Source organism: Marinobacter sp. (assembly GCF_048269445.1).
In the GTDB taxonomy this organism is placed as follows: domain Bacteria; phylum Pseudomonadota; class Gammaproteobacteria; order Pseudomonadales; family Oleiphilaceae; genus Marinobacter.
Genome location: NZ_JBLXIQ010000004.1, coordinates 228,550 through 286,220 on the forward strand (window position 1 = coordinate 228,550; position 57,671 = coordinate 286,220).

The 57,671-nt window shown below is 51.7% G+C and carries 46 protein-coding genes (2 of these 46 only partly in view); 13 read left to right on the forward strand and 33 right to left on the reverse strand.

All coding sequences use genetic code 11. The features are described from left to right. Both ACN0XM_RS10090 and xrtA read left to right on the forward strand, forming a co-directional pair. Nucleotides 1-2,385: the 3' portion of a tetratricopeptide repeat protein gene (locus ACN0XM_RS10090; protein ID WP_417566809.1), read on the forward strand. Its footprint begins 315 nt before the window's first position; 2,385 of the gene's 2,700 nt are visible here — the last part of the coding sequence; its start codon lies beyond the left edge, outside the window; it ends in the stop codon at nucleotides 2,383-2,385. After that, nucleotides 2,385-3,890, forward strand: a complete 1,506-nt coding sequence (gene xrtA / locus ACN0XM_RS10095) for an exosortase A (protein WP_417566810.1) — start codon at nucleotides 2,385-2,387, stop codon at nucleotides 3,888-3,890. Before ACN0XM_RS10090 ends, xrtA begins: the two co-directional genes overlap by 1 nt. A 66-nt stretch (nucleotides 3,891-3,956) precedes the next feature. Here the strand turns inward: xrtA and ACN0XM_RS10100 are convergent, their stop codons facing one another. Continuing rightward, a complete protein-coding gene (locus ACN0XM_RS10100) occupies nucleotides 3,957-4,622 on the reverse strand; it encodes a THxN family PEP-CTERM protein (RefSeq protein WP_417566811.1) in 666 nt (221 codons plus the stop codon). 385 nt (nucleotides 4,623-5,007) lie between these two features. On the opposite strand from ACN0XM_RS10100, the gene ACN0XM_RS10105 reads away from it, so the two are divergent. Next, the gene (locus ACN0XM_RS10105) at nucleotides 5,008-6,339 is read left to right on the forward strand and encodes a glycosyltransferase (RefSeq protein ID WP_417566812.1); all 1,332 of its coding nucleotides are present in this window, start codon (nucleotides 5,008-5,010) and stop codon (nucleotides 6,337-6,339) included. 3 nt (nucleotides 6,340-6,342) lie between these two features. On the opposite strand, the gene ACN0XM_RS10110 is transcribed toward ACN0XM_RS10105, so the two are convergent. The 6 genes from ACN0XM_RS10110 to ACN0XM_RS10135 form a co-directional block, all read right to left on the reverse strand. Beyond that, nucleotides 6,343-7,212 (reverse strand): polysaccharide pyruvyl transferase family protein, encoded by an 870-nt coding sequence (locus ACN0XM_RS10110; protein ID WP_417566813.1) that lies wholly within the window; start codon nucleotides 7,210-7,212, stop codon nucleotides 6,343-6,345. Nucleotides 7,213-7,278: 66 nt separating this feature from the next. Further along, entirely contained in the window at nucleotides 7,279-8,832 is a 1,554-nt protein-coding gene (locus ACN0XM_RS10115; protein WP_417566814.1) for a hypothetical protein, read from the reverse strand. A gap of 124 nt (nucleotides 8,833-8,956) precedes the next feature. Next, nucleotides 8,957-9,613 carry a PEP-CTERM sorting domain-containing protein gene (locus ACN0XM_RS10120; protein WP_417566815.1) on the reverse strand — a complete coding sequence of 219 codons (657 nt, stop codon included), beginning with the start codon at nucleotides 9,611-9,613 and terminating at the stop codon, nucleotides 8,957-8,959. A gap of 162 nt (nucleotides 9,614-9,775) precedes the next feature. Further along, a complete protein-coding gene (locus ACN0XM_RS10125) occupies nucleotides 9,776-10,933 on the reverse strand; it encodes a DegT/DnrJ/EryC1/StrS family aminotransferase (RefSeq protein WP_417566816.1) in 1,158 nt (385 codons plus the stop codon). Between the two features lie 5 nt (nucleotides 10,934-10,938). Further along, a complete protein-coding gene (locus tag ACN0XM_RS10130) occupies nucleotides 10,939-12,075 on the reverse strand; it encodes a glycosyltransferase family 2 protein (RefSeq protein ID WP_417566817.1) in 1,137 nt (378 codons plus the stop codon). A 43-nt stretch (nucleotides 12,076-12,118) separates the two neighbouring features. Beyond that, nucleotides 12,119-13,447, reverse strand: a complete 1,329-nt coding sequence (locus ACN0XM_RS10135; protein ID WP_417566818.1) for a phenylacetate--CoA ligase family protein — start codon at nucleotides 13,445-13,447, stop codon at nucleotides 12,119-12,121. A 130-nt stretch (nucleotides 13,448-13,577) separates the two neighbouring features. On the opposite strand from ACN0XM_RS10135, the gene ACN0XM_RS10140 reads away from it, so the two are divergent. The 3 genes from ACN0XM_RS10140 (at nucleotide 13,578) to ACN0XM_RS10150 (ending at nucleotide 16,675) form a co-directional block, all read left to right on the forward strand. Then, a complete protein-coding gene (locus tag ACN0XM_RS10140; protein ID WP_417566819.1) occupies nucleotides 13,578-14,606 on the forward strand; it encodes a polysaccharide deacetylase family protein in 1,029 nt (342 codons plus the stop codon). Continuing rightward, the gene (locus ACN0XM_RS10145; RefSeq protein ID WP_417566820.1) at nucleotides 14,603-15,778 is read left to right on the forward strand and encodes a glycosyltransferase; all 1,176 of its coding nucleotides are present in this window, start codon (nucleotides 14,603-14,605) and stop codon (nucleotides 15,776-15,778) included. Before ACN0XM_RS10140 ends, ACN0XM_RS10145 begins: the two co-directional genes overlap by 4 nt. Before the next feature lie 81 nt (nucleotides 15,779-15,859). Beyond that, nucleotides 15,860-16,675: a hypothetical protein gene (locus ACN0XM_RS10150; protein ID WP_417566821.1), complete on the forward strand. Its 816-nt coding sequence runs from the start codon at nucleotides 15,860-15,862 to the stop codon at nucleotides 16,673-16,675. A gap of 10 nt (nucleotides 16,676-16,685) precedes the next feature. Here ACN0XM_RS10150 and ACN0XM_RS10155 read toward each other — a convergent pair whose 3' ends face one another. From ACN0XM_RS10155 to ACN0XM_RS10170, 4 genes are read right to left on the reverse strand one after another with little or no spacing between them, the layout of a single operon-like run. Beyond that, nucleotides 16,686-18,134: a lipopolysaccharide biosynthesis protein gene (locus ACN0XM_RS10155; protein ID WP_417566822.1), complete on the reverse strand. Its 1,449-nt coding sequence runs from the start codon at nucleotides 18,132-18,134 to the stop codon at nucleotides 16,686-16,688. Then, nucleotides 18,127-19,401: a polysaccharide pyruvyl transferase family protein gene (locus tag ACN0XM_RS10160; RefSeq protein WP_417566823.1), complete on the reverse strand. Its 1,275-nt coding sequence runs from the start codon at nucleotides 19,399-19,401 to the stop codon at nucleotides 18,127-18,129. Before ACN0XM_RS10160 ends, ACN0XM_RS10155 begins: the two co-directional genes overlap by 8 nt. Next, a complete protein-coding gene (locus ACN0XM_RS10165) occupies nucleotides 19,394-20,182 on the reverse strand; it encodes a sulfotransferase family protein (RefSeq protein ID WP_417566824.1) in 789 nt (262 codons plus the stop codon). Before ACN0XM_RS10165 ends, ACN0XM_RS10160 begins: the two co-directional genes overlap by 8 nt. A gap of 8 nt (nucleotides 20,183-20,190) precedes the next feature. Then, nucleotides 20,191-21,348: a glycosyltransferase family 4 protein gene (locus tag ACN0XM_RS10170; RefSeq protein WP_417566825.1), complete on the reverse strand. Its 1,158-nt coding sequence runs from the start codon at nucleotides 21,346-21,348 to the stop codon at nucleotides 20,191-20,193. Between the two features lie 154 nt (nucleotides 21,349-21,502). Between ACN0XM_RS10170 and ACN0XM_RS10175 the strand changes: the two genes are divergently transcribed. Then, nucleotides 21,503-22,645 carry a glycosyltransferase family 4 protein gene (locus ACN0XM_RS10175; protein ID WP_417566826.1) on the forward strand — a complete coding sequence of 381 codons (1,143 nt, stop codon included), beginning with the start codon at nucleotides 21,503-21,505 and terminating at the stop codon, nucleotides 22,643-22,645. Here ACN0XM_RS10175 and ACN0XM_RS10180 read toward each other — a convergent pair. The 3 genes from ACN0XM_RS10180 to ACN0XM_RS10190 are packed head-to-tail and all read right to left on the reverse strand — an operon-like array spanning nucleotide 22,630 to nucleotide 25,860. Next, the gene (locus ACN0XM_RS10180) at nucleotides 22,630-23,772 is read right to left on the reverse strand and encodes a glycosyltransferase (protein ID WP_417566827.1); all 1,143 of its coding nucleotides are present in this window, start codon (nucleotides 23,770-23,772) and stop codon (nucleotides 22,630-22,632) included. The genes ACN0XM_RS10175 and ACN0XM_RS10180 overlap by 16 nt on opposite strands. 37 nt (nucleotides 23,773-23,809) lie before the next feature. Next, the gene (locus tag ACN0XM_RS10185) at nucleotides 23,810-24,994 is read right to left on the reverse strand and encodes a glycosyltransferase family 4 protein (RefSeq protein ID WP_417566828.1); all 1,185 of its coding nucleotides are present in this window, start codon (nucleotides 24,992-24,994) and stop codon (nucleotides 23,810-23,812) included. A 20-nt stretch (nucleotides 24,995-25,014) separates the two neighbouring features. Then, on the reverse strand, nucleotides 25,015-25,860 hold the full coding sequence (locus tag ACN0XM_RS10190) for a sulfotransferase family protein (protein WP_417566829.1): 846 nt from the start codon (nucleotides 25,858-25,860) through the stop codon (nucleotides 25,015-25,017). A gap of 233 nt (nucleotides 25,861-26,093) precedes the next feature. Between ACN0XM_RS10190 and ACN0XM_RS10195 the strand changes: the two genes are divergently transcribed. Then, the gene (locus ACN0XM_RS10195) at nucleotides 26,094-27,005 is read left to right on the forward strand and encodes a hypothetical protein (RefSeq protein WP_417566830.1); all 912 of its coding nucleotides are present in this window, start codon (nucleotides 26,094-26,096) and stop codon (nucleotides 27,003-27,005) included. 78 nt (nucleotides 27,006-27,083) lie between these two features. On the opposite strand, the gene ACN0XM_RS10200 is transcribed toward ACN0XM_RS10195, so the two are convergent. The 3 genes from ACN0XM_RS10200 to ACN0XM_RS10210 are packed head-to-tail and all read right to left on the reverse strand — an operon-like array spanning nucleotide 27,084 to nucleotide 30,128. Next, nucleotides 27,084-28,331 carry a glycosyltransferase family 4 protein gene (locus tag ACN0XM_RS10200; protein WP_417566831.1) on the reverse strand — a complete coding sequence of 416 codons (1,248 nt, stop codon included), beginning with the start codon at nucleotides 28,329-28,331 and terminating at the stop codon, nucleotides 27,084-27,086. Further along, nucleotides 28,328-29,608, reverse strand: a complete 1,281-nt coding sequence (locus ACN0XM_RS10205) for an O-antigen ligase family protein (RefSeq protein ID WP_417566832.1) — start codon at nucleotides 29,606-29,608, stop codon at nucleotides 28,328-28,330. The genes ACN0XM_RS10200 and ACN0XM_RS10205 overlap by 4 nt, the downstream gene beginning before the upstream one ends. Continuing rightward, nucleotides 29,601-30,128 carry a low molecular weight phosphatase family protein gene (locus ACN0XM_RS10210; RefSeq protein WP_417567082.1) on the reverse strand — a complete coding sequence of 176 codons (528 nt, stop codon included), beginning with the start codon at nucleotides 30,126-30,128 and terminating at the stop codon, nucleotides 29,601-29,603. Before ACN0XM_RS10210 ends, ACN0XM_RS10205 begins: the two co-directional genes overlap by 8 nt. Before the next feature lie 212 nt (nucleotides 30,129-30,340). Between ACN0XM_RS10210 and ACN0XM_RS10215 the strand changes: the two genes are divergently transcribed. Both ACN0XM_RS10215 and ACN0XM_RS10220 read left to right on the forward strand, forming a co-directional pair. Beyond that, nucleotides 30,341-31,516, forward strand: coding sequence for an ATP-grasp domain-containing protein (locus ACN0XM_RS10215; RefSeq protein ID WP_417566833.1), 1,176 nt, complete (start codon nucleotides 30,341-30,343; stop codon nucleotides 31,514-31,516). An 8-nt stretch (nucleotides 31,517-31,524) separates the two neighbouring features. Further along, nucleotides 31,525-32,694, forward strand: coding sequence for a hypothetical protein (locus ACN0XM_RS10220; protein ID WP_417566834.1), 1,170 nt, complete (start codon nucleotides 31,525-31,527; stop codon nucleotides 32,692-32,694). On the opposite strand, the gene ACN0XM_RS10225 is transcribed toward ACN0XM_RS10220, so the two are convergent. From ACN0XM_RS10225 to prpD, 12 genes are all read right to left on the reverse strand, one after another. Then, the gene (locus ACN0XM_RS10225; RefSeq protein ID WP_417566835.1) at nucleotides 32,691-33,695 is read right to left on the reverse strand and encodes a polysaccharide deacetylase family protein; all 1,005 of its coding nucleotides are present in this window, start codon (nucleotides 33,693-33,695) and stop codon (nucleotides 32,691-32,693) included. The two genes, ACN0XM_RS10220 and ACN0XM_RS10225, sit on opposite strands and share 4 nt — an antisense overlap. After that, the gene (locus ACN0XM_RS10230) at nucleotides 33,692-35,503 is read right to left on the reverse strand and encodes an asparagine synthase-related protein (protein ID WP_417566836.1); all 1,812 of its coding nucleotides are present in this window, start codon (nucleotides 35,501-35,503) and stop codon (nucleotides 33,692-33,694) included. Before ACN0XM_RS10230 ends, ACN0XM_RS10225 begins: the two co-directional genes overlap by 4 nt. An 18-nt stretch (nucleotides 35,504-35,521) precedes the next feature. Next, nucleotides 35,522-36,625: a glycosyltransferase family 4 protein gene (locus tag ACN0XM_RS10235; RefSeq protein ID WP_417566837.1), complete on the reverse strand. Its 1,104-nt coding sequence runs from the start codon at nucleotides 36,623-36,625 to the stop codon at nucleotides 35,522-35,524. Between the two features lie 21 nt (nucleotides 36,626-36,646). After that, nucleotides 36,647-37,369: a GNAT family N-acetyltransferase gene (locus ACN0XM_RS10240; protein ID WP_417567083.1), complete on the reverse strand. Its 723-nt coding sequence runs from the start codon at nucleotides 37,367-37,369 to the stop codon at nucleotides 36,647-36,649. A gap of 254 nt (nucleotides 37,370-37,623) precedes the next feature. Next, on the reverse strand, nucleotides 37,624-38,937 hold the full coding sequence (locus tag ACN0XM_RS10245) for a FemAB family XrtA/PEP-CTERM system-associated protein (RefSeq protein ID WP_417566838.1): 1,314 nt from the start codon (nucleotides 38,935-38,937) through the stop codon (nucleotides 37,624-37,626). Between the two features lie 21 nt (nucleotides 38,938-38,958). Further along, nucleotides 38,959-39,825 (reverse strand): XrtA system polysaccharide deacetylase, encoded by an 867-nt coding sequence (locus ACN0XM_RS10250; RefSeq protein ID WP_417566839.1) that lies wholly within the window; start codon nucleotides 39,823-39,825, stop codon nucleotides 38,959-38,961. A 38-nt stretch (nucleotides 39,826-39,863) separates the two neighbouring features. Continuing rightward, a complete protein-coding gene (locus tag ACN0XM_RS10255; RefSeq protein ID WP_417566840.1) occupies nucleotides 39,864-41,078 on the reverse strand; it encodes an outer membrane beta-barrel protein in 1,215 nt (404 codons plus the stop codon). Between the two features lie 67 nt (nucleotides 41,079-41,145). Next, nucleotides 41,146-42,051, reverse strand: a complete 906-nt coding sequence (locus ACN0XM_RS10260) for a polysaccharide biosynthesis protein (protein WP_417566841.1) — start codon at nucleotides 42,049-42,051, stop codon at nucleotides 41,146-41,148. After that, complete coding sequence (locus ACN0XM_RS10265; RefSeq protein ID WP_417566842.1) at nucleotides 42,051-43,577, reverse strand: XrtA system polysaccharide chain length determinant; 1,527 nt, start codon at nucleotides 43,575-43,577, stop codon at nucleotides 42,051-42,053. Before ACN0XM_RS10265 ends, ACN0XM_RS10260 begins: the two co-directional genes overlap by 1 nt. Nucleotides 43,578-43,629: 52 nt before the next feature. Beyond that, on the reverse strand, nucleotides 43,630-44,274 hold the full coding sequence (locus tag ACN0XM_RS10270) for an XrtA/PEP-CTERM system exopolysaccharide export protein (RefSeq protein WP_417566843.1): 645 nt from the start codon (nucleotides 44,272-44,274) through the stop codon (nucleotides 43,630-43,632). 59 nt (nucleotides 44,275-44,333) lie between these two features. After that, nucleotides 44,334-45,746, reverse strand: coding sequence for a TIGR03013 family XrtA/PEP-CTERM system glycosyltransferase (locus ACN0XM_RS10275; protein ID WP_417566844.1), 1,413 nt, complete (start codon nucleotides 45,744-45,746; stop codon nucleotides 44,334-44,336). Nucleotides 45,747-45,910: 164 nt separating this feature from the next. After that, nucleotides 45,911-47,395 carry a 2-methylcitrate dehydratase gene (gene prpD / locus ACN0XM_RS10280; protein ID WP_417566845.1) on the reverse strand — a complete coding sequence of 495 codons (1,485 nt, stop codon included), beginning with the start codon at nucleotides 47,393-47,395 and terminating at the stop codon, nucleotides 45,911-45,913. 583 nt (nucleotides 47,396-47,978) lie between these two features. Here prpD and ACN0XM_RS10285 point away from each other — a divergent pair. Then, on the forward strand, nucleotides 47,979-49,601 hold the full coding sequence (locus ACN0XM_RS10285) for an FAD-binding oxidoreductase (protein WP_417566846.1): 1,623 nt from the start codon (nucleotides 47,979-47,981) through the stop codon (nucleotides 49,599-49,601). A 119-nt stretch (nucleotides 49,602-49,720) separates the two neighbouring features. After that, complete coding sequence (locus ACN0XM_RS10290) at nucleotides 49,721-50,560, forward strand: PEP-CTERM/exosortase system-associated acyltransferase (protein ID WP_417566847.1); 840 nt, start codon at nucleotides 49,721-49,723, stop codon at nucleotides 50,558-50,560. Nucleotides 50,561-50,649: 89 nt separating this feature from the next. On the opposite strand, the gene ACN0XM_RS10295 is transcribed toward ACN0XM_RS10290, so the two are convergent. Next, on the reverse strand, nucleotides 50,650-51,465 hold the full coding sequence (locus ACN0XM_RS10295; protein WP_417566848.1) for a THxN family PEP-CTERM protein: 816 nt from the start codon (nucleotides 51,463-51,465) through the stop codon (nucleotides 50,650-50,652). 526 nt (nucleotides 51,466-51,991) lie between these two features. Here ACN0XM_RS10295 and ACN0XM_RS10300 point away from each other — a divergent pair. Beyond that, nucleotides 51,992-52,627, forward strand: coding sequence for a PEP-CTERM sorting domain-containing protein (locus tag ACN0XM_RS10300; RefSeq protein ID WP_417566849.1), 636 nt, complete (start codon nucleotides 51,992-51,994; stop codon nucleotides 52,625-52,627). An 82-nt stretch (nucleotides 52,628-52,709) separates the two neighbouring features. Here the strand turns inward: ACN0XM_RS10300 and prpF are convergent, their stop codons facing one another. The 3 genes from prpF to prpC all read right to left on the reverse strand — a co-directional run. Then, nucleotides 52,710-53,888 carry a 2-methylaconitate cis-trans isomerase PrpF gene (gene prpF / locus ACN0XM_RS10305; protein ID WP_417566850.1) on the reverse strand — a complete coding sequence of 393 codons (1,179 nt, stop codon included), beginning with the start codon at nucleotides 53,886-53,888 and terminating at the stop codon, nucleotides 52,710-52,712. A 65-nt stretch (nucleotides 53,889-53,953) separates the two neighbouring features. Beyond that, nucleotides 53,954-56,551 carry a Fe/S-dependent 2-methylisocitrate dehydratase AcnD gene (acnD, locus tag ACN0XM_RS10310; protein WP_417566851.1) on the reverse strand — a complete coding sequence of 866 codons (2,598 nt, stop codon included), beginning with the start codon at nucleotides 56,549-56,551 and terminating at the stop codon, nucleotides 53,954-53,956. Further along, nucleotides 56,548-57,671, reverse strand: partial view of a bifunctional 2-methylcitrate synthase/citrate synthase gene (gene prpC / locus ACN0XM_RS10315; protein ID WP_417566852.1) — the 3' portion only. 7 nt of this gene lie beyond the right edge of the window; 1,124 of the gene's 1,131 nt are visible here — the last part of the coding sequence; its start codon lies beyond the right edge, outside the window — the gene reads right to left on this strand; its stop codon occupies nucleotides 56,548-56,550. Before prpC ends, acnD begins: the two co-directional genes overlap by 4 nt.

Below are 57,671 nucleotides of genomic sequence, written 5' to 3' on the forward strand. Positions count from 1 at the left end.
ATCAGCACCGAGGTCAGAAACCGCGCCAGCCTCATTTCTGCCGAGGCAGACCTGATGCTAAACCAGCATGAGCAAGCTTTAACCGCACTCAATAGAATTGCCGCACCCGACCGGCCAGTTGAGACTGAGGCTGCCATTCTTGAAGGCAAGATCTATTTGGCAGCTGGTCGTCTCGAAGAAGCCAGTGCCGCCTTTGAGAAAGCCAGAGCAATTGACCCGGGAGCGGTTGAACCGGTAATCGGTCTTTCAAAAACCGCTTTCACTGGGGGTGACAAGGAAAAAGCTCAAGAACTCGTGGCTGAAGCAGAACAGATTGATAATGAGAATACCGAGCTCTGGCTTTGGAAAGCTCAGATGGCTCACGCGCAAGAACAATGGTCGAAAGCGGAAGACAGTTACATCAGAGCGCTCGAAGACATCGGCCAATACGATGTGATGACTCAGCGCAAATACGCCACGATCTCTGCCCTGATACGTGTTTTAAGAGCGCAGGGAAAGCAATCAGAGGCGTTTGTCTATGAAGAAATACTGGCCAAATCTGCACCGGGCACGATCAAGAGCAACCTGACAGCAGCTCAGGAAGCACTGGACCAGGGCGACCTCACCAACGCAGCGCGATACCTGGAGGAGGTCCGCGCCCAAGCTCCTAGTCATGAGCCATCCGCGCTGATGCTGGGCCTGGTGCGGTTTCGACAGGGTCGTGTTGAGGAGGCTGAAAAACTCCTGGCCCCCATTGCCGAAATGGGGGATTCGGAGGTGGCAAGCAAGCTATTAGCGGCCACCCGACTACAAATGCGCAATCCTCAAGGCGCCCAGGAAATACTCGATAAGGTCGAAGGCAAAGACTCGGATCCCGAAACGCTCGCCCTGGTAGCAATCGCATCGCTTGCAAGCGGCGATACTGAGACCGGCGAAGCGCTGATGGACAAAGCTCTGGAACTTAACCCTGACAACAATCAGTTGCGACTGCGATACGCCAACTATCTGATTCAGCGTGGAGATTATTCACGAGCGATAGACCAGATAACGAAGGTTCTTGATAAGGTGTCCGATCAGGAACAGGCCCGAAGCCTCCTGATTCATGCCCAGGCAAGCTCTGGCGACGTAGCTTCAGCGATTGAGACAGCATCAGAGTGGATCAAGGAGGATCCGGACAACATCAATGCGCTGATTATTCGGGGAAACCTGTCTGCAAGCCAAAACAAAATCGACGAAGCCCGCGGATATTTCACGCGAGCGCTCGAAATAGATGGTGATGCCCCGGCTCCGGCTATTGCGCTGGGTAGACTGGCGTTAAACCAAAAAAACCAGGCCGAGGCACAGAAGCAGTTCCGCAGAGCCGTCAAACTCGCGCCAGACAATCGGACAGCCCTTCAGGGACTGACTTCGGTTCTGGACCAGGACGAAACCGAACGTTTCATGCGAGAGGTTCTCGAAGAGAATCCCGACGCAACGGGCCCGCGGCTCATTCTTCTGGAACTGGCGCTACGCCAGGATAATCCTCAGGAAGCGGACGAACTTACGGCATCATTGCTTGAGCGAGAGGAGGAAAACACGCCTTCACGAGCAGCCCCTTTTGTCGCGAGCATCTACAACAATGCAGCGGCGAGGCTCAGACAAGCCGGAGAAGCTGATCGCGCTTCGGTTGTTCTTAACCGCGCCCGGGTTCTTTTCCCCGAAAATGAGGCGATTTCGCTTCAGGCGGCTCAACAGGCATTTGTCGCCGGGAAAAACGATGAAGCCCGCAGCATTCTCCAGGAAGCGAAGAAGCTTCACCCTGATTCTCCAAGACCGTATCTGATTGAGGCCCGTTATTTCGAAAACCAGGGAGAGCTTCAACAGGCGGCCGAGTTCTATCAGCTGGCAATGGACAAACAGCCCAACGCAGGCATCATGAATGCCTATGCCGAAGTCCTGCAGAGAGCCGGTAAAGAAGCTGAAGCTCTCTCTCTTCTTGAGGCCGGTATTGATACCTACCCGGATAACACGCAGCTGCGCCTGAGAATCGCCCTGCTTCAGCAGTCTGAGGGCGACAAAGAAAAAGCCAAAGCCAATTACGAAAAATTACTGGATTCAATGCCCGAGAATACCCTTGTCCTCAATAATCTGGCCTGGCTTTATCACGAAACAGGCGATGAGCGAGCTGTACCCATGGCCAGAAAAGCTTATGATCTTGCTCCTGAGAATGCTGCTATTGCGGACACTTATGGATGGATCATGCTAAAAGCTGGCAACCATGAAGATAGCTTGCCTATCCTTGAAAAGGCCCACAAGCTTCAACCCGAATCCGAAGAAATCGCATTGCATCTCGCAGAGGCATACCGAGCTCTTGGCAAGAACGCAGATGCCCAACGAATTTTGGAAAAATTTGGTGATCAGGGCTAATGGATCGAGCTGTAACAAGGCGGTACCTCTGGCTGGCCGCCATTCCGCTGCTGACGGTTGGGCTCTGGGCCGAATGGCGGTCCTTTTTTCACCTGTGGTACGACTCAATCGTCTACAACCACGGGTTTCTGGTCCTGGGGGGCGTCTTCTTTCTACTGTACCGAAGAAGACAATCCCTCAGGGCTCTGACAATAAACGGCTCACCTCTCGGGTTGTTTCTACTGACCGGCTCTATTGCGGTTCTCATCCTTTCTCAGGCCGCCGATATCCGGCTGTTCCGCCTCCTGCTTGTTCCTCTGATCATCCTGTTCTGGGGTTGGTCGATATGGGGAAAGGCATTTGTAAACACCGCCGGGGGGCCAACTCTACTGCTCGTTTTTGCGGTACCCCTGTGGGATGACTTCTCTCCCCTTCTTCAGCACATCACTGTTTTTTTTAACAACATACTGCTTCAAGCCGCTGACATTCCGGCGACCATCCATGAATTTTTCATTATTCTGGATGTTGGAACCTTCCTGGTAGAGGACGGGTGCAGTGGCGTACGGTATCTGATGGTCGCACTGTTTCTAGCGGCTTTTTACGGAATGCTTTACTACCGTTCAAACACCCGTATTGCCCTTTTGATTGTTATTGCCGGCTTACTATCCATGGTAGCGAACTGGATAAGGGTCTTCGGGATTATCGCGGCCGGGCATTACACCAATATGGAAACCTCACTGGTTGAGGACCATGAGTTGTTCGGGTGGGTTATTTTCGTCGTTATTACCTTGGTGCCGCTATTCTTTATCTCAGGCAAACTTGAGCAGCCCCTCTCGGATTCCGGGGAAAAACCCAGCCACCGCAAGCCTGAGGCGGGCATGGCACGGAAAAAATATAGCTCCATCAAATGGCCCGTAATGGTTTCCCTACTTCTGCTCTTACCACCGTTGGTTCCAGCAGCCCTGGATGCCAGAACAGAGAGCAGGGCCAGCTCCTGGGCGCCGAAACTGCCCATGCCTAACTCTGACTGGAGCGGTCCGCTGCGACACGCCAGCATATGGCAGCCGGATTACGTAAAACCAGATATAAACCTTGGCGGAGTGTACGTGTCCGATGACCTCGAACAGGTACAGTTACAAATCACGGGGTATCGGCGCCAGGCCCAGAACAGAGAACTGATCGCCTACGGAAACCAGCTCTTCGACCACAAGGAATGGAAGCTTGTGTCCAAGAACTCGCGGACGCTAAACAATAACCACAGCGCTGGCCTCGATACCGTTAATGAGACAGTCATCCAGAAAAACGAGGATGGCTCCTACATTATCTTATGGTCCTGGTATCAGGTAGGCGACCAGCTCACCAGGTCGCAACTAGAGGTAAAGATAAAAGGGGCTCTTAACAAGCTCCAGGGGGATGCCCGTGGCGCTTTGTGGGCGCTTGCAGGACGTTGTGAGGGCTCAAAGAATCCTGACTGCGCCGATCAGCGGGCCATCTTCGAGCGCTTTCTCCAAAATGTACAACTCTGAATTCTATTGCGGCTAAAAAAACCCGGCGTTCATTCGAACACCGGGTTTTCACTTATCCAAAGATCACTACTTGCGGCGACGCGAAAGTCCCAGGCCTACAAGTCCCAGCCCAAACAGTGCTAGTGTGCCGGGTTCAGGAACCTTGGTGAAAACACCTCTGAGCTGGGCGACATTGGCGGCTCCTTCAGTGGTAATCAACTCCTCCATGGTAGGACCCCCGTCTTGGCTGAAGCCCCTGAGATCAAGAGTGTACAGGGTTCCGTCGACTTCAAACGTATCCGACGAGACAAGGCTATCGAAGGACACAATGTCATCGCAGCAGCCACCACCAGAGTTCGGCGTTTCCTCATGCATGAACGTAAATGCCAGGGGCGTAGCGTAGGGGTTTCCATCAATGGAGATGGCCATTGAAATACTGAGCAATACGCTATCTACACCAGTGCCTCGATCGATCTGAAAGTTGAAGTGGGTGAAGTCGCCCAGATCAAACTCTTGATTAATATCCACATTAAACGCGGCAGGCGCTGCTCCAACAAACCGGTAACCGCTTTGATGAGGCTGACCACCACCCCATAAAACTGTATTACCGTTAGCAGAGTAATTAACGTTGGTACCGCCAATAGCGTCCGACCAAACGCCAGACACACTTTCGACGGAAATCACGGGCATTGCAAAGGCAGGCGCAACTAACGAAGCAGCGAACACTCCTCCCAACATCGACATCTTATTCATGGTAGTTCCCTGTTTATCTTGATTACTTCGGAAAGCGTTCTGAATAAGCGACAACTATGCCATGAAGCCTTAAACTATATATTTCAATATCTTAGATAAAAAATAAAACCATACCTTCTGCAATGTGTAAAGTTATCCGACTATGCCGTGTAAGCTTATTCGACGACAGAAGCGCCCTGCCGCCAAACTTCAGATACAGTGGGTGGCACCGAAAAGGGCCATCAGAATTCTGGAATTTTTCGGATCTTGTGGATTGATCTCTACCGGTGATATAAACAATTCTAGGATTTGTAATGTTGCTGCGGAATATAACTTCGAACAACTCAAAACTTCGGATAATCCGCTAAGAAACTGGACTATTGACTAAACGGAAGGTTATTGGGAAATGCGCATTACCTTTGTCTCAATGATACCTGACGCTGGGCATGTCATCCCCCTCCTACGCATTGCGTCGATACTGGCCGCTAAAAATATTGAATGCCGCTTCATTTTACCAGAAGAGGGTAAAAGCCTACCTGCAGCCCACGGATTTGAGTATGACTTGCTCCCTCCTATTTTGCCGGCCAACGCTGACTCCCTGCTCAGAAAGATTTCCCATACAAGTCCACTCTATAGAAAGCTATTTTTCAGTCGATATTTCGAGTCCCATTACTTCCAGCCCATTCAATATCAAGGATTATCCTGCCTTCCCTTACTCAAAGACAAGATTCAACAGCATAACCCCAACCTGATCATTGCCGACGAACACTTATTGGGTGTAGCCATACTCCATGCAGGGGAACAACTGGGCATTCCCGTTCTTTTGCATCGCGCATCAGGGTCAAATCAGCAGTGTCAGAATCCGCAGCCGTACGCTAAACAGTCGTCGGCTCTGGCCCGAAAAATAACCCCACTCTTTTCCAGGATCATTTGGAAAGCCTTCGACGTGATCAATTGCACTCTGAATAAGAAGGCTTCTGGTTCAATACGGGAAATGAGGAGCTACGTAGAGCACGAGTGGAATGCCATCATCACAGAAAGAAAGCTCTCAGCCAGACCCAAACCTGTGTTTACAACGGGCATGGCCACGATAGAAGGCCGTTATCTTCAAGAGCAAGTTAATTTGTGCAGGGATGTTCGGGCATTTGGTCCACTTCCACCGCTGATGGCGGGCAACATATCCAATGAAGACGAGGCCTGGCTTGAAATGCAGCCAAAAAAGCCGGTCATTCTGGTAAGCCTTGGGTCCATGGTAACCATAACCAAAAAGCTATCTGATTGCTTGATAGTGGGCGCAAAGGAAAATCATTGCAGAATTCTCTGGGTATCTCGAACTAATCCTATTCCAGACAGACTCAGGAATGATTCCGACATACGATGGCTATCCTGGGCACCCCAACCATCGTTACTGGCAGACAAACGCATACGTGGATTTGTTTCACATGCAGGATCTGGAGCAGTGCAGGAGGCATTCTGGTTCGCAAAACCACTGGTATGTATCCCTCAGATTTGGGACCAACCATACAACGCCTGGGTTGTCGAAGAGTTGGGCGCCGGAAGAGTTATCAATAAAAGCGACTTTTCTGCTAAGGAGGTATCTCAATGTCTGAGCGATATCCTGAATGACAGTACGATAAAGGAAACCTTGGATCGCTATTCAGAGGAAATAAGAGAGAATAATAGCGGTGATGCAGTCTCTGAGTATATTTTCTCTGCATACTCTTCGCCTACGCTATAAACTCTAGTATTTTCTATTGATGTCATTCACTACTTCCAGAAGTGCATGTTTCCTTGATTCAAGAATGTCTAGCTGACTAAGGAGCGGTTCCTGCGATGCAATCACCTTTCTAATTTTAAGTTTGAGGAAATGCTCCTTCCCACTTTTGTACCACACCTTCAAAGACGACATGGGCTGACTGCCGTCTCTATCCCAACACTTTGGGGATAAGGGATGTACAGCTCCTCCGTTTAATTGCACAGAATCCATCCAGTCCCGCCACTTAAACTCATGGTACTCATGGAAACTTACAGGAACCCAAGGAACCCGCATGGTGTCCGCGAGAATCGCACCATGCATTGCTTCCGTGACAATGAAGGGCGCGCTCGCCACGGTTTGGATAAACTCATCAGTATTGCAACTCGGGGACAAGTAATCCATATCAAGCTTCTCGGCAATTGTCGCCAGCAGCCGCCCCGTTGAAAGATGGGAACTGACATGGGGAATAAATAATGCTCGAGAACGCTGCTTCACGGGCTTCTTATAAACTTCTGACAACAAAATAGCGCCATCGGCTATCGCTTTCTCCGCCCCGATCCCCAGCGCCCTCGCCGACCCCGGGCCCCTGACACAAGCGATATCCCAAGTATTATCCAAATTTGTTTCCAGCTTTCCATACCCTACACCAGAACTAAAAATCACCTTTCTCGCATAGTGGTTATTATTTTTGATGTTTTTGTCATTCAGTATTGTCCCAATACCGAACAGGGCAACTTCATCGGATGACAAAATACTCTTGTTGAAAAACTTGATCATCAAGACAGGGTTTATGTCATCACCAAAATTTCGAACACCGGTTCTCTCCATGAATTTATCAAAGTAAACCAAGGCCACTTACGTCGCTCCTTAACGCTTTTCATCAAGAATCGCCGGCCTCTCGGAACTCGGGAAAGGCACGAACTATTCGATTATCCTAACTTGAGGTTCAGTATAATCACTCGCGATTCCCTTGGTGTCCACAGCCCGTATCTGAAATTGCCAAGTCCCGGATGGAAGATCACTAACGACGTAGGATCGATTTTTATCAGACTCTATTCTAATCGTCTTTGAAGCTCCCGCGACCGTGGCCGGCTCCAGTCTAATAGCATCTGCAATCACGTAGCCATCTGCCTCGTTCGACAATGAGACGGTTATCTGGCTGGAAGCAGGGATAAACGAGCCCAGATTCTGCCAGCGTCCGCCACCTGAGGTCTGATCTACAGTGAACTGCCGCTCATCGAGGGTGCCGTCCTGAGACTCATACTGGACCCGGTAGATCGCGTTTGTAGCCCGATTTCTGTAGGAAGTCCAGTTAGCGGATATGCGGTACTCAGTTCCAGGTGAAACGTTGTTAACCAACCAGCTCGCACTGTTATCACCAGACCCTGGAGGCATCGCTACATAATCCTCGCCCACATACCCGCTTGTTGCGGTAGAGGTGCTCGAATCAGGTCCATAAACCACGAAGCCGGATGAGCCGTTATCTGAAACGATTTCGGCAGTAACCTCACCCTCCGCTCGCGAATATTTCAATTCGTAATAATCAATTTCTTCAGGTGAGAGACTGCTTCCGTCAGTTCGCGATACTGGCGGCTCCCAAGTGAGCAATACTGTATTCGCAGCCAATACACTTGCCGCATCGGTCGGGTCCGTACCGGCCAGATACTCCTGGTAGTTTGTATAACCATCCCTGTCGACGTCCAGGTCGCTGTCTGCCACGGTCGGGTCCAGAGCTGAGGTGTTTTCGTACCCGTCCGGCAAGCCATCGCTGTCCGTGTCGGCATTAAGTGGGTCGGTCATGCCCAGGGATTCTTGCAGGTTGGTCAGGCCATCTCCGTCCGGGTCCTGATCAGCATCCAGTGCGTTGGTAGGATCAAGACCCTGCTCAAGCTCCCAGGCATCCGGCATACTGTCATTGTCTGCATCCGCAGAGGACGTTGAGGAGGTTGTGGAAGCTTCTCTGAAAAGCACTGCATCTGCGATCACATAACCGTCTGCGTTGTTCGAAACCTCGACACGGCTGGTAAGCGTGGACATCCGGAAGGTACCCAGCTTGAACCACTCCCCGCCAAGCTCTCTCTGGTCAACCGTAACCGTCGTTGTGGTCAGGTTATTCTGGTCATTGAGATGATGAACAATGTATTTCACATTAGAGCCACGGTTACTGTGGGCTGTCCATCGGGCGAATACATCCATCCGCTTCACGATATTCAGATTCCAGGTAGCGGTTTTCTCACCGCTGCCTGCCTCCGCAGCAAGGTAGTCTTCGCCAATATACCCGCTAGAAACCGAGGATTCCTTCCATTCTCCATCGGTATAGAAGCCAGTATTTGCGTTATCAATAACATATTCGGTTTCAATCCCGGCTGAAGGTGCCGGTAACTCACTCACATCCTTTTTTGGCTTAAGGCTGCTGCACCCGGTTACCAGACTGCCCGAGGCAACTGCCAATACCAGCATGTTTATCCGTTTCATCGTCGTCCCGCCCTTAATTGTGCACAACAACTAAGAGAAGGATGGCACAGATTCCGGCTGACACGGCTCTAGCGATAGTTCATTTTGCAATAATCCTGTGGCCTTTATCGCGAACCCTACTGACTCACCTCCTTCGACGCCTCAACAGGACCATTCCCGCCAAACCCAAACCAGAAAGCACCAGGGTTGATGGCTCTGGCACTCCCACCGCAAAGGAGAATCTTCCGAATTCCCCGGCGCTGGGATAATCCCCGCCCCCGAAAACGAGGGAGTGCATCTTCGGAACGGCAATATTCAGAGCGTAATACTGCCCAGGCTGACCGCCATATGGGTTAATAAAACCCGTGGTCAGCAAGTCACCCGACGCGTCAAAGGCAAACCAGCCGATAGAGCTGAGATCGTTGAGGACCAGGTTTGTGAACCTTATCGACAGGGAAACCCAATGGGGGGATTCCCGGAAAGCCATTCCAAAGCCCATCGCGCATTCATACCGATCAACGCATTCCGTCCACCCAAGCTCAAAGGTCCCAAACACCTGGCCACCACTGAAGGACGATGTCTGGACCGTCGCGGCTTCGTAGCCGTAGGAGCCAGCCAGAAAATTCAGGGCTACATACGGCGAAATCCTCGACAGATCATCGCCATCAGAATACTTGCCCGGGTCAATCGTTATTATTGATGCCCCCGCGACAGATGGAATCAAGATTGACGACAGGGCCAATAAGATACTTGCGGCAACCCCTACCAATGCCATTTTAAATTTTGTGCATGTAAAGCCCATCAATCCATCTCCCTGCTGTGATAATCCTTAACGGTGACATAACCTCAGGCTTGGTAAGGCAAGTTTTGCGCCACGCCCTGAAAATTAGGACGTTAGGGAGACATCCGTATTCAACCTGTAAGGAAACCTGACAATATCGGGCGCAGATGCCGTTACGAAGAATCAGTCCCGGGCTGTGGCGGCGGAAAGCATTGTCACGATTACAGACACATCCTGATCGGTAACATCCTCATGGCTTGGCAAGGTGATCAGCCGCTCCGCAAAGGACGCAGCATTGGGGAAATTACGAGCTGAGCCATGCAGAAGGCCAGACACACCCTCGATATCAGGCAACGCCTGCCCGTAGAATGCGTTCGCACCAATCCCATTGCGGTTCAGTGCTTTAATGGCCCTATCCCTCGTTTTACGGTTTGGCGCCAAAAACCCATACCGCAGGATGACTTGCCCTTCACCATTTGCGCCGGAAACCTTGCTGTCCATAAACAGGCTCCAGCCAAGCTGGCGAAGAAATTCAAGCTTCTGACCGTACTTGGATGCGATAGCGGGCCTGACCCTGGCTTCAAGAATACCTGCTTCTAGTAGCCCCGCCGGCAGCCGCACGCGGTATAGGCTGGTCAGGGGTTTGTATACCGTAGTCCCCAACCCGAGGAACGGAATCCGTCGCAACAGGCCATAGCCGAATCGCCCCAGGAGAAAATTGAAAAGGCGTCGTCTGACTTTCCATTTCCAATCAATCTTTAATTGCTCCTCAGGCAGGCCGCAGAGTACATTCGCCGCGGCTGGGTTATGGTCATCACGAACCAACAACGCCCCACCACCCATCAGATTAATCGGTTTGCCACGACCAAAACTAAGCACTGCACAATCCGCGATTGGTTCGCGGGCGCAATCCGGCGGAAAACACTGAGCGGAATCCTCAATAAGCCAGACACCACGCTCGCGGCACAAATCCGCAAGCATCGGCAGTTGCTCAGGCATGCCCAGAAAGCCGGCACCGATAACGGCAACCGTCGCATCAGAGAGGGCTTGGGAAAGTTTTTCAGTATCCATGAAAGGACAGTCTGGCAGTAAATCGACCAACACCGGCCTGGCGCCCTGGGCCACCACTGCAGCCACTAGGTCCGGGCATCCATAAGCGGGCAAGATAACCTCCGGCACAGCCCCCTCCAGGCTGGACCAACTGATCGCCAAGCGAACAGCAGCAGACAAAGCCTGGGTGCCGGAGCCCATATACCAGGTATGGTAATTTTCGGCCCACGGCAACCCCAGGTGAGTACCGGAATGCGGAACCGGAGCACGGCTTCCAACAGGCCTCAGCATACCCGTCATCGTTTAGAGGGAGTCCAGACAGTCATTCGCCGGCCCTTGAGAAAGTCGATGGTCGCTCGGGCAATAGCCAGGTTCACCTGAACGAAAAAATAGGGAATCTTGAAGACCGTACGATCGCGGAGCCCTGGCTTTAGATGCCCGGCCATCACGACACCATAGAACAGGATCTGAACCAGTAAGGCGAGGGTGTAGATAACACCGTGGCCCGCTAGCAATATCGAGGTGATAAACAGCAAAACCTGAAACCAGGGAACCGCCCAGCGCATCAGCTTGTGGCCAAACACCTGAAAGGAAAACCAGCCAAACCGGAACGGGTTGAGAACCTCCAGGTGGCGGCTAAGGGCTGTGAGCCCCCGGATAATGGTTCGGATCTTCCGTTGATACTCTTTGGAAGCATCTGCCACGTCCTGATAGTGGCCCAACACATCAGGTGCGGTTACGGCCACCAGGCGGTGGCGGGCACAATTTAGCGCAGTATTGAAATCACTAGGAGAATAGATATCCCATTCATCACATACTGAGCGCCTCGCGGCAAAAAACGAACCGCTGAGGCCAACCAGACCGGCCCTGTCAGATTCCAGCCCCCTGAGCCACATCTCATAACGGACATAAGCACCCTCACCCACTATGCTGCCATCTCGGCTAACGAACCGGTCCTCACTGGATACAGCCCCAACGGAGGGATCATCGAAATACCGCACCATTCTGCCCAATGCATCTTCGGGAATAAATGTAGCCACATCCGAAAATATCAGAATATCGCCAGTAGCCCGTTTGATGGCCTGCAACTGGGCGTGCTCCTTGCCTTTTCGTTCCTCTGCGCGGGCAAGCTTTACACCCCGCGCCCCGTACTCCAGTACGATACTATCCGTATCATCAGTAGAGGCATCAGAAGCGACAATGATCTCTAGCTCGGGATAATCCAGCGCCAGGCAGTTTTCAAGTTTCTCTCGAATGCGACCGGCCTCATTATGCGCCGTGACGATCAGAGAAACTTTCGGATCAGACTGGAGGCGACGATGTGGTCGCTTGGCGCCGTATCGATGCGGTAGAAACTGAAGCAACAGCGGGTATATAAAATAGCTGAAGAGGGTGCCAAACACGGCAATCCAGAAAATCGCCTTTAACATCATCCAACATCCTTATTCAATTGCGACCAAGTCATTTAAAAAAACTCTAGAGCTCAGATTTAACAAGCCGAAGCTTTCCAGATTTTTCTCTATGTATTTCATCCACAACATCAATGGAGAAATTAATGTCACTCGATATGTCTCTTTTCAAGTCTCTTATCAGCATGTCATATATATCGTTGGACCAGTTTTTATTAGGAATAATCCGAACCAAGATCTGGTCTTGAGTTTTTTGCACTACTTGGAACTGCTCAAAGGCATTGGTTCTTGACTGAATACCCTCGAATACATAAATAATTGCCTCAGGGTGTACGCGACCTCCTGAGGGCATCTGAAGGACATCATAAGCGCGCCCGTGAATAGATTCTAGGATTGGAAACCCTCTGCCACAATCGCATTGCTTACGAGAGAGTGTGGCATAGTCACCCAGCCGATATCGAATCATAGGTGTAGCGAGATTATAGAAGTCCGTAACAATAATCTCACCGCTTCCGGAGCCATCCTCTTCAACCTCAAGAAAGACATTATCGGACATCACATGCATTCCACCCAGATCACATTCGTGCGCAACGGAGCCAACTTCGCCACAGCCATATTCGTTGAAGACGGAAACTCCAAAAGCCTCTGAGATTACCTGCCTGGATTTATCCGTGAGAATTTCAGATGTTGTAATGACAGATTTAACTGACGGAATTTTCGACAGTTTGTTTTCTAGGATGTGGCGGGCAAAAATCTCAATAACACTAACATAGCCATAGATAAATCCGGGCTTAAATATCAGAGCTTCCTGATAGTAGCGATTTAATGAATCAGGCGTGAGATCAAAGGCGGAAACTCGCTTCCGGTTAGCAATCAGGTCGGTGATAAAAGCCTTTGCTTTACCGGCAGCAGAATGCGGCACACCCCAGAATCTCAGTTGGGGATCCCCTATTTTTAGCCCGGCCCATTCATACCCGCGGGCCGTAGCACACCTCTCGCGGGCAAGTGCCATAGGATTTTTATAGAGCTTAACAGGTTGTCCTGTGGACCCTCCGGTTGTTTTGGTTGACCAGGAAAAGCGACCATGGTCGACGGACATTTCGGCCAGGTTGTTTATCAGATCAGGCTTCGAGATGGTTGGAACATTCTTAAAATCGGCTAGGCTTTTTATAGCGTCCGGCTGAATGCCGGCGTTATCATAAAGCTTGCGATAAAAATTAGAGTTTTTATACGCGTACGTTAATATCGCTTTACATCGGGAAAACTGAAGTTCGGCCAACTCATCCCGCGGCATCCATTGATTACGCCGATAATCATTTAAAAGAAAAGCAATTGGCTCTCCTTTTAGCATCGTAGCGGGATAATAGAATAACAGCTTGGATAAATTCCTGTGCACGTACGTATCCTTCCTTGTGCTTCACTTCAGGATGACTTTTGGGGCAGTGAATGGCAAACTCTGGCTGCTCACAGACTATACATGGACGATTACGCCAAAACTACTGGCTAGGCCGACGGAGGCGACGGGCGTGGCAACCATCCGATCAATTATAAAATTCGGGGCACTCAGTGTTTTTGCTGTGTACGGGTGGCTGCGCCTCAAGCTTAATCGCACCCCTACCCTGATCATCCTTACCTATCATCGGGTGCTCCCGGAAAATGCCAGCGAACGGGAACGGGAACAGCCGGGTATGATCGTTTCACCCGGGAACCTGCAAAGGCACATAAAGCTAATTCGGTCACTGGGCGCAGTCCCTATCCACCTAGACGAATGGCTCCGGAAAAAAGAAGCAGGCGAGTCCCTGCCAGCGCTGTCCGTAGCCTTCACCTTTGATGACGGCTGGAGGGATAACTACCTGCATGGGTATCCGGTACTCCATCAGGAACAGGTACCTGCAACTATCTTCCTCGTAACCCGCATGGTAGATACAACTGACACCTTCTGGCCTGAGCAGATCATTGAACTGCTACGCACTCCGGGTATCAGTCTGAAGGACCCAACTCTCAAGTGGCTTCAGCCCTACCTGGGTGAATTCAGAAACAAGCCCACTCCGCTCACACTCCTGGAAGCCGATGAAGTCATCAATCGTCTCAAGGATCTGGATGATGCCACTATTATCCAACACCTGAACGAAGCCACTTCGTCGCTCAGAGGAACAACGGCCTCGACCGAGCACGCCCCTGCGATACTTCAGACAAGGGAACTGAGAGAAATGTCCGGGCACAACCTGATCAAATATGGCGCTCATACCAGGAACCATTTTCGACTTAATCGCCTTAACAGCAAGCAGGCGCTGGATGAGCAAATCACTGGTTGTCTTTCAGACCTTGAGGCATTGAAAATCAACAGCGTGCCGATCTTCTGTTACCCCAATGGAGACATTACCGACGGGGGTGAACAGCTCGTAGCAACCTACTATCAGGCGGCCTGCACAACCAAAACCGGCTGGAACAGAGCCAGCCAAAACGATTTCGACCTCCATCGGTTGACCCTCCATGACGGGAACAGTTCAACCCCGCGCGCCTTACTGGCAACCATTGGGCGCAGCCTGGCATGAGGGTAAAACCGATCAACGCCCCTATCACCGTAACGCACATCATTTCCGGAGACCTCTGGGCTGGTGCCGAAGCACAGGTATACAACCTGTGCCAGGCACTCATTGCCAGCAAGGAAGTTACCGTATCCGCCGTTATTTTTAATCCGGGCATTTTGCATGACAAACTGTTGGAGCTTGGGCTCCCAGTAACCCTTGCCAACGAGACAAACACCGGCGCGTTTGCCATCGCCAAAACCATCGCCGCTCACTGCAAAGCGCACGGCACCGATATCGTCCACACCCATGGATTCAAGGAAAACGTGCTCGGAATAATGGGAAAAGAGCTTGCCCGAGTGCGTTACTCAGTCAGAACGGTTCATGGCAACCCAGAGCAAGGATTCTCTTTCAGGAAACCACACAAATGGCTGACAAGCCGTGTGGATATATGGCTTGGCCGATTTCGGCAACAAATAATTATAGCGGTATCAACGCAACTCGAAGAGAGGTTAAAGACGCTCTTCCCCCAGAAAGTGCACAAGATCTTTAACTTTGTTGATGTTGAAGACATACGTATGCATTGGCCAGCGGTCCAACATGAAGCTGGCCTGGAACCAAAATTAGGTATTGTTGGCCGCTTGGTGCCCGTAAAACGGGTAGACCTTTTTATCCGAACAATTGCGTTATTAAATCAACAAGGGTTTTCCTGCATTGGTATCATCGTTGGATCTGGCCCGCTTGAAGCCGAACTGAAACAGCTAGTGGGAGACCTTAATATCAGCGACAGGATTGAATTCAAAGGATTTGTGGATCCAGCAATTGATGAATTACGAAAGCTCGACATGCTACTCATGACCTCGGATCATGAAGGGCTGCCAATGACCTTACTAGAAGCACTGGCGCTTGAGGTTCCTGTTGTTGCCCACAGCGCTGGCGGGATTCCAGAGGTACTGGAGGAAGGAAAGAGTGGCTGGCTTGTTAGTGAGCATTCAGAGCATGGCTACGCATCAGCTATCGCCGACGTATTTCAACTCAGCAGTGGCGCGAAGGAAAAAACGAAATATGGGCTATTACATGTAAATCGCACTTTCGGGTTGGCAAAAAATAGTGCCCAATATATCGACCTTTATAAACGATTAAAATCAATCGATATGCACAAACCAAGTAACAAAGACTCAGAAAATAATATTCATTAAAAATCAAGAACAAAATTTGAAACCTTAGCTTAGATACGACCCCCTATACCTCCCTGGATTTCGAAGCTAACAGAGGATGATATGTATAAGCTCCAATTGTTAATGCTGTATCTGGCCAAACTGTATGTAAATTTTTCACTGAGGAATTCGAGCGTTTATGTTGTGTGCGGTATCAGAAGGAGCGGAAACCACGCTCTAATTTCTTGGTTGATTGATGCATTAGAAAATAGAAATAATGTAAACATGAAACCAAAAAGAAACGCGTGGGTATCAGAGTCTGGTGAAACGGTTCACCTGAATGAAGTCAACTTCTTCTCAGTATTTCACTTCATCGATACCATTCGGGGAAGTAAAGACATAATAAAAAAATCAAAATACGTAATAATAACCTTGGAAGATTACATCCCAAAAAAGGTCGATCCACTCATACCTGAATATGCAACAAAGATTAAAGTGTCACGCAGTCTTCTGAATGTAATATCATCCCGCTTAAAAAGACTGAACGATCAAGCCAAAATTGGCCTAGACCGCGGAGATATGTCAATCGACACTAACTTACTATTATATTCTGAGTGGGCATACGAAGAACCAAAAGATGACTGGATAAAGTGGGTCTATGAGAGATGGCTTTCAGAACCTGAGTATAGAAAAGGTTTCTTAGAGGATTTGGCACTCTCCCATGATAGTAAAACGCTGCCGTCAACCAATTTTGGTGGTGGTTCTTCCTTTTCAAATATAGAGTTGGGAGTGCCACAAAATAACCCGCTCAGAAGATGGGAGCAGATCGAGATACCTGACAGAGTCATTTCACTGCTTCACAGTAAAGGCTTAAGCCTTCTGGATGCAGAAGAGCGAGAGTACATAATAGAGGAATACGAAAAGCGGGAACTAGGATAAAGCCGTGGCGTCATGGCTTTGAAAACTGATTGGCCAATATCCCAAGAATATCCGTCAACGCCTTGATTTTTAATGCGAACGCAAGAAAGCCATAAATAACCATACCGGCCAGTACCTGAACCAGAAAAGAGACCAAAGGTCCAGTACCATGCAGTAGTTGCTCAAGCAGGATGATCCCGCCAGCCATAAAAATTGCAGCCAGTGCAGTGCGGGAAAAAGAAGCCATCAGCTCAAACAGGCTTAAATCAATGAGCCGGCCCGCGATGGATAGCGTGATCATACTGTTGATCCAGGTTACTGTTGTCATGCCGATCACGATTCCCTCAACGCCCCAAGGGAGCCCACAAACAACACCGGCGAGAGCAATAGGCCTTGTCAGCAGGTTAACGTTGAACTGGAGCTTCGCACGCCCGAGCGCAAGGTATATCGAACCGGTAACAGTCACGATGGAACGTGCAACTCCAGCCAAACAGAGAATCTGCAAAAGGGGTATCATTTCGGACCACTGCTCTCCCAGAACCCCCAGGACAAAATTCTCCGCAACGGCGAAGATGCCAGCCATCATTGGAAAGGTGAGCAGAGCAATAGCCTGTGTGCTCCGCATATAAACTTTGCGGACTCTCTTTTTGTCAGACTGAATCAAACTCAGCGCCGGGAACATGACACTGCCGACCGTGTTGGAGACATTCTGAAGAGGGAAAAGCATCATGGACTGAGCCTTGTCCAGTAGCCCTGCCGCTTCACCGCCTATGTATTTACCGGCCAGCAGTTTGTCTGCTTTCATCGTGGCAAATCTAAGCAACCTTGTGGCAAACACATAAAAACTGAACCCAAACAGCTCTTTAAGTGCGGCGCTACTGAAAGATATGGCAGGCATCCAGCGGGCGACTCCCCAGATGTAACAAGTCGCCACAAATCGAAGTATTACCGGTTGCCAGGCAAGCCCCCAATAGCCATAGCCTTCCATGACCAAAAAGATCGCCGCCACACCGCCAACAACCATACCCAGCAGATCCGCTACAGCGGTAACCTGAAAGGACAAATCCTTCACCAGTCGCTGCCTAGGCACCAGCGCGAGGGCCCCTAGAACAAACTGGAAGGAAAGAACGTGCCCTACCTCAGTCAGTTCCGGCCTACCGTAAAATTGCGCTATTGAAGGGGAGAGAGTAAACACGAGCGCACATAAGCCCGCGCCAAGTCCAAGGTTTGTCCAGAAAACGGTATTATAATGTATCTCTTCTACATCCTTTTTCTGAACAAGAGCTGACCCAAGCCCTACGTCCATCAAAAGGCCGGCGAATCCAGTGAAAACCATCATCATGGCAATCAGGCCGAAGTCATCGGGGGTAAGCATTCGGGCAAGCGCAATCCCGAACCCCATTGAGATGACCTGACTAATTACCTTTCCACCGGCTGTCCAACTGAGGGCCTTAAGAACTCTACCCCTGAAATCAGACATCAGGCAGCTTATCCATTACCGATGCCGCTTGACGCCTGCAGTCGGCCTGTACCGCCTGCACTTTTTCGCGCCAGAGCTCAAGGTTGTCCAACATATAGCTGAGCGTCGCTTCAGAATTCCCGGTATTCATTTCTTTGGTGGATAGCCGTGCTTCATCCATTCCCAATTGGTGGAACAGTTCCTCCAGCTTGAATTCGTATGCGATCCCCAGTACCGGTGTTCCCGCCACCAGACTGAGAATGGCGGCATGCATCCGGGTGGCAATGACCAGATGAAAACTCTGGTAGGCACTCACAATCTCCGCCGGTTGCCGGAACCGGCGGTCGATGGTGACATTTTTTGCTACATCGCCTGGCAAAACAGAAGCAATCTCATCCGCCAGCTTGGTGTCGTCTGTCCAGTATTCTGGAATGCCCTGACAGGTTGAGAGAAACACTACTTCCGCTCCATAATCCCTTACCGCGCGATTAACCATCGCAGCCACAGACGCTTTATATTGCTCCGAAAGTGAACGATCACCGTCACTGAAGAAGTGCATAGTCCTTACGGATACCGCGATTCGCAATGTGCCTGCTGGAGGCCCCTGTGGTTCCGAACCAATTACAAACGCGGCGTCTTTTGCGAGGGCAATCTTCTGTGCCTGAATGCCAAGCTCCAGAAGATGCTGGCGCGATCGCTCATCACGCAGGCAGATTGCAGAGGCCTTCTCGAAGATGTCCGTGAATGCATCTCGGTATTTGGGCCGTGTAAAAGGACCCAGTGTCTGAGTAAAAAACACCAGCGGAGAGCCTGCTGCCAATGTCAGTTGGTAGTCTTTGATGTTCGTCCATAAACCATAATTTTCGGTCAGGTAGGTTCCGCCGGTACTTACCACAAGATCAGCGTTTACATATTCAGCGACCGATTGGCAATCTTCACGGCTGACAAACAACCGCCCCAAAAACCCCAGTTTCCGCCTGCATAACCACGCCACTGAAGACAATGCCATGAAACGAAATCGCTCATTCCAGTGGCCGTATCCTTCAGCTTGCAGTTTTCTGCCTAGTCTTGACCGAGGGCGATTACCAAACAACGACTGACGGAAATTTGCCCAGGGATAGTACTTCCCTGCAGCTTTCGCAGACTTATCAAAAACAATGAAGCGGGTGTCCGCACCGTATCTAGCACGCAAGATCTGAAACATGCCCCACAGAATTGCCGCATCACCGGTGTTAAGAGAAACAATGTTGGTAATAACAATCTGTTTTGGCCCGGAGGGCTTATTCATAACCAAATCTCTTCAACACTGGCAACACAATTTCGTCAATTCTCTTCAGATTTTCTTTACCGAAGAAACCCTCCAGGTTTGAAGGCATCTTCCCTTTGGGTTGGAACTGAACATCGACATAGGGAGAAATGTCTTTCAAGCAGTCAAATCCCAGTTTGCCAGCGAGCTTTTCTATCCGGCCCTGCTTATCCTTACGGAAATCCTCATATCGAATCAGGTGAACTCCTTCCTGATTCTCAAGGTAACGCTCGGCTGATATTCGCCAGCGCCAAGCCATCTTTTCAAGGTAATCACTACCGGGCATATCGGGCGCAGTTCCGTTGAGTACTCTGCTCCAAGTGCCCGTCACATTGCCTAAAAGCGGGTTACCATCCGCCGGATTGCCCGGAATATTCAGTCGGCTGAGAATGCTGCGTATATTATCCCTCGGCTCCCGTACGATAAAAACAAATTGAGCCTCGGGCAAAAGCTGTTTGAGCTCCCCCAGAAAAAGCGGAAAGTTGGGGTCCTTTAGAACCGTTCCACCAAATACACTCCGGTGCTGACGCCACAGGCTTTCCAACGGCAGCGCACCTGAAAACAGAGCCTCCCTGAAACTGACACCTTTCGAGTCCAACTGATGAAAAGGGTCGCTACAGACTTCCACATTGGCGGCTTTGGCCAGCAGGCTGGCGATTGCCGTAGTGCCGGACTTGGGCATTCCGGCGACGATCACTTTTCCTTTTCCGCTGGGCATTGGCATAACGCCCACCAGGCGGCTTCTCAGGTTGGCCAGTACCATCGGCTCTATCACTCCTTCGCTTCAAGCTGACGTGTAAAAACATCAAGAGTAGTATTAACGTTATCTGACCAGCTTCGGCCTTTCTGGATCATCTGCCACCCTGCGAACCCAAGCCTCCGCCGGAGTTCCGGGTCGTCCCGCAGAGTCATCAACTGAGCCAGTATATCGTCGGGCGAATCGCTGCAAAGCAGACCGTTACTGCCATGCTCAATCAATTCGGCCATTTGCCCTCGGTCAGATGTCACCACGGCTGTCCCACAGGCCATGTACTCAAACAGCTTCATGGGAGATCCGTGAAAACGATAAGGAGACCAGAAGTATTCCGGGTGAAGGGCCACACAAGCGTCAGCGGAACAGATGGCATCCAGAATCTGCTCTCTGTTTAATCCCTGAACGACTTCTACGTTTTTTCCACTTGGAAGGGAGTCGGAGTACTGATTGACCGCCAACAAAAACCTGATGTCGGGAGCCCGGTCTTCGGCCAGGCGTATTGCGGCAGAAAGGAAATCCAGTCCTTGCCAGGGGTAAATCGCGCTACCGCTATAGAAGACGGTGAAGTGATCGGAAACGCGCTTCTGCCTGCGCTCAGCTATCTCCTCTTCGGAAATAAGCGGGCCGCCATTCGGCAGAACAGTCGTGTCGGCAATTCCGAGTGTTTCGACAGCATAACCTTTCAGAGCGGTAGAGACACAGATGGCGGAATCAACCCTTTTGGCAAGATTCCGTCTTAACGATTCTTCCTTCTTTATCCCTGGCATCTTCCGCGATGCATGAAACCAGCGTTTCAAACCCTTGAGCCACGATTCGGGTACGTTAAGCTGGCGGCCACCCAGCCACGAGAATGCCAGGGTTTCGTTGGCAGGAGAGTTGATCTCCCATACAACCGGCCGACTACCGGCCATTTCCATGCAGCGACCAACTTCTGGCCACTGCCCAAGATAACGGGCATCAATTCTTATATAAAGGACGTCAATGTCGTCGACAAACGCTTGAAGATCACCGGTCGAACTACCTGAAAAGCTGGTCACACCAGGCATGGTGGGATCATCAAGAACACGAACCTGATGGCCCGCTTTCAGAAACCCCTGCACCAGTTCCATCGCATGAACATGGTTGCCACCTTTCGGGGGGTAGGCATGCATCTTGTACATATAACCAATCTTCACCCGGCAATCTCCTTATCACTGGTACAAGCGCAACGGTCTGGTCGGGTACTGCGCTTTCTGGCATGATTACAGCGCCAATAGACGTAGCGATGCTATCACCGAACGGTACTATTGTCTGCAACCCCGGATGCATGAAACCTGAATGGAAGCCTCAATGAAGCAGGACAATAACGGAAATATACTGCTGGTCTCCAATTATCCATCAGATGTGGGTTATGCATGGTGGTTGATGGAGCATTTCTGGGTTCTTCTCGCCGACCATTTCAGAGCACGAGGAGGAAAAGCATTCCTTGCCTACCCAAGCATTACAGCATTACCCGATACCATCAAAGACAGCTGCATCACACCAGTGGAGCTTGAGGTTCCCAACTCCGGGGCTTTACCCTCAGGGGTCACGGCATTCATTAAGACTAACAATATCCAGCACATCTACCTGACGGATCGCCCCTGGTTTGACCCAAGATATGCGGCATTACGACAGGCAGGTTTGAAAAATATCGTCGTACATGACCATACGCCAGGTGACCGCCCCCCAGTTGGCGGGATAAAAGGCCTCGTAAAAGCCATACGCCACAGGCTTCCGCTTATTTGCGCAGATAGCCAACTCTGCGTCTCGCCGCTGATGCGACAACGAAGTATTTCAAATGGCCGGATACCCAGAAAACGCTGCCACGTGGTGCAGAATGGTATACCACCGGTTCAACCCGCTATGACTTCACGAGAGTTCCTGCTGAAGAGCCTCGATATTCCCAGCAACCGGCGAGTTTGCATAACGACCGGTCGGGCGCATCCCTACAAACGCTTTGATTTCATAATCAACACCGCCGCGGAGCTTCAAAAGACCGACCCTGATAATAATCTTGTTTTCGTGCTCATTGGCGATGGCCCTGACTTGAGCCGGTTACAGCGACAGGTCGAGGAACTGAATCTTCAGGAGCAGGTGCGCCTTCCGGGATTCCGGGCCGATGCCAAGGATTTTTTGAGTGCCGCTGATATGGCAATGCATGCTGCTTTGGGTGAAGGATTTTCACTATCTATTGTCGAGTATATGAGCGCGGGGCTGCCAGTACTGGTGCCAGATATCCCTTCCGTAAAGCAGGCGATAGATCATGGAGACAATGGCTTTGTATATGAGCAGAATAACGTTGCGAACGCTGCTTCATACATTACCGCCCTACTCAACGATGAGAGTCGTAGGGAAAAAATGGGCCAATCTGCCAAAAAGAAAGCCAACTCACATTACAGTCTGGACAACTGCACCCGAGAATTTCGCAGAGTTTGTCAGACACTTTTCTGAATTATGTCCCAGAGTCGCCCTACACTTTTCTCAGAAGTCCAGTTTTGCAACACTCTAGCGCGCGCCTTCTCTCCCATCTGTAGGGCGAAATCCGGCTTTGTTGCCACTTGAACCAGAGCAGCCACCATGGCGCTTGCGTCATATTCATCAACGAGCAACCCGGTCTCACCCTCATCGATAATATCGCAGATGCCGCCATGGCGGGTGGCGACAACCGGCAACCCCATACCCATGGCCTCCAGAACACCGACGGGAGTTCCTTCCATGTCGCCATCCGGCGCCCGCACTGAATGCTGAACAAACCCACTTACCCGTGCCATGGCTTTCAGCACGTAGTCGTGGGGCTTGGCGCCAGAAAACGTGATGCGGTTATCGACGGACAACGCTTTCGCCAGCTGAACGCAAGGTGATTTCAAAGGTCCATCGCCGATCACCTCAAGCCGTGCATCGGGAACCGTTTTCACGAGTTCCGCAAAAGCGAGGATTGACACAAAGGGCGCCTTCTTCTCAACCAGGCGCCCCACCATCAGGAAAGTCGGTACTTGCTCCTTCGCCGATGTTTCGGGCGCTTCCAAAGGCACCTCAGCCCCACAGGCGTTATGGAACAACTTGTCGGCGGGAGCGCCGAGATTTGCCAACTGCTCACACATGTGGATGGATACGCCTACAACGGCAGCGGCACTCCTAAAAAGCTGCCGATACTCACTATCAAACTCTGCCAGGAGCGACTCACGATAGGCGTCATAGCCGTGGAATTGAGCAATGAGGGGTACTCCAGCCTCTTTGCATGCCTCCATTACCGATACAGCTGTCGGCCCGTATTCCGCCAGAACAGCGTCTATTTCATTGCTTACCAGGAAGCGTTTCAGTGCGCGGCTATCCTGAGCGGCTACCGTGCGCCCCGTGATTTTGCGTTGCAGCCATCTTAAACCAAGGGGAACAAGCGAACGGGAGGCCAGGTAGGAACTGGAGCCAGAACTCGCGGAGCGCAGCATCCGGTATCCAGGATTGCCGACCAGAGACATAACGGAACAAGGCATGCCATTAATGTGAGCATGAAGAAACGTTTCTGATGGCCCTAACTCGCTTCCATCCTTATTGACTACAACAGCCAGTTTAAACGACATAGTGCACTTCCAATGGCACGGAATTCATGAGAGAGATTCAAACCCTACGATACAAAGCCTCTAATGACTGACCAAATTGCTCAGGGCCATGGTCTGACAGGATGTGATCCAGGGCGCGCGCGCCTTTTCTCCGGATCTGATCCGGGTTTGCCAGAATGTCCTCAAAGACATTGAGCAATCCCTTCTTGATGGCGACGGAAAGCGCTTCCCTGTCCTGGTCGCTCCGGAAATAGGCTTCCCCACCAATTTCCCGTTTATTCACGGGAATGAGCCAGCCATGTTCATTGCTGTTTATTTCCGGAAACGCCCGGATATCCGTCGTAATCACCGGCCTTCCGCACGCCTGGAATTCCAGCACCGAGTAACCATAGGTTTCAGCGTACGACGGTAACAAGCCAACATCACAGTTGCGCATTTTTTCCAGGACATCGGCATGGGGAAGCACCTCGTGGTACTCGATCCAGCCCTTGTTTTCCTCTATCAGTGCTTTCCATCGCACCACATCTTCATCACTTGTTGCGGACGCGTAGGAGTCCGGCTTAAGCCGGCTGACGATGAACAAACGAACCTCAACTTCGCTCTTCCGCCTGATCTCGGCAAGTGCATCAAAAACCTCTCTACCGCCTTTGCTGAAGAACTGGTGCCCCACCAACATGAAGGTCACTTTCCCATTACTCTCATGTGGAAAGGCCAACTCTGCTAATCTATCCACCAATGGTTTCTGGGGAGGATGCAGCACCACTGTCTTGGCTTCGATGGTCTCCTTGAATTCCGGAAAATGCTCCAGAAACCGGCCCTGGATCTGCCTTGCACTATCCGAAAGCGCTATTAACGCCTTGCATGGCTCAGAGGCAAGCAAGGACAGCGCCCTTAGGGTTTTGGGGCAGGAACGAACCTCTTCACTATCAGAAGTATGACTCTTTAGCACATGCCGGAAGCGAGGTATTAAGGTCTCGTAAGTTGTCACCCAAGGTGTTCGGGAGTAGTTGATACCATTGAACAGGTGCAGGCAGTCCACTCGGTTAAGGCCAAAATCCCGGAACTGGAACTGCTGGTCAAAAAAGCGATCAGACGAAGGGGTTTCGCCCAGCAATGGCTCAAACCTTCGTAACAGGGAGTAGTAATCACGGCAAAGGTGATAACTGGCACCTTCGACACAACCGATGATATTACGCACTTCCGGATACTGCCTGCCGGCGTGCCCGATCGTTAGCGGTGACATGATTTCGACCTTAAAAACGCTTAGAAAGTTGGGCTGTCCAAAACATTCTCGACCTTTTTTCCGGATAACCACTGCCAAACCTCAAGACATCGCTTCTCGATGGCTGGTGACAGATCCGGCGTACGGTTTTTACCAACGGAACCCCCGTAAACTTCTTCGGTCATGGACGGGGACCACTTCATACCTAGGAAATTGCAGACGTCTCGCATTGTCTCCTCCGGCTTCTGAACCAGGTTCTCGTACCGGATCATAGTGACCCGGGAATCTGATTGCAGATCAAGGAAGGAATAAGCGCTATTGTAAAGAAGCCAATACAGCCCGGAAGCGTCCTCGATGGAAAGGTCGGCATGACAATGACTTGCGATAAACTCTCTAAGTTCGATGGGGGCTTGCGGTTGCCGAGAAAAGTCTGTTTCGACCCAGCTCTTTACAGCACGAACCTGAGACTCACCAAAGAACCGGGCCATTGAGTTAATCGCATCGTGGGGATTGCGCACAACAAAGACTACAGCTGCAGACTGGAACTTTGCCAAAAACTCATTCGCCCGGAGGGTTTCGACTATGGGCTTGAATAGCACCAAGCGCGCTTTGCTTGAGTCGACGGCATCCTCTACAGCCTCAAGGCTTTTCAGCCGCCAGTTATCAAACGCCTTTGGGTTGTCTTCGTTTATCAGTTCCACGTCCCAGCCCTTGTTAAGGCAATGCGACACGATATCCGTTCCAGACCGCCCACTGCCCAATATGAACACTGGCCGTGCTTCACTGGAAGGCGTAAGAAAGTGATAAAGCAGCTTTGCGTAACGACGGCCTCGTCGCTTCGTTCTGTAAAGGAAAACATTGTCTTTGTTTTCAACATTCAATGTCATCAGAAATCCTTTTCGTTTCGCCGCAATAGGAAATAGTACCCCAAAAGTCTCACCATTCAACCAAAACGAGCCCTTATCAGCACGAGAAATCGAGCTAGTCAGTCATTAGGACCTAGCGTGAACTATGTCTCAGCCGCTCACAAGCAGTAACCAAATAGCAACCTTGCAAAAACGCAAAATTGTGTCAAATCCGCTATACTCTGAAGCCTGAATCAGTTCGGAGCATGAACCATATGGCACACCTCAAGCATCTCACCGCTTTGGCCTTAACCTCGCTCTTGGCAAGTATGGCCAATGGCGCACCGCTGATCGTCGACTCCTTCGAATCGGGAGACATGTCAGCCACGAACGGAGACGGTTTTGACTGGCATCCAAATAACCGAACATCTGTCGTCACCGCTGAACGCGTAGTTTATAACAATGGTGAAAAAGACGTCGCCATCCCGAGTGGCCGAGATTGGGACCCCAAGCATGGAGAACATAGCTTAAGGTTTCGATATGGCGCGGGAGACCACATGGCAGAGCAGCGTTTTAATCTCGGAGGAGATTATGAGGATATATGGTTTCAATATTGGGTCAAGGTACCAATCAATTATAGCCATGGCCAAAGCTCGCCTAACAACCACAAGTTTTTTGCACTCTGGATGGACGGGTATTCCTATAAGGGAGAAGGTCCCACCGTGGCCTGGGAATTCTGGGGCGCAAGTGACGGATCCAGTCGTTTAGCATTCCACTACAGTGAAGGCTCTTCAACGATAATGGGAGGACATCAAGGTCGTGCTGACTTCATATCCGTCCCTGATGACCGTGGCCGCTGGATGGAAATCACAATCCATGCAAAAGCTTCATCAAACGGTCAATCGAATGACGGCGTCATTGAGTTGTGGCGTAGGTGGGAGAATGAATCACCTAGTCAGCGAATGCTTATGCATCAGAAAACTGATGCCGTTCTTCCGATACCTACTCAAGGGCCCCAGGGCTGGCACGCTGGATACTTCATGGGATGGGCAAACGCAGCTTATGCCAAGGACACCGAATGGTTGGTCGACTATATTACAATATCTACTGAACCATTACTCGATTCCGGAAACATTGCGATCTCGAATGTCGCACCCAACCCGCCTACCTTATCAATTGATAACTAGATTGTAATAAAATGACGAGTCTGGCTTTTGATTTAAACATCAAAAGCCAGACATTTTACCGCAGCCAATTTTATCATCCTAAACGTTCTTAAATTTAACTAAGTTCACTAATGACTCGGAGTAGAGCTTTCCAATCTGGTCATAACTATACCGCTCTCTGATCAAGCGGGGCCCCGATCTTCTTAATTTCTCTTGCTGTTCCGGATTATTCATCAACCATTTTATGTTATTTACGTATTCTTCTGGAGATTCGGAAAAAACGACATCACGCCTGTTGCTCACATTTATTCCGACGCAGGAAAATGGGTCAGCAATAATGCAACACCCCGACGCTAACGCATCAAGTATTTTCAACTTAGTACCACCACCTATTCTTATTGGGCACAGGTAAAACTGCGCTTGCCAAAGAAACGGCCGAACATCGTCTACAAACCCATGAATAAAAACACGTTCTTCCCTTTCCGCAAGTTTAACAATCTCGGTACTGGGATTTCTTCCGATAATATCGACCCTCATTTCAGGCGTCTGCTTCTTGATTAATGGCCATATTTCTCTAAGGAAATATTCCACAGCCTCCCGATTAGGATACCAAGACAACCCGCCGACTATGACTATACTCTTATCATTAATGGCTACAGATCTGTCAGGATAAAAATATTCTATGTCGACGCCATTAGGGACTGTGAGATAATTACAATCACCTAATTTCATATTCATTTTCTGTGCATCTTCGTCTGAGCAAGTAAGATTAAGGTTAGACTCTTTACAGTACTTAATTTCACTAATCATTAGTCTGGATGCTTCAAGCTTATAGTAATACGATTTCAACCAATTTTTTTCACCTTCAGCCCTAGCCAATAACATGTGCGATTCGAAATTATGGTGATTCAAAACTACGGGAATATTTTCAAACAAATCAAAATAAACGCATAAACTAATAGTATCCAGATGAATCGCGTCAAATTTTTCCTTGGAAAGAACCTGCTCAATAACCTTAAAAGCTTCCGAAGATTTAAGCCAAAGCATGTTGTAAGAACTTCCGCTCAACAACGCTTTCAAAGCCACAAAATAGCGACCCATCGGGATATTATTTTCAGGAATATCTAAAATATGCAACGCTCTTACGGACTTCATAAGTTCGTGCTTAGCAATACTTAAGGGATTGTCAACCTCGGGCATGCTGTTATTTAAAAAATCGGATTGATTAAAGGCAATCAGCGTTATTTCATGATACTTCCCCATCTCCTTAACCATATTATAAGAGCGCTGAAGAACCCCTCCTTTCGGTGGATAAGGGACAAGATGGGATAGCCAAAGAATCTTCATGGTTTTCCTTTTTTCTGTTCAAACCTTTCCATGAAACTATTTTGCATTGAAACCAATAGAGCTAAATGAATCCACAAAAACGGGTAATAAGTAACCGTAACAAATTGACCAGCCACTATAAAACCAATTAAAGAAAGGTTTGCACAGCTACCCATCTGTTTTTCGCTAATCTCACACCCTTTTGCCCGGAACCTCTGGGCTTTTCTCAAGGCAACTATGATCAGCCCAATGAAAATGGCCAACCCAATAACACCCGTATCTGTACCCACTTGAATAATGATATTGTGGGGAAGCTCCACCCGATTGACGAGAATATCACCAGGGTAATATCTCTGAAAGTAGGGTACAAAATTGAAATAGCCTACTCCGAGAACAGGATGGTCCTGTATCATTTCGAGGCCGTTTTCCCAATACAAAATACGCTGCCGGGATGTCTTGTCCTCCCCCATTGTCTGGAATCGTTCCTTCTGCTGTTCCGGCAAAAACGTCCATATTAGAACCAAGGCTACAGCACATGATATAAGCACTTTGGGTTTGAAAACGGTTTTGTAGTTCATCACAACGAGTTGAACGACTAATGCAAGCTGTCCCCCACGGGAACTGGCACCGAGAATCACCATAATAGCGGTAATGGGCATCAGCATAAGAAGCCAGTACCATCTTTTGCTTATATAGGGCTTCAGAGAATGGGCAAAGGCCCATGCTATGGGCCAGAACACAAGCATCTGAATTGCCAGTTCACCCGAGTTCTGGAAGAAACCGGGAGGCCCGGAAAGTCCCCAGTCGGTAAAGGAAAATCCCCGCTTTGCCCAAGTGATAGCAAGGGATAGCGACAGCTTGAAGGAAGCGAGCAAAAATACACACAAGAATATAAAGAATCGTTTCCTGGTATTTACGATGTTAATGATAAGAAAGTAGATGATTACCCACAGGTAGTAGTTTTCCAATTTTGCGTAAGATATCGAAGGGAAGTAGGCAAATACACTGGATAACAGAATGACGGCCAGAAACAAAATCAGCAATATATTTATGGATGAGGACACCCATCTTACTGTTCTGTCTGCAAAACACCCCAGAAAGGCTCCAATGATCGTCAACTGCGTCCAGGGAAGAAAATCTATGGCCGGGATGATCGATTGAGGACGCACATACTCAAAGAACAGGTAAGCGCAGATCATCCAGAAGGCAAAGCTCTCGCCTTTGAAATATCGCCACGCCATACCGATGTTGAGGGAGTAGAGATCCTCGTCAGCAATTTCCCTGAGCTTTTTACGCATTAAGCCCCCGCACACATTCCATTACTTTGGATTCGCACCGTGTAAAGAATGCGGGACAACAATTGAATGGATCATGGATGTACGGTATGGGGGTTTGGCAGAAGCTGCCAGCAAGAACCAGTGAGTAGCTCTTCCCCACTTTGCTCTCGAACTGGTCTATGTGGGACGGTTCCATGACAACGATAAGGTCCGAATCCTTAAAATCAAAATTCCTGACATTGATCGTTTTATGGTGATCGAGACTTAAACCTTGTTCCCTGGCAAACTCCTGCGCCCGGGGGTCTGCAGGATAGTCGTCACCACAATTGAGGCCACAGGAGGCCGCTTCCATCCCGAGGCTGCGGGCATATACCGCCGCCAGCGGACTGCGGCATATGTTTCCACTACAGATGAAAACGAGACGCCGAGAGGCAACGGAGTCAACGCCGCGGGAATACTTCCGATAGGCGCCCGCAAACGCCAGAGCCCGGTGATAGAAAAACCGGACAAATCCCTGTTTCGAGCCAAACTGCTCGTACACCCACTGGCCCAACGCACAATCTCCCTATAGTTCGAACAGAACGCTCACTGACTTCCCTTTGGACTTCCATCATGCCACAAGTGGAGTTGTCACTTGGACTCACCTGCGGCTTTTCCTGCTCTTCGCTATGGCTGCGATAGAATTCACGCTCATTATGCAGGATAATCGGCCAACAGTTGAACACTTGGTAAAAACACAGGACGTTGCGACCCATGGAACCCAGAATTCTGGTGCTGGACGGAAATCAGAGGGCGGCACTCGCAGCGGTGCGATCCTTGGGTTCAAAAGGATTATGGGTCGCTGTCGGTGAAGATTCATCGCCCTCCATGGCAGGCCTCTCCCGTTATTGTAGTCAAGGCATTACCTATGCCAACCCATTTACCTCGCCCAGACAGTTTTTTGAAAATCTTCTAAAGCAGATTGAAGAACTGAACATTTCATTTCTGCTCCCCATCACGGAAGCCACCACTTACGTCATTCTGGCCTACCGTAACGAGCTGCCTGAGCACGTTTCGCTCCCCTTCCCGGAAACGGAGTCCGTGGAGCAACTTGCCAACAAAAATAATTTGTTCCTGCTCGCACGGCAGCAAGGCGTGCCGGTGCCGGAGACAGTTTTCTGCACAAATGTTGAAGAAGGCTTTAAGGCACTGGAAACCATCAATCACTTCCCAGTGGTGCTAAAGCCCTTCAAGTCGAAGATTCTACAGCCAGATTCCATTCTTTCGACACAAGTTGTCATTGCGCAGTCGGTTCAGGAAGCCTCAGATGCCCTAAGGAATCACTTTTTCTTTCAGTTTCCGTTCACTATACAGTCGTTTGTTGAAGGCTCCGGCAAGGGCATTTTTGCGCTTTTTGACCATGGCGAGCCTGTATGCTTTTTCGCCCATCGCAGGCTTCGGGAGAAACCACCAGGCGGAGGTGTGAGCGTTCTTTGCGAATCAGCACCAGTGGATGATCAGCTCCGAATCCACGCAGAAAAACTGCTTCGTTCGGTAGCCTGGCATGGAGTCGCCATGGTGGAATTCCGGGTCTCTGCTGATGGCACAGCTTACCTGATGGAAGTTAACCCCAGGTTCTGGGGCTCATTGCAGTTAGCCATTGATTCCGGGGTCGACTTTCCCTGGTGGTTGTATCTGGTCAGCACAGGGCAAACTGTACCTCAGATGCTATGGCAACACCGACGGGTGCGATGGCTGCTTGGCGATCTGGACCGGCTTTACCTGGTGTTGAAATCCTCGTCGGACACTTACAGTATCGGCAGGAAGCTGGTTGAGATCTTGCGGTTTTTCAAACCAGGCTGGCGAACCCGTCACGAGGTTAACCGCTGGCAAGACCTCCGCCCTTTCTGGTTTGAGCTAAAACAGTACTTACGCGCACTCAAAAGCTGACGCATTCTATGAATCAACCGTATGTCATCATTCTTGCCAACGGCCTTAACGGGCTTGGTGCCGTGCGCTCCGCCGCGCACGCAGGCCTTCGAACCTACACGCTTCTGACCAGCCAGACCGATCTAAGCGCCTATAGCAGATACAGTCAGTACCGATTTCTGTTACCCGCAACCCCCGGGGTGGAAGACATACGCCCTATCCTGGACCAGCTGTACCGTAATGAGGACGGGCCGGGAGTCCTGCTGGCCTGTTCAGATCTGGCGGCGGAACTGCTCGGCAAGCTCAAGACCGAGGGCTACACCCATCACCACCTGATTGTGCCTTCGTCGGAAACCACTGAAATCCTCAACGACAAGAAACTGGAATGCCAGTCCATGGAGGAAGGTGGTATTACCCTCCCCAAGACCTACTACCAACTGGCCACCGATGTTCCCGAGTCTTTCCCGATTATTATCAAGCCCCGAACCTTCCGGGAGTATGCGGTACTAGGCGCAAAAAATGTCATTATTAACACTGAGGCCGAACTTGAGGAGTTTCGGAAGCGGTTCCATGGCAAGCTTGAGCGTTTTATAGCCCAGGAAGTCATAGCGGGTGATGACGATAATTTGTGGGTATGCAACGTCACCTTTGGCCTGAACAAAGAGCTGAGCGCGTGCTTCGTGTTCAACCGCCTGGGAACCATGCCCTCCCACTATGGGGTAACGTCCCTGGCAATCAGCCGGGAAAACCAGGTACTGCGGGATGAATGCGCAAAGATTGGTAAGGCCCTCAATTACTCCGGGCCGGCGATGATCGAATTCAAGAAAGACCAGAACTCCGGGCATTATTACTATATTGAGACCAATCCGCGGCTGGGAATGTGCAACTGGTTTGATACCCGTTGCGGAATCAACAACATACTGGCCTGCACACAGGTGGCCTACGGCAATCCGGTGGCATTTGCCCCCCAGAAGAACAACCGTGTGTACTGGAACTTCTTCGGAGATCTGGTCGCCCGCCTGGAAGACCGGGAGAACATTTTTGCCGTGCTGTTTCGCTATATCGGATTGCTTCGCTATCGCCGGGTCGCAGCGCTGTTTTACTGGAAAGACCCACACCCCGCATTCAGGTACTCCTGCATGTCCATCCGGGATATTCTTTCCCGGGTTGGGCGGAAATTGCGTGGCGACACCAATTAGCCTCGTAGCTTCTCCTTTAGGGCCTCGAAGCGGTTCACAATCTGCAGGAAATCCGCGGTGTTCTCCGGCAGGGAGAATCGGGGGAGCTGATAGTGATCCTGCCCCTGCCTTACGTACGCTGGAACGGTATTGAACGCCATGTTGAACCCAGCTTGCCTGAGCTCTTCCACATCCTGGTCGTCGTAATCTGAAGGGCGCCCGGTAGGGTATGCAAATACTTGTGGCGAATAACCGAGTTCCTTCCCTACCCGCTCCAGAGAACCAAAAATTTCCTTCCGTTTTTCTGCCGGAGCAAGGGTCGAAAGAATTCTGTGGGAGCAAGTGTGCGGATAGACACCGTGCCCCCTTTCACGCAGGGATCTTGCATCGCTCCAGGACATTGGCCGATATTCGGCAGGGGCGGAAGACGGATAATCAACCCCCAGCTTGCGGAAGAGTTCCTCGCGCAGCCACTGGTAGACCTCTGCCTGAGGCCCCGTTTTCAGGGCATCTCGAACCTCCCGAATGACCGTTTCGGCCAGTGCTTCCTCCAGGTTTACCGAGAAGACGGCGCCCGATGGCAGCTCAAGATCCGAACGCAGCACACGGGCGTGCCTGAATGCATAGGTAACCTGGTCATCCCATGGCCAGAGTTGCTGATCCAGCAAACCGGTGATCACGAAAAAGTTCAACGGAAATCCAAATTCATCAAACACCTTTGCCGCCACGTCATGATGGTCATAAAAACCGTCATCGATGGTGAACAGAACCGACCTGGATGGTATTTCCCGCCCTTCATCAAGAGACTGCCAAAGCTCATCCATCGAAAGAACCTGGTAGCCTTTATTTGAGAGGTATTGAAGATAACTACGCAGTTGGGTAGCCGTCATCCTTCCCGGAACGCCATCATTGCCGTCCGTCACTCGGTGAAGCATGAATACCGGCAAGGTACCAGGGCAAAGCAGCCGGAACAGACCCGTTTCACCCAGGATGTTTGCCCATTTCAGCAGCGACTCCTTCAATGGTTTACTCCCAATACTGTTGGCCTGAGGCACTTTGCTTGCATCTTCAACAAACTTGCATCCAGCGTCATCAACCACCATGGCAACCTTGTTGACGACTGAACTGCCGCTATATCGTTATTTTCCAGTTCGAAACCCAGAACCTGACTGACGCCACCTTCTTTGGAAAAGGCCTTTTCGAGATAAGGGCTGAGCTCATTGGTGAGCCAGGCTTTTTCCGGCGTTTCAAAACCGATCTTTGGCCACTCAATAACCGAAGCATCGATCAGCCGCCTGCAAATTTCCCTTAACGTTGGCTTGGCATTGCCAGCTTCATCAAAGCGCAACCGATAGGGGAGCCGTCTTGATATTTTCAGCATTCCCTCCGAAAGGAAAGGATAGTAAACAGGGATGCCTGAGTCGTTTGATAGCCTGGTATTGCGTTCCAGCATACACCTCAGAAACAGGGAAAGATTTGCTTCAAGGCTCTTGCCCACAATATCGGAGGACTTATACGCACCGAAGGGAATATCAACAAAGGGTGCCACTCCCAATCGGCTGGCGACGGACACTTCCTGCTCTCCGTAGTCTATCGTGAAAAGGCTGCATAACAGCGATTCCAAATCGTTGGCCAGGATTCTGTTCAGGGAGTCACGCTTTCGGGGACGAAGCCTGCCAACAAGCATACTGATAACAGGTTTTAATGAGTCGGGGATCCGCGCCGCCAAAGCTATCTTTTTCTGAATGTTAACAATGGTCCGGTTGGTTTTGGTTCCGAACAGGGCGTCTGCCCCATCCCCGCCGATGATGGCATCGTAGCCTCTGATTTGTTGGAAGATCCGGCGGACCACAATATTGTTGATATGCCTGGAGGGCCCTTCCAGCATCGAGACGACTTCGTCAAAAACCTGACCCAGATCACTCGAATTCAGGCGAACAATTTCATGTCTCAGGCCGAGCTTCTCCGCAACGTAGACGGCCCGTTTCAGCTCGGGGTTAGCAAAGCCCTCTATCTCACAGGAAAATGCCACACAATCCGAAAAGTGCCTTTTAGCGTAGGCGGCCATTATCGAGGAATCAACGCCACCGCTCAGCAAAACTGCCACCCTGTCTGCCCTTCTGGCAAGACTGGTGAACTCCTGTTCGAGCGCTTCCTCAATGCGGCAGACCACGGCCTCAAACTCAAGAGTGTCATCGGGCTCCACGACCAGAGGACACGGCTTTGCAAATGTTTCGATATTTCCACTGGCCCCGAGTTTAACTGCACCGTTATCGGGCACTTTTAAGATGCCGGAAACCATACTCTCAGGCGCACGGCAAAAGCCCAGCCAGAAACTGCTCGATAATGCAGCGGATGAGATTCGGAGCTTTTCCTGCCAGGGCAACAGGCAGAAAGCTTCCGAGGAGACGGTCAAATGTCGCTCGCTGGAGCTGTAGTACACAGGTCTTGTTCCAAACCTGTCCGCCATTAACAGGACTTCCGGTGAGTTCAGATAACAGACGATCAGTGAAAAACTGCCCTCAAATTCATCGTTCAACGGGTCTCGGCTCCTATCCCACAGGGACACGAGGTCGTTTGCGTTATCGGAATAATCTGACGAAGTGCCCGGGCGGCGGAAGTAGCCCGACAGGATAAATAATCTGCCGAGGGGCTCATCCAGATAGATGCTCACCTTGCCTGAGTAGGCAACCTTTATGTCACCATAAGAAAAGGTCTCCGTGCCTGCCTCAGTGTGCGTCACCTCCTGCAGTATTGCTTTCACTGAGTCCAACGAGACCTCAGTGACTGCATCCTTGCCTTTATTGATAGATATCAGGAACCTGGACATCCTTTATCCAACCCTTCGCTAATTGACCAACTGGCTATAAACGTCTTTATACCTCGTTAACATGGATTGCAAAGAAAAGCGTTCTTTCGCAGTTCGCCTCGCTTCATCGGTAAGGTCTTTTCGTGTCGGCTGATCCATCAGCTTCTGGATGGCTTCCACGATGGCCCCGGCGTCTTTTACGGGCACCAACATACCGGACACCCCATCATCAATAATCTCTTCCGGCCCGCCACTGCGGGTCGCAATAACCGGCACCCCGGCCATCATGGCCTCGACGGTGGAAATGGAAAATCCTTCAGACACTGAGGGTAGCAGGAAGATATCCGCCTGCCGGAGAATATCGGCAACGTCCTGCCGAAACCCCAGCCAATGAATATTGGGTTGTGTGGGCGCCTGAGCAATCTGATCCTTCAGTTTCTGGAACAGCTTTTCCTTTTGATGCCCCACGACCACAAAATGCACCTTTGGGTCAGCTACCGCCATGGTGATGGCGGCTTCCACAAGGTACTCATAACCTTTCGCCGGGCGAATGTTGCCCAAGGAGACAACAAGAGTTACCTCCTGTGGCAGCCCCAGTTCCTCTTTGAGCCCGTTCGCAGGCCCACCAATGAACGCCTCGGGATCGACACCATTGTAGATGAGCTTCAGTTTACGGGAGGGCAAGGGGCTGCGTTCGGCCAGCTCTTGTTGAAGGCGTTCTGATACACACACGATTGCAGAAGCGCCACGCCCGATGAGGAAGAATTTTGTTTTAAGAAACCGTTCTCCTGCGGCAACATCCACAGCGCCGTGAAAAGTCGCAATCATGGGCTTTCTGCAGATCAGCGCCAGAAGCGCGCCATAAACGTTTGAACCAAGAAGGTGAGCATGGATAAGATCAACCTTCTCACTGCTAATAAGTTCCCGCAACGCTCTCACGTAGCCGAGATTGAAGCTTCCCTTGGAATCAATAATCTGAGGTGTGATGCCAAGGCTGCGAACCCTGTCGGCCACCCATCCCTCACCACGCAATACCACAATGTTGCGGAACTCCGTGTGTTCCAGCTCTTTCAGCAGATTGGTAAAGACGGTCTCCGCTCCGCCGGGGCCCGTCGTATCTATAAGGTGCAGAATGGTTGTCATCGTTCTCCCTGCCACAACAATTTATCCTCTCATCCAGTAGAGGGCACGGAACAGAACGCTTTTTACCAGCATGATCGATATGAACTGGTATTGGTCAGTCGCAAAGCGGGACTTATAGTCTTCGTTCTTGCCCTGGCCGGCAAGCAGGTCCAGCCTGTGGGTGTCCTGTGCTTCAAATGCGTCTTCGACGGCGTACCCCAGATGAAGAGAGCCAAGGGATAACTTCTTGTGGAATTTTTCATCAAATCCCGCCTGAATGTTGTATATAACGCCGCGGTACCAGACGTTATAAAGCACTGAAACCACATTGCCATCACAATGCAGGACCGATAACAGTGGCCTGCCACCCTCCGCCTCAACCCGTGACAGAAACTTCTTGTGGAATTCCAGGCTGGTTGGCGTTACACAGTTTTTTTTCCACCTTGCCAGATGAAACCTGTTCAGGTGCTGAAAAAAAGCATCGACATCAGATGGCCAGAGATTTTCCTCGCGGACGCTTCCAAGCGACTCCAGTATTTTCCTACGATTGACCAGGCGCAAGCGGCTGTTGGCACCAAGAGATGCAAGATAGTTATCGAAGCTGCCCGATGTTGAAACCGCATAACCGTTGTCAGAAGCGGTAATTCTGAAGGCCCAGTTATGGGTGGCGGCAATGGTAACCAGTGCAGACAGCTCTTCAGACCCGGTCCGCAAATCATTAAAAACGGCTTCTGTCCAGGGTTGCTCCTGGAGCATCTGTTCCATCTCTAACAATAATGGCTGTCCACTCAGGTTATCGGGGCAAAACTGGTTATATTCAGTTCTGGGTGTTCTCAGCTCTCGATAACTGGTGCCAACGAACTGAAGGGAGCGAACTGGTAATATTCCCTTCAGCCGATATCTGGACTCGTACAGGCCCGAGACCTGGCCATCCCACTCTCTGACCAGCCTGAAACCTTTTTGGTTGCCCCAGGTTTCCCACCACGCACTTTGCCAGGCTTTCGTCTGGAACAGACTCATCATGGCAGTCCCTTGACGATATGCGGTCCCAGCAGGTTCGTAAGCCTCACTGGCAGGCGCTGCCAAATGGCTATCATTAGCCTGAATTTTGGGTTGTCTGGATTGAGTGCAGGTAGTTTGTCACCCTCCGGAAGCACATAGTCCCAGTAAAGCTTCAGTGATTGGGCACCCCACTGCTGTTTGAAATGATAGGTTCCGGCATCGTGGCTGCAGCGGCCAAAATCGAACACGTCAAAACCCTGCTGGACGGCAAACTCAAGGATCGCCCAGTACATACTCATGTTGATACTGGTGTGGTTGTACAGCCGCAAGGTGGATGCCCAGGGAATCTCCATTCTGCCTTGGTAGCCGGTGAGAAAAGCACAACCAACGGCCCGCCCGCCTATCCGTGCGACTACCAGCCAGGCCTGCCCTTTGAGAGCCTGTAACAGGTTGGAGAAAAAGTCCTTGCCGTAAACCGGGGTACCAAGATCACGCATGTTCACCGAGAAAACCCGGTAAAATTCGTCGAGCAGTTCCGGCCCACCAATGCAGAGCTCGGTCATTTCCCGCTGGCCACGGCGTATCTGGGCGCGGACTTTGGGCTGGAAACTTTCCCAAAGATCATTGCTATTGTCTGGCAAAGGCAACCAGAAGCCCACTTTGTCTGTTTTTTGGGGCAGACCCAGTTCGTTATCCTGGCAAAAGCGGAGCTCCAGGTGTCTTGCACTGACCTCCTGACGCCATTGATCCGCATGTGCAATCAGCTTCAGTGCAACTTCCCGATTGTCTGCCAGTACACCGCCATAGTTGAAATAGGGCATGGCCACAAGAAAGTTCCCGAACAGGCGGGTGTTGAGCTGAACCAGGGGCAGAACCCCAACCATGGCATCTTTATCATCCAGTGCAATGAGATATCTAGCCCTGTGCCCGTAGGTATTGTCGATAAACGTCGAAACTGCGGGGCGATGCCATATTGATGCTGCCGGGTGGCCGGCCAGGTAGGCCTCGACTGCGGAATCGTTGCCATTGGTGCATCGCTCAACCCTTATTGCACCGCGGGAAGGTTTTTGGGCGATCGCAGGGGGAATCTCGATACTACCCGGAGACCATTTTCTTGCGACCGAGGTGTCATTAAGCTGTTTTTTGAACCGTTTTTGAAGCTGCTTTATCTCATCAGAGACCTGTTTCAACTCACCGATCAGATCGTCTGCAATAAGCCCCGATTGCCGTGCCTCGCCTACCAGGCGGCTCAGGCGGCCTTTGGTTTTTTTAAGCGCGTCGATTCGCTCTTTGGGTGTATCCAACCGGGGCTCAGGCATCTCCATTCCCATTGCGCTATCCTTAAAAGTCTCTTAGACGACAACAGCACCAGCGGGTATCTTTGTCTCCGATAGTACATCTGAAACCGAGCTGAAACGAAAGTCTCCGAGCAATCGCTCCAGCCTGCCCATGCATTTGTTCAGGTTGTTATAGTGTCGGAAACGGGAAAGTGCTTTGACTTCTAATCGGGGCTGCCCGGTATCAATTTCCCACGGATGAAGGTAGAAAATGAAAGGCTGCCCTGCCCTGTTTATTTTCCCCAATCCCCATCGGCTCAGCCAATACGGATACAGGCGAAAATACCCACCTCCGGCTATCGGTAACCGGTAGTTCCCCAACGGGCATGTGGAAAGTGGAAATTCAATCAGCGTGCCACCACCGGGGGCTTCTAATCGATAGGGCTCATGGGGCGTTCCCGGCATTCCGTAGCGGTCATGGTGCACGGGGAAAATGGAGGAGTCCCAGGTAAACCCTTCTTCACACAGAATATCCAGTGCCCAGCGCGACTGTGCCGTAATTGAGTAACTGGCTGCCCTGTAGCCTGTAATTGACTTACCGGTTATATCTTCCAGCAGCTGCTTTGATTTTCGGGTTTCGTCCCTGAACACCTCGGGAGTCTGATTGTAAACCAGTTGATGGCTGTAACCGTGGCTCGCGATTTCGTGCCCGGCATTCTGGATACGCCTGATCAGTTCTGGGGACCGTTCAGCAACCCAACCAAGGGTGAAGAACGTTGCCTTCACATCCCTTTCCGAGAACAGTTCCAGCAACCGATCGGTGTTGGCCTCGACGCGATATTCCATCGACGACCAGTCTTTGCGATCGACCGCTTCAGCCAGTGCTGCCACCTGAAAGTAGTCTTCAACATCAATGGTCAGCGCGTTCTTTGTCACTTCCATGTTACTCCAGATAATGAACTTGCTACCGCAACTGAAAATCAGAAAAACTGATAAGCAAGGCCCAGTGATATCCAGTTCTCCTGGTATTCGCTGGAACTCAAATCACTGGTTCTGGTGGTATGACCAATCCGGCCGTTGAGACCGAGATCCCGGGTAAGTTCGTATCTCAGGCCGATATCCGCGCGGTAGGTATTATCATTTACACCGTCGGCATCGAATGTCCGATACTGATAGCTTGCCCCTGTCTGTAGGGACAGCAACGCTGAAATGGTTCGGTTGTAGCTAACCCTGAGACCGACACTGTCCTCAACTTCGTCGGTACTGATGTAATCGGCACGGTTAGCGAACACGCCAACATTGACCCGTGATGCATCGCTAAACTGTCTGACGAACCCCGCGTCAAGGGCCGTTACCTCTACCGCTGTGGTTTCACGAAGGTTGAAAACCACGTCGCCAAAACGGATGTCGAAGTCAGACGTCTGATCAGTCAGCTCCCGGCTGCCTCTGAGATAAGCGTGACTGACAGGATTAATGTCCCGCTCGAGGGAGAAATTTCCCACAACACCCTCGCTCGACTGAGTATTACCTCCGAACCGACTCTCTAGCTGGCTGACACCAATACTTCCCGACAATCTGGTCGCCTGCCATGACTTGGAAAACAGTAGGCTGGCTACATCTGTATCGATCTCAACACCGGTATCGAGTTCCGCCCGATTGGTACTGAACTGAACGCCACCCGAGAAGGTCTGGCTGAATATGTGGTTCCAGCTGGCTGTGCCAATGTAACGCTCGCTATCCGTATCTTCCGGCTCACTGTACTCGGTATTGCCATATTTTGCGGAAAACGTTAATTGGTCCAGCTCGCCGAGCATCAGAGAGTAAACCGGCCCTGTGCGAAAGACATTCTTGCGGGTGCGGTTGTTCGGCGTGTCGCTAGCTCTGGAATTTTGCGTGACATCTCGCAAATTGTCTGAAACCTCCCAGGAGAGGCTCCGGGCCAACTGACAATCCCCGGCAAAATCCAGAGACGCGTAATTCCTTGGATCAAACGTATCGTCGTACCAGACACCGTACCCAACATTTGCGGCGGTCCGCGCCTCACATTTACCCGGGTCCGTCTGGTGCGCCAGTGTCAGGTTCACTCTTGTTTCAACATCACTGGTTTCGTCAGAGGGCGTCAGTGCTACGTTATCGCTGAACCGACTGTTCAGCCCCCCCGATAGGGTCAGTGGCTCCGCTTCCGCGACAGTCATCGTTGCACTGACAGCACAGAAAAAAGAAAACCTGAACAATGCTGGACACTTCCGTGGCCCGGTCAGTCTAGCCATTTATGACAGCTCCAAGAAATTTTTCCGAGTTGAACGCTAAAGCCGCTTGTTCAACCCCACTGACGGTCATGCCTCCGTGAGGAACAACGAGCATTGCATAGTCACACAATTCCGTGAGGATCCGGGCATCAGGTGACTCGTTAATGGGCGCGGTGTCGAGCACGATAAACCTGTCGGGATAACGCCGCCGTATCGCCTGCAGGAACTGTTTCATGCGGAATGAGGTAAAGAACTCACTCGGCGTTTCACGCCTGCTTCCCGCCGGAATCAGACGCAACCTCGGGATGCCAGTGGGATAAAGAATCCGGGAAATGTCAAAATCAGGGTCGTCCAGAAAATCAGTCAACCCGTACTCTGGAACAATATCGAGAGTCGAATGCAGCGCGGGCTCTCGCAAATTGCAGTCTATTATCAGAGCTGTTTTTGCCTGATCGAATGCAAAAGCAGCTGCCAGATTCAGCGCAACAAACGACGCCCCCGCGCCCGAGCGTGCTCCACTTACCACGAGGGTAAAATTGTTCCCGCCGGATTGTTCCAAGAGTTTAGTGCGGAGGTTCCTGAAATGATTAACCAGTTTTCTGTTACTGGATTCCGGATAAATGATTCGCCTTTCATCCAGATCATCTGGTGTAAGCCTGCGAGGCTCTTGCATCCGAACAATCTGTTTACTGATGACATATCGATCTACGGCTCCCGGACCGAGTTCCAGAGAACTGGGCACGAGCATCCGAGAATCATCAGAATCGGAGTATGGTATGTTTCTGCTGACGTTGCTGCCCTTGCCATGGCCTCCAGAACCGGACTGATAATCGCCACCCCCGGTATTGGCGGAGTTTTTATTCCCGGTGTCTGTGCCCTGCTTTTCAGAAACGTCGCGGTCCGTCCTGGAATCATTCATTAAAACACTCCAAACAACGCAGCCAAAGCGACTGAGATATAGGCCCCGATGACAACAAACGCCATCAACACAACGCCTACGGTAATCCTGCGATCCCGTCGTTTTTCAAAGGGCGTGCGCACTTCGGGAAGTTGTTCAAGTATTGGCAATTCGAGTGCGTCCTCTATTTGCTCACGGGTACGCACTCTGGGATCCACCTGCAGCAAAGCCGCCACAGCACCAAATGGCGCGACAAGTCCGACAAATAATCCGGCCAGAGCAAACATTGAGAACTTTGGCCCGCTGGGACTATTGGGATATTGTGCAGTTTCATTAATCTTGTAGTTGAGCCCTTGGCCTTCGATATCCAGGTGCATGGAAACACGCGCCTTTTCCCGGCGTTTAAGAAGATCATTATAAATCTCTTTATTCACTTCCAGGTCTCGGGTCAGGTCTGAATACTGCGCCTTGTTGTCCTGGATCCGCTCCATTCGCTTAGTCTGTTCAGCTATCAGTCGTTTTATGGATTGGATCCGCGTTTCAACGGTTTTAATGTCGGTATTCGTTTTTACCAGAGAGGACCGAATGTCCTGATATACCGGATTAGCAACGTCTACGCCACCGAGCGATTCGGGTGATTCGTCCTGGGTTTCGAGTGCTCGCTGCCGCTGCTTGCGAAGCTCTGCAATCTGCTCCCGGAGAATGATTATGTCTGGATAGGTGTCGTGATAGCGCAAACGCAGGGAATCCAGTTGTGCTTCCATGGAACTGATCCGCTCCTGGTAGGCATCGGATGTCTGCCCTTGCCTGATTCTCGGGTTGATCTCCGCCATTTGTCGTTCAAAGGCATTTGCTCGCGTTTCCAGCTCTTCTTTTTCAAGTTCGGCAAGTTCCAAGCGGCCTTGAAGATTAGATAATCTGGAGTTTGCATTAGCCTCTGTTCCCTCAACATTCTCCGACAGGAACTGTCTCAGGCGCTCCTCTACGCCGGCAATCTGACGTTCATAACTTTTCACCTGTTTATCGATAAAGTCATAAGCGGAACGACTTTCAGCCTTTTTTCGCTCGTTGTTCTCCTCAATAAATGCCTGCCCCAGCTTCTGGGCAACCTTAAAGGCTTTGAGGGGAGAAGACGCCGAATACCCAATGCTGAAGTAGTTGTCACCTCGCGTAGCGACCGACATGCTGCCTCGAATGCCGCTTATGCGACCTGCCAACCTTTCCGGGCTCAGGTCGTCAGCTTTTTCTCCAAAAATATCAGTATCCGTGGCGATTTTTTCCATCACACTGCGAGACCAAAGCAGCTCCCTCGCAGCGGATGCTTTTTCATTAATCTCGGTTGTGACGGCCCGCCCCTCCATCAACGGTTGAATGATATTTCTATCGTCTACAAAGATAATGACCTGAGACTGGTACTTGTAAGGCCAAAAATACCCCGCCGCCAACACCGAAAAACTGACAACTGCGAACACAAATAATGCAAGCCATTTACGAGCCCGGATCTCACGAACAATTTCCGCAGGCAACTGACTTAATGGAAGTGCCATAATTATTACCTCCTGATTGAAGGCGCCAGCTGGTACTTTATTCCCGAGTTCATCACAGACTTCTCTCGGGCACGGTGAGGATATCCCCCGGACGAAGCCTGTAATTGGTGGAAATATCACCCCGGGTCAGTATGTCGTCCAGTCTGACTGGAATCGCTACCATCTCTCCGTCGATGAGCCGATACAACATTGAGTTGTTCGGAGCGGCAAAGGGTGACAAGCCACCTGAGGTCAGCACCATATCCAGTACGGTCATACCGGAGCGGTGTGGAACGGATGTTGGTTGCGTAACAGCGCCAGTCACTCGAACACGATCACTGAATTCATGGCTTCCCATACTGGTAACGACCACACTGACCTGTGGCTCGCGAATGAACGACCCAAGGCGTTGCTCGATATCATAGGCTAGCTCTTCGGGGGCTTTTCCACTGGCCTGAACATCACCGGCGAGGGGGACGGAGATCTTGCCATCGGGTCTGACAGGGACTGAAATGCTGAGATCATCGTTACGCCAGACCGAAACCCGAACAACGTCCGTCGCCCCCAGGATGTACTGATCCACGCTGTTCACGGTATCGACAGCGAGGGCTCTCTGGATCTTTTCGGGCGATGAAGCACCAGGCCCGGCACAACCCGCAACAAACACTAGCGCTGTGAGGGAGATCAACAATCCCTGCAGTGAATACTTCGATAACATTGTCATTCCTCTCTAGTTCCATTTCTCTTTCCATGTCTCGGGGAGAGCTAGTCCCGAAACTACCTTGATCCTTTCTTGAACAGTACCACTTCTACTGTCTGAATTATAATCAACAAGTCCAGCAAAAGGCTCTGGTTCTTGATGTAGTAGAGGTCGTAACGGAGCTTTTCCCGAGTATCTTCTTCATTATCCGCGTAGGCAAAACAAAGCTGAGCCCAGCCCGTCAAGCCCGGCTTGACGCGATGACGCTCGCTGTAGAAGGGTATCTTTTCGGACAACTGCTCCACAAACACTGGTCGCTCGGGGCGCGGGCCCACAAAGGCCATGGTACCGTTCAGCACATTGAAGATTTGTGGTAATTCGTCGATTCTCACCTTCCGGATGAATTCCCCTACCCTGGTTACCCGGGCATCGTTCTTGCTCGCCCATACGGCGCCGTTTTTTTCCGCATCTGTGACCATGGAGCGGAATTTGTGAACCTTGAATACGTTGCCATTAAGGCCTACCCGTTCCTGACTATAGAAAATGGGCGCCTTCATCCCGTCTTCGATTTTGATGGCAATCGCGGTCAGCAGCATCAACGGCAGGCCGGGTATCAAAAGCGTGATGGCCGCAAGTATGTCCAGGGAGCGTTTGCCAATCCCGAACACTGACGAAACTGTAAACCCGTCTGAAAACACGAGCCAGCCACGGGTGACCATTTCAAGGGCCACTTTCCTGGACTCCCGCTCATAGAAGCTGGCGCCATCGACAATCTTTACGCCTTCCATTTTGCATTCCAGCAGGTCTTCCATGGGGAGGCCTTTCCGGCGATCGTCCACAGCCACCACGATTTCACTGACCGGGTGTTTGATGATGTATTGCTGGAGTGTTGTGGGAATGTTCAGCACCTGGTCTTCGCTAACCTCCACCGGCTCATCCGGCAGCGGAACAAAACCCATCAGGGTGAAGCCTTTGCGATTCAGTGGCGTTCTGAGGTCTTCATGAATCTGCCTGGCCCGGAAGCCAGCACCCAATACCAACACCTTTCGCTTGAATGCTTCCTTGCCCACGGTGGCGATAAAGATTGATCGCACGATGCCCATCAGGAAAAAGCCGAACACCGATGCAGTTGTCAGTACACCGGTGGCACCGATGTACCACAGCCAATCTGGTGCCAGCAGGTAGGCGAAGCCACACAAAGGAATGCTGACAATCAACGCCATGATAGTGCGAAGCATCATGCCCGACATGCCTTCCTCCAGGCGGGACTGATGAACGCCGAGCGCGACCATTACCAAAAGGTTCATTCCGGCAAACACAAAAGCCGAGGGCAACAGGAACTTCAGATTTTCAAGGAAAAAGGCAAGATCGCCGAAGTAGCGAAAAAAGACTGTCAGGGCGAAGGCAAACGCCAGCAGCAAAAAATCAATCAGGCCGAGGATGACATAGGGAAGATGGATGTAGTGTCTGAACAATCTGACGTGGGCCACGCCAACTCCTTTTGCTGTTCACAACAATAAAACAACGCATCCAGTGCGTTTACATACAGCGTTATATGAACCGCAGTGTACTGTAAATTTCTGTAACTGCAATCGCCAGTGAACAAACGGACCTGATCTAATGTTAAAAAAACTGACAAACCCTGCGCTTTTATTCAGATCATGAACAGTGCAACGAACTCATGCACAGGTGTGCCTTCCAGCGTCTTCTGATCCTTGCAGAGTAGAAAGATCTGATCGCAGCGTTGGCCAGGAAAACGCGTGGCGAGATTATTGGTGAATTTGTCCTCCAACAACGGAATTCCCTCTTTTCTGCGTCGACGGTGACCGATGGGGTATTCAACCTCGACCTTGTCCGTGCTGCTGCCATCTTTGAAGAACACCTGGATGGCATTGGCGATGGAGCGCTTGTCCTCTTCCAGGTATTCCCGGGTGTACCTCTCATCTTCCACCACTTCCATTTTTTCACGGACCTCGTCGATGATCGGATTGGCTTCGTGAAAGCTGTCTTCGTAGTGCTCCGCAATGAGACGGCCAAAGATCAGCGGCACCGCTGCCATGTACTGCAGGCAATGGTCCCTGTCCGCCGCATTGGCCAGCTTGCCCTGCTTCGAGATGATGCGGATGGCGGATTCATGGGTGGTGATAACAATCCGGTCGATTTCGTCGAGGCGGTCTTTGACCTGGGGATGCAAGGTTACCGCCGCTTCTGCCGCCGTCTGGGCGTGAAACTCCGCCGGAAAGGAGATCTTGAACAGTACGTTCTCCATCACGTAGGAGCCGAATGCCTGGGGCAAAGAAAACTGGCGCTTCTCCTCGGGCTTTAGCTTCTGGTCTTTGTTGGTTTTGCTGAACAGCACGTCGTAGAACCCCCATTGAGGGGCTGTCAGTACACTCGGAACACCCATCTCTCCTCTCATGGCGATATCTGCGAGTCGCACCGCACGGGATGTAGCATCCCCGGCTGCCCAAGATTTTCGGGAGCCTGCATTGGGCGCATGGCGGTAGGTGCGCAATGACTGGCCATCGACCCAGGCGTGAGACAGAGCAGACAGAAGTTGCTCCCGGTTCGCACCCATCAGTTTTGCAGTGACGGCTGTGGATGCCACCTTGACCAGTACCACATGGTCCAAACCTACTCGGTTGAAGGAGTTTTCCAGCGCCAGCACTCCCTGGATCTCGTGGGCCATAATCATGGCTTCCAGCACGGCCTTCATGGTCAGCGGTGCTTTACCTTCCGCCACCCTTTTCTGGGAAAGGTGGTCAGCGACCGCAAGAATACCCCCCAGGTTGTCGGACGGATGTCCCCACTCGGCAGCAAGCCATGTGTCGTTGTAATCCAACCAGCGGATAATGCAGCCAATATCCCAGGCGGCTTTCACCGGATCCAGCCGAAAGGAGGTCCCGGGGACACGGGCACCGTGGGGCACAACCGTGCCTTCAACAATTGGGCCCAGGTGTTTGGTGCATTCGGGGAACCGCAAAGCCAACAGGCCGCACCCCAAGGTGTCCATCAGGCAGTTGCGGGCGGTGTTCCAGGCCTCTTTGCTTTTTATCCGGTAACCGAGGGTGTAATCGGCGATGGTCTGAATAAGGTCGTCGTAATCCGGCCGTTCGTTGAGATCGAATGTTGCTGACATGGCGGCTCCTTCGATTTTGGTGTCTACTCAACACAGACTAGCTCACCCGGCAACAAGGCCCAAGATTCTGAGACCAACGCGCCTCTATTAGGGGAATAGTGGATTTCGAAAACCAGGAAAATCGAATTATTCGATCCTGACTATAAAATTGCACAAAATATGTAAAAAAAGCTGACGCTGAATTAATTATTTTTGTAATCTTATATTTACACATTTCAACAACTACCTGTTAACTCTGAATACCTGTTAACATTGTATACTCTATAGACTCAAGCCAGATCCAATTTACCAAGCATCAAAAAAAACTATTTTTCTTTCAAGAACTTACATTTTCGAAAAAGATAATAACCGAAACCTGGTTAAAATGTTTTAATAAACATGCCTGTAATACAGTTCTCGGGTTTCTTTACAACTTATTGTTTGTACTTCGGTTCTTAACAATCAATCTTTTTCAAAGCCGTAATGGTATAACGTGGTTTTGCCGACGTTATCTCACCTATAATTACCGCGCCAAAGATGAACAGGCTGTCAGTAAACGTTAACGACATATTCATTAAGTCTTCAATTAACTGTGGAAACGCCAGTGAATAGCACCATCACCGAATCTGCAATTGCCGAATGGACCACGATTCTGGGTGAATCCGGAATTATGGCGGCTGAAGCTGCAGAATTTGGCGCCTCCACAATAGGAGCAAAACGCTCTATTCCGGCTGTGCTTCGCCCAGAGACCCAGGAGCAGGTCTCATCGGTTCTAAAGGTTGCCCAACGGTGGCAGGTCGCTGTTTATCCCGTGAGCACTGGCAATAATTGGGGATACGGTAGTGCCAACCCGGTCGAAGACGGGTGCGTCATTCTCGATCTGAGCCGGCTAGACCGCATTTCCGACTTTGATCCCGAAATGGGCGTTGTTACTGTCGGGCCAGGGGTAACCCAGGGTGCCCTGAGGGAATTCCTCGATCGCCATGACGGTAATTATCTCGTTCCGGTAACCGGCGCGGGCCCCAACTGCAGCATTCTTGGCAACGCGCTTGAGCGGGGTTATGGCATCACACCGATTACTGACCATTTTGCAGCGGTAACAAAGATAGAAGCGATCCTGCCCGACGGCACCCTTTACCGCACACAACTCAGCGAACTTGGCGGCGCGGAAGTAGATGGGCTCTTCAAATGGGGGGTCGGCCCTTATCTTGATGGGCTTTTCAGCCAAGGGAATTTTGGCGTGGTTGTGAACATGACCATTGCCCTTGCACCAGCACCGGAGACGGTGACTGCCTTTTTCTTTTCAACCAAAGACGATGCCAAACTGGAAGCGCTGGTACCCACGGTCAGGGCCGTGTTGCTGGCGCTTGGCGGTTCGGTCGTGGCGATTAACCTGCTCAACAGCCAACGCATGCTCTCAATGATGACACCTTTCCCTGAAGACAGGGCCGTAGACGGTGTTCTGCCTGCCCAGGAAGTTGAAAGCCTTGCTAACAGTCATGGCGTTCCGGCGTGGAGCGGGGTTGGCGCGATTTACGCGTCAAAGGAGGTAGCCCGAGCAGCCCGACGTACACTACAGAGGCTTCTCGGCCCGGTGACCGATCGGCTCATTTTTATCAACCGCCGAAAAGTTGACTTGGTGCGAACTGTTGCCCGAGCGCTTCCCGGGAGGTTGGCAACAAGGGTTAAGGGCATGGCGGATACGCTCTCTGGCGCGCTGGAAATCATGCATGGCACACCCAATGATGTCGCGCTGGCATTGGCCTATTGGCGCTCAGGCACCCTGCCCGAGGCCGGGCAACCCAAAAACCCCGCTCGGGACGGCTGTGGGCTGATATGGTTCGCACCTCTGGTTCCAATACGGGGAAAAGACGTTCGCCGCTACATCAATATGATTGAGCGGATTTGCCCTCAGTACGGAATCAATCCGCTCATTACCTTGACGACCATAAACGACCGCTGCTTCGACTCCACCGTTCCCCTGTTGTTTGATCGCAGCGACGCGGAGGCGACAGCCCGGGCTAACGACTGTTATCGCGCACTTTACACCGAGGGGCAACAGCAGGGGTTCCTGCCCTACCGCCTCAACATTGACGCGATGGACACCCTGCATACCGGTGACTCTGCTTTCTCCAGGCTTGCCAGTCAATTGAAAGCGGCAGTCGACCCTAATTTCATCCTGGCACCCGGACGTTACGTGGCCAGGATCAAGCATTCCGAGGTCTGATGAGCTGTCACCTCGATGCACCCGTAGTACGCCGACAAATGGAGTTAGGCGGCGCTTCTTCTCACTGCGACTATCGCCACAACAGCTCCCTGAACGGGAAAGAAAGAGGGCCCAAAAAAATGAACACAGGGTTTGCACTTCGGCATGAAACAGAAACCACAAATATCCAACAAACTCAGGAAGACGTTAATACCATTTTTAATTCGGTATTTAATGTTGAATTAGCGACGTCTCCAGAGGCAATTAACGAAGTCTTTAAAGTTCGGTATCAGGTGTATTGCATCGACCGGCCTTTCGAGGACCCAAATTGCTTCGCCGATAAACGTGAGCACGACGCCTACGACCCGCGATCCGCGCACGCTCTGATCCGGCACCGGATAACGGGGGACAGCGTTGCCACCGTTCGTCTCGTGATGGCGGGCGATAACCCGGTGCAGGCCGATTTTCCCATGGAAGGCCCCTGCATCCATCGGATGAGCCAGCAGGCACGGGACGCATTTGCAGCCGCATCTCGCGGGCAGATTGCAGAAATATCAAGGATGGCGGTCAGCCGGGAGTTCCGTCGGCGCCTCAGTGAGGATGAATCGCCCTCCGGTGCCAGTGATTTCGTCTGCTACAGCGATTCAGCAAACGGCAAGCGCGCCATGCCCTACATCAGCCTAGGGCTTTTCGCTGGCATTCTCCAGATGTCGATCAGACATGGCATTACCCACTGGATGGCGGTCATGGAGCCAGCACAGCTCCGCCTGCTGAAGCGATTTGGCGTGGAATTTGATCATGTAGGACCGGTGCTGGAGTATCACGGCCGCCGGCGCCCCGCCTTCACCGAGGCAGCGTCACTGATTGAAGGCATAAGAAAACGTCGACCGGATGTCTGGACGCTGATTACTGAGGGCGGGCGGTACTTGCCAACGAAGCCGGGTACCAACTATGAGGCAAACGAACAAAGGGTGGCTTGACCCCACCGCCTGAACAAAAAGGCCCCCGCTTCTCGGCGGGGGCTTTTTTTGTTCGGCACTGTCGTCTAAACGTTATGGATGCTCAAACGTCAGGCTTTTGCCGCTTTTCTCCTGCGTGCCAGACCAAGACCTGCGAGGCCCATGCCCAACAGCGCCAAAGTTCCAGGCTCAGGCACCTCTACCGCCGTGATCCTGAAGCGGGTGTCGAAATGGTTAGATTGACCCTCTTCAGTCAGCAGACCTACACATCCAGTATTAGCGCCCGCTTCTGCACAGGCGTCGGGATCCAGGACGGACAAGCCGAGAATCTCAAGAAATACGGTGTATTTGTAGTCATCAAGAATAAATGACGAGGCGAACTCGAAGCCACCTGAACCATTCGGGACAGCGCCCAGAGCGCCGAAGTTGTCAATGGTGAAGATGTCATCGCAGTTGGAGGTAGCAGCATCTACACAATTATTGTTATTCAGCGTCTCGTTGAAGAAACTCATAAACGTTGTAGATGACGACGGCAGCGAAGCACCCGGAGGCGCAAACGGTGTCAGGGTCAGCGTGGACGTCAGATCAAAGCTGGCCAGAGCCGCGCCCTCGGCCGGAAGCGTATTGTTGGTGTGGGTGAATACCCCACCATCTACGAATCCCCCATTGGTCATCAGACCACTCGGCGCATCGACATCAGTGATCGAGACAGACGACTGTGGTCCACTACCGATGCCCCATGACAGCTTACGGTCTGAGTCAGAGGCTGTAACAGAGCCCGTTCCGGCTGTCTGAGTCCAATTAGAGAATACGCTGTCAACCTCATAACCCCAGTCAGTAATCATCACCGCGCTGGCAGATTGAGCCGCCAGAGCACACGGCACAACAAGAGTGGCTAGAAGTGTTCTTTTAAATGCAGTGTTCATAATTATCTCTCCTTGATTGTGAACGCTGGAGCTTGAATGCTAAATAAGCAAGTCAGCGGTGTATAGTAGGTAGCATCATCCGTACCACGTATTAAAAGTTGTTACCTTTCAACTAACTAAAAATAAAACGTGCTTGATCTTGAGACGTAGGTGTAAGCATCTTCGACAGTTTTGGAGAACAAATACATCGTCTGAAGCGCTATGTGTTTTTTTGTGATGCATTTCACCGGGAGACGTTAGACTACAAAATTTTAAAAAAGTCGCTTTATAGATAGCTCCCGATTTTAAATTCGTTTAGATCTCCGACAGGGCTCAAGGGGCGTAAAGAATTCTGACGCTGGAAAATCTCAACCCCATTTTTTATCCCTCCAAAATGGTTCCGATATATGTCGACTTCCCTTACACAATTATAATTTCGATTGCCAAGAATAAAGCTATCTCATTGCTTTATATAGTTATGTTATTGCAGGCACTGATTTTGCTAATACTCCGGTACGAATACACATTCGATCGTTGGAGTTGTCTTATGAGAAGTATTTATCAGTTAATGGCTGGAACAGCGCTGACCATGTTCGCAGGTGCGGCATCAGCGACGATTATTATCGATAACAGCACGACAGGCTGGTACAACCAGGGCTTGGGAGATCTGGCAGAAACCTACGGCCCGGGCTCCACCTTCTTTCCGGGCGCCAACGTCAGCGAGGGAGATCCCATCGTGAACCCTCTGCCCGAACCAGACCTTTCTCTGACTCCAAACCTTGGGAACTGGCTTGCGGCTGATTTCACTGTGGGAACCTGGAGTGGCCCAAACACCGCGATTCCCGGAGCCTGGACGGTTAACGATGAGACAGCGATTGTCTATCAATTCACTCTGGAAAAGGCCGCGAGCGTTTCAGTGGATATTGGCGTAGACAATGGAATCTTTGCCTGGATCAACGGCAACTTCGAGTTCGGCGCCATGGCTAGCGGGGGCTCCAGCCCTGGCGAATATTCATTCGGCACTGTGCTTGGGGCGGGAACCCATTATCTTCAGCTGCTACGTGAAGATCATGGCGGCAGCACGGGTTACGACATCATGGTAAGAGCAGTCCCTGAGCCGGCAACAATAGGACTACTTGGCCTGGGCCTGCTTGGCATGGGGATGACCAGACGAAAAAGCTGAGTCAGCCCAACGCGAGGGTGTCGCCAGGCACCCTCGTGATTGCTCTCCGACAAACTCATGCTCTCAGCTTATAAATTCCGGCTCAGATGCTATCCCCGGGCACCCTAACCCAACCCTCCATAAGCACACGAGCACTTCTGCTCATAATAGCTTTGGTGGCTGACCACTGACCATTTACTTCGCTTGCTTCAGCGCCCACGCGCAGAGTTCCTGAGGGATGACCAAAGGTCACGTGCGTTCGATCGCCACCACCGGCAGCGAGATTCACGAGGGTTCCGGGAACCGCGGAGGCAGTTGCGATTGCCACCGCAGCAGTACCCATCATGGCATGATGCAGTTTACCCATGGAAAGGGCCCGGACCAACACATCCACATCCCCTGCTCCGATATTCTTGGCGCTTGAGGACACGTAGTCAGACGGTTTCGCCACGAAGGCCACTTTCGGGGTGTGCTGGCGATTGGCGGCTTCTTCGATGTTCTGGATCAGTCCCATCTTCACCGCACCGTGGGCCCGGATGGTTTCAAACATGGCCAGGGCTTTGGGATCGGCGTTGATGTCGTCCTGCAGCTCGGTGCCCTTGTAACCGATGTCTTCTGCGTTGACGAAGATGGTGGGGATACCGGCATTGATCATGGTGGCTTTCAGGGTGCCGACTCCAGGCACTTCCAGATCGTCCACCAGATTACCGGTGGGGAACATGGAACCTTCGCCATCGGCGGGATCCATGAATTCCACCTGCACTTCCGCCGCCGGGAAAGTCACACCATCCAGTTCGAAATCGCCGGTTTCCTGTACTTCACCGTTGGTGATGGGCACGTGGGCAACAATGGTTTTTCGGATATTGGCTTGCCAGATGCGGACCGTGCAGGTGCCATTTTCAGGAATCCGGTCTTTGGCGACGAAGGCACTGTTGATGGCGAAGGCACCCACGGCAGCAGTGAGGTTGCCGCAGTTACCGCTCCAGTCCACAAACGGCTTGTCGATGGAGACCTGGCCGAACAGGTAGTCGACATCGTGGTCCGGCTGGGTAGGCTCGGCCAGGATGACGGTTTTGCTGGTGCTGGAGGTGGCTCCGCCCATGCCGTCGATCTGCTTCTGGTAGGGGTCTGGGCTGCCGATGACACGCAATAGAAGCTTGTCGCGGGCTTCGCCTGGTGTTTGGCAAGCTTCGGGCAAATCCTTGAGGCGGAAGAAAACCCCTTTCGATGTGCCGCCGCGCATGTAGGTGGCAGGGATTTTAATTTGTGGAGCGTGGGTCATGTTTCTGCTCTCTTCGTGAAGACGGGGTCAGATGAAAGCTTTCATCTGACCCCTTGTTTACTAGCTCAGGCAGCGCCTTCGGACTGAAGAAAATCCTCCGCAAACCGCTGCAACACGCCACCGGCGCTGTAGATAGACACTTCTTCCGCGGTATCCAGGCGGCACATCACCGGAACACGCTCGGTGCTGCCGTTTTTGCGGTGGATGACCAGCGTCAGCTCGGCGCGCGGCGCCGGGGTGCCTTCCACATCGTAGGTTTCGGTGCCGTCGAGGGCGAGGGTTTTGCGGGTGGTGCCTTCTTCGAATTGCAGGGGCATCACGCCCATACCAACCAGGTTGGTGCGGTGAATCCGCTCGAAGCCTTCGGCCACAATCGCTTCAACCCCGGCCAGGGCAACGCCTTTGGCGGCCCAGTCACGGGATGAGCCCTGACCGTAATCGGCGCCCGCGATGATGATCAGCGGCTGCTTGCGCTCCATGTAGGTTTCAATCGCTTCCCACATACGGGTGACCTTGCCTTCAGGCTCAATCCGCGCGAGGGAGCCCTGCTTCACGTTGCCGTTTTCATCCCGAACCATTTCGTTGAACAGCTTCGGGTTGGCGAAGGTGGCCCGCTGGGCAGTCAGGTGATCACCCCGGTGAGTGGCGTAGGAGTTAAAGTCTTCCTCTGGCACGCCCATCTTGTGCAGGTATTCACCAGACGCACTGTTCATCAGGATGGCGTTGGACGGCGACAGGTGATCTGTGGTGATGTTGTCCGGCAGCACCGCCAGCGGACGCATGCCCTTGAGGGCCTTTTGGCCCACCATGCCACCTTCCCAGTATGGTGGGCGGCGGATATAGGTGCTCTGCGGACGCCACTCATACAGGGGGTTGGTGTTGGCCTGGGTGTCCCGGGTAATGTCGAACATCGGAATGTAAGTGCTGCGGAACTGCTCCGGCTTCACGCTGGCTTTAACAATGGCATCAATTTCCGCATCGTCGGGCCAGATGTCCTTAAGGGTGACGGGGTTGCCGTCTTTGTCATATCCCAGGGCATCTTTCTCAATGTCGAATCGGATGGTGCCGGCAATGGCATAGGCTACCACCAGCGGCGGAGACGCCAGGAACGCCTGCTTGGCGTAAGGGTGAATCCGGCCATCAAAGTTCCGGTTACCTGACAGCACCGCAGTGGAGTAAAGATCCCGGTCGATGATTTCCTTCTGGATTTTCGGGTCCAGTGCACCACTCATGCCGTTACAGGTAGTGCAAGCAAAGGCCACCACGCCGAAACCGAGGGTTTCCAGCTCGGGCATCAGCTTGGCCTCTTCCAGGTACATCTTGACCGTCTTGGAGCCCGGTGCCAGGGAGGTTTTTACCCAGGGTTTGCGGGTCAGGCCCAGCCTGTTGGCGTTACGGGCGATAAGACCTGCAGCCACCATGTTGCGAGGGTTACTGGTGTTGGTGCAGCTGGTGATGGCGGCGATAATGCAGGCCCCATCCGGCATCTTGCCTTCTTCCTGTTCCCATTCACCGGCAATGCCACGCTCTGCCAGCTCGGATGTGGGCAGGTGTGCGTGGGGGTTCGAAGGGCCAGCCAGGGTGCGGGTTACCTTGGACAGATCAAAGGTCAGCACACGCTCGTACTCGGCGTTGTTCATGCTGTCTGACCACAGTCCGGTTTCCTTTGCGAATTTCTCTACCAGAGCTACCTGATCGTCTTCTCGACCGGTGAGCTTCAGGTAATCGATGGTCTGCCCGTCGATGTAGAACATGGCTGCGGTAGCGCCGTATTCCGGAGTCATATTGGAGATGGTGGCACGGTCACCCACGGTGAGGCTGTCGGCGCCCTCGCCATAGAATTCCAGATAGGCGCCGACTACCCGTTCCTTGCGCAGGAATTCGGTAATCGCCAGTACCATATCTGTGCTGGTGATGCCTGGCTGTATTTTACCAGTCAGCTCAACGCCGACAATATCCGGCAAACGCATCATGGAGGCGCGGCCGAGCATTACGCTCTCAGCTTCCAGGCCGCCGACGCCAACGGAAATGACACCCAGGGCATCCACCATCGGAGTGTGACTATCGGTTCCGACGCAGGTATCCGGGTAAGCTACGCCATCGCGAGCCTGGACCACCGGAGACATCTTCTCCAGGTTTATCTGGTGCATGATGCCGTTGCCGGGAGGAATGACGTCCACGTTCTTGAACGCGGTCTTGGTCCAGTTGATGAAGTGGAAGCGGTCGTCGTTGCGGCGGTCTTCGATCTGGCGGTTCTTTTCGAACGCGTCCTTTTCGAAACCGGCGTGCTCAACGGCCAGGGAGTGATCCACGATCAGCTGGGTGGGGACGACCGGGTTAACCTTGGCAGGATCACCGCCCTTCTCGGCGATGGCATCACGGAGGCCCGCCAGATCCACCAGTGCGGTCTGGCCGAGGATGTCGTGGCACACCACGCGCGCCGGGTACCAGGGGAAGTCCAGGTCCCTCTTGCGCTCGATCAGCTGCTTGAGGGAATCGGTCAGTACCTCGGGATCGCAGCGGCGAACCAGTTGTTCGGCCAGGATCTTGGACGTGTACGGAAGTTTGTCATAGGCGCCGGCCTGGATGTCTTCCACGGCCTGGCGGGTATCGAAATAGTCCAGGTCGGTGCCAGGGAGGGCTTTGCGGTAGTTGGTGTTCATGTGCGCTCCTCGATCGGCACCCACTTCGCATCTGCCGGGCCGGTGTAATCGGCGCTTGGGCGGATGATGCGGTTGTTTTTGCGCTGTTCTTTCACGTGGGCGGTCCAGCCGGAGACGCGAGACATCACGAAGATGGGGGTGAACAGCTCGGTCGGGATGCCCATGAAGTGATAGGCGGAGGCGTGGAAGAAATCAGCGTTGCAGAACAGCTTCTTCTCGCGCCACATGACGGCTTCGCAACGCTCGGAAACCGGATACAGAACGGTATCGCCCACTTCGTCCGCCAGCTTCTTGGACCACTGTTTGATAATGGCGTTGCGGGGGTCGGAATCCTTGTAGATCGCATGGCCGAAGCCCATGATCTTTTCCTTGCGCTCGAGCATGCCCATCAGGCCTTCTTCGGCTTCGTCCGGGGTCTGGAACTTCTGGATCAGCGCCATGGCGGCTTCGTTAGCACCACCGTGCAGCGGGCCGCGAAGTGTGCCGATGGCGCCGGTTACACAGCTGTGGATATCGGAGAGCGTTGAAGCGCAAACCCGGGCGGTAAAGGTGGATGCGTTGAATTCGTGCTCGGCGTAAAGGATCAGCGACACGTTCATCACGCGTTCGTGCAGTTCGCTGGGCTTCTTGCCATGAAGCAGCTCCAGGAAGTGGCCACCGATGGAATCCACGTCGCTGTCGGTCTCGATCCGGATGCCCTCGTGGGCGAAGCGGTACCAATACGTAATAATCGACGGGAAGATCGCCAGCATGCGGTCGATCTTGTCATCCTGCTCGCTGAAATCCTGCTCGGTTTCCAGGTTACCCAGCATGGAGCAGCCGGTACGCATCACGTCCATCGGGTGGGCGTCTTTGGGAATTTGTTCCAGCACGGCCTTCAGTGCAGTGGGCAGGCCACGCAGGCTCTGGAGCTTTTTCGTGTAAGCATCCAGCTCCTGGCGATTTGGCAGTTTGCCACGGAGCAGGAGGTAGGCAATTTCTTCGAACTGGGCTTTTTCAGCCAGGTCGGCGATGTCGTAGCCGCGGTAGGTCAGGCCTGCACCGCTTTTGCCGACGGTACACAGGGCGGTTTCACCAGCGACCTGGCCTCGAAGGCCTGCGCCGCTCAGTTTTTTTGCTT

Excerpts from the sequence above, each read along its gene's own strand:
- ACN0XM_RS10295 (WP_417566848.1), bottom strand. The coding sequence starts at position 51,465 with ATGAACACTGCATTTAAAAGAACACTTCTAGCCACTCTTGTTGTGCCG.
- xrtA (WP_417566810.1), top strand. The coding sequence starts at position 2,385 with ATGGATCGAGCTGTAACAAGGCGGTACCTCTGGCTGGCCGCCATTCCG.
- ACN0XM_RS10255 (WP_417566840.1), bottom strand. The coding sequence starts at position 41,078 with ATGACTGTCGCGGAAGCGGAGCCACTGACCCTATCGGGGGGGCTGAAC.
- ACN0XM_RS10125 (WP_417566816.1), bottom strand. The coding sequence starts at position 10,933 with ATGCTGAGGCCTGTTGGAAGCCGTGCTCCGGTTCCGCATTCCGGTACT.
- acnD (WP_417566851.1), bottom strand. The coding sequence starts at position 56,551 with ATGAACACCAACTACCGCAAAGCCCTCCCTGGCACCGACCTGGACTAT.
- prpF (WP_417566850.1), bottom strand. The coding sequence starts at position 53,888 with ATGACCCACGCTCCACAAATTAAAATCCCTGCCACCTACATGCGCGGC.
- ACN0XM_RS10120 (WP_417566815.1), bottom strand. The coding sequence starts at position 9,613 with ATGGGCTTTACATGCACAAAATTTAAAATGGCATTGGTAGGGGTTGCC.
- ACN0XM_RS10105 (WP_417566812.1), top strand. The coding sequence starts at position 5,008 with ATGCGCATTACCTTTGTCTCAATGATACCTGACGCTGGGCATGTCATC.
- ACN0XM_RS10200 (WP_417566831.1), bottom strand. The coding sequence starts at position 28,331 with ATGAAGATTCTTTGGCTATCCCATCTTGTCCCTTATCCACCGAAAGGA.
- ACN0XM_RS10130 (WP_417566817.1), bottom strand. The coding sequence starts at position 12,075 with ATGATGTTAAAGGCGATTTTCTGGATTGCCGTGTTTGGCACCCTCTTC.
- ACN0XM_RS10185 (WP_417566828.1), bottom strand. The coding sequence starts at position 24,994 with ATGTCACCGCTAACGATCGGGCACGCCGGCAGGCAGTATCCGGAAGTG.
- ACN0XM_RS10175 (WP_417566826.1), top strand. The coding sequence starts at position 21,503 with ATGAAGCAGGACAATAACGGAAATATACTGCTGGTCTCCAATTATCCA.
- ACN0XM_RS10150 (WP_417566821.1), top strand. The coding sequence starts at position 15,860 with ATGTATAAGCTCCAATTGTTAATGCTGTATCTGGCCAAACTGTATGTA.
- ACN0XM_RS10245 (WP_417566838.1), bottom strand. The coding sequence starts at position 38,937 with ATGGGAATGGAGATGCCTGAGCCCCGGTTGGATACACCCAAAGAGCGA.
- prpD (WP_417566845.1), bottom strand. The coding sequence starts at position 47,395 with ATGTCAGCAACATTCGATCTCAACGAACGGCCGGATTACGACGACCTT.
- ACN0XM_RS10160 (WP_417566823.1), bottom strand. The coding sequence starts at position 19,401 with ATGAATAAGCCCTCCGGGCCAAAACAGATTGTTATTACCAACATTGTT.
- ACN0XM_RS10250 (WP_417566839.1), bottom strand. The coding sequence starts at position 39,825 with ATGGAAGTGACAAAGAACGCGCTGACCATTGATGTTGAAGACTACTTT.
- ACN0XM_RS10195 (WP_417566830.1), top strand. The coding sequence starts at position 26,094 with ATGGCACACCTCAAGCATCTCACCGCTTTGGCCTTAACCTCGCTCTTG.
- ACN0XM_RS10205 (WP_417566832.1), bottom strand. The coding sequence starts at position 29,608 with ATGCGTAAAAAGCTCAGGGAAATTGCTGACGAGGATCTCTACTCCCTC.
- ACN0XM_RS10270 (WP_417566843.1), bottom strand. The coding sequence starts at position 44,274 with ATGTTATCGAAGTATTCACTGCAGGGATTGTTGATCTCCCTCACAGCG.
- ACN0XM_RS10145 (WP_417566820.1), top strand. The coding sequence starts at position 14,603 with ATGAGGGTAAAACCGATCAACGCCCCTATCACCGTAACGCACATCATT.
- ACN0XM_RS10290 (WP_417566847.1), top strand. The coding sequence starts at position 49,721 with ATGAACACAGGGTTTGCACTTCGGCATGAAACAGAAACCACAAATATC.
- ACN0XM_RS10300 (WP_417566849.1), top strand. The coding sequence starts at position 51,992 with ATGAGAAGTATTTATCAGTTAATGGCTGGAACAGCGCTGACCATGTTC.
- ACN0XM_RS10165 (WP_417566824.1), bottom strand. The coding sequence starts at position 20,182 with ATGGTACTGGCCAACCTGAGAAGCCGCCTGGTGGGCGTTATGCCAATG.
- ACN0XM_RS10190 (WP_417566829.1), bottom strand. The coding sequence starts at position 25,860 with ATGACATTGAATGTTGAAAACAAAGACAATGTTTTCCTTTACAGAACG.
- ACN0XM_RS10100 (WP_417566811.1), bottom strand. The coding sequence starts at position 4,622 with ATGAATAAGATGTCGATGTTGGGAGGAGTGTTCGCTGCTTCGTTAGTT.
- ACN0XM_RS10265 (WP_417566842.1), bottom strand. The coding sequence starts at position 43,577 with ATGGCACTTCCATTAAGTCAGTTGCCTGCGGAAATTGTTCGTGAGATC.
- ACN0XM_RS10230 (WP_417566836.1), bottom strand. The coding sequence starts at position 35,503 with ATGTCCAGGTTCCTGATATCTATCAATAAAGGCAAGGATGCAGTCACT.
- ACN0XM_RS10180 (WP_417566827.1), bottom strand. The coding sequence starts at position 23,772 with ATGTCGTTTAAACTGGCTGTTGTAGTCAATAAGGATGGAAGCGAGTTA.
- ACN0XM_RS10220 (WP_417566834.1), top strand. The coding sequence starts at position 31,525 with ATGAATCAACCGTATGTCATCATTCTTGCCAACGGCCTTAACGGGCTT.
- ACN0XM_RS10115 (WP_417566814.1), bottom strand. The coding sequence starts at position 8,832 with ATGAAACGGATAAACATGCTGGTATTGGCAGTTGCCTCGGGCAGTCTG.
- ACN0XM_RS10215 (WP_417566833.1), top strand. The coding sequence starts at position 30,341 with ATGGAACCCAGAATTCTGGTGCTGGACGGAAATCAGAGGGCGGCACTC.
- ACN0XM_RS10260 (WP_417566841.1), bottom strand. The coding sequence starts at position 42,051 with ATGAATGATTCCAGGACGGACCGCGACGTTTCTGAAAAGCAGGGCACA.
- ACN0XM_RS10155 (WP_417566822.1), bottom strand. The coding sequence starts at position 18,134 with ATGTCTGATTTCAGGGGTAGAGTTCTTAAGGCCCTCAGTTGGACAGCC.
- ACN0XM_RS10235 (WP_417566837.1), bottom strand. The coding sequence starts at position 36,625 with ATGACAACCATTCTGCACCTTATAGATACGACGGGCCCCGGCGGAGCG.
- ACN0XM_RS10240 (WP_417567083.1), bottom strand. The coding sequence starts at position 37,369 with ATGGAACAGATGCTCCAGGAGCAACCCTGGACAGAAGCCGTTTTTAAT.